We start from the raw sequence: 56,439 nt of genomic DNA, 5'->3' as shown, positions 1-56,439 counted from the left end.
GTGCGCGGCGGGCGACCCCTTCCTGCTGATCGAGCAGCCCGCGCAGCGGGCGCATCGAGATCCGCCGGCTCCAGACGAGCAGCCTGCAGACCACCCCGCTGACGACGCCGGGTCTCGATACTCCCCTGCGGGGCTACTCGACCAGCATGAAACGGCTGCCCGTTCCTGCCGACCGAGTCGCCCGCGCGGAAGGCCGGGCGTCCATGTTGATCGAGTAGCCCGCGCAGCGGGCGTATCGAGATCCACCGTCGGCAGACCTGCGGCCTGCAGACCCACTCTGTGGTGACGGCGGGCGCGCCACGCCCCTGCGGGGCTCCTCGACCGGCTGGGTTGCGCACAACATCAGCTGAGAGCAGGGTCCCTCCCCTGACAGCGGAGGCCTCCCCATCTCAGCTGATGTTCTGCAGCGCCCGAGCGCTCCCCACCGTTCGAGCGCCTCTCTGCTGATCGAGTAGCCCGCGGAGCGGGCGTATCGAGATCCACCGGCGCCGGACGTGGAGCCGTCAGCCGGCCGCGACGCGGCGCAGCGCCGCCAGCACGGTGCGGACCGCGGTGCGGGCCAGCGCGTCCGGGCGGGCGAGGACGTCGACGTGGCGGACGAGGCCGGCGCCCTCGAGCGGGCGGAGGACCATGCCGTCGACGGCGAGCGGAGCCGCGGTGATCCGGGGCAGGATCGCGATCGCGGCGCCGGAGCGGACGACCTGCGCGGCGACGGAGAACTCGTTGATCCGGTGCGCGACCCGCGGGGCGCGGCCGATCAGCGCGCCGAGGTGCTCGAGCACGCCCGTGAGCGGGAAGCCCTCGTGGGTCGAGACCCACTGCTCGTCGGCGAGCTGCTCGGGCCGGATGCTCGACTGCGCGGCGAGCGGATGCGCGGCCGGCAGCGCGATGTCGAGCGGCTCGACGAGGAGCGGGGTGACGACCAGCCGGGCCCGCGACCACTCCGGATCCTGCGGCAGCCGGTGCGCGACGACGAGGTCGTGGTCGGCGGTCAGCCCGGCGAAGCGGCTCTGCGCGACGTCCGCATCGGCGAGCGCCACCCGCGGGCCGTCGGCGAGCTCCGCGAGCAGCGGGCCGAAGAAGGCGAGCCCCGCGCTGTGGAACGCCGACACCCGCACCGCGCGATCGTCGTGCCGGAGGAACGAGCCGATGGTGTCCGCCGCCTCGGCGAGCGCCTCCTCCACCCGCGTCCCCGCGACCGCGAGCGCCTCGCCCGCCTCGGTGAGCACGAGCCGCCGCCCCTCCTTCACCGTGAGCGGCACCGGGACGCCGGCCTGCAGCGCGGCGAGCTGCTGCGAGACCGCGGAGGGGCTCACCCCGAGCGCCGCGGCGACGGCGGCCACGCTCCCGCGGTCGCCGAGCTCGCGGAGCAGTCGGAGGCGGGCGGGATCCATGGGCGCGAGCCTAACCGGGAAGTGCTTGCTTCATCGTCGGTGAAGGAGCAGCCGGTCGCTCTTCCGCTTCCCGCCTGCGACGCTGTCCCCGTGCCCCTCCGCTCCCGCCCCGACCTCGCCGTCGACCTGCTGCTGCTCGCCGTCGCCGCCGTCTGGGGCGCGAGCTTCGTCGCCGCGAAGGACGTCGCCGCCGACATCGGCGTCCCGTCGACCGTCGCGCTGCGCTTCCTCACCGCCGCCGCCGCGCTCGCCCTGCTCTGCCTCGCCCGGCGCGAGCGCCTCCCCCGCGGTCGGGGGCTCGCCGTCGCCGCCCTCCTCGGCGCCTCGCAGGCCGCGATCATCGGACTCGAGACCTGGGGCGTCCACCTCACCTCGGCGACCAACGCGGGTCTGCTGATCAGCCTCACCCTGGTGCTCACCCCCGCACTCGAGGGCCTCGCATCGCGCTCCTGGCTGCCGCGCTCCTTCTTCATCACCGCCGTCGCGGCCGTCGTCGGGGTGGCCCTGCTCGTCTCCGGCGGCGGTCTGCGCACCCCGACCTGGGGCGACGCGCTCGTGCTCGCGGCGGCAGTGGTGCGCGCCGTGCACGTCACGGCCAGCGCGCGGCTCGTCCGCGGGCGCACGGAGGGCTCGCTCGGCGTGGTCCTGGTGCAGCTGGTCGTCTGCGCCGCCGTCTTCTCGCTGCTCGCCGGGCCGGACCTTCCCGCCGCCGCCCGGGCGCTGGACGTCGGCGGCTGGGCCGGCGTCCTCTTCCTCGGGCTGCTCTGCTCCGTCTTCGCCTTCGTGGTCCAGCTCTGGGCGGTCCGGCGCACCTCGGCGGCGCGCGCCAGCATCCTGATGGGCACCGAGCCGGTCTGGGCGCTGCTCGTCGGCGTCGTCGTCGCGGGCGAGGCGATCGGCCCGCTCGGAGCGGTCGGCGCCGCGCTGATCGTCGCCGCGGGCTACGCGGGCCAGGCGATCGAGCGCCGGCACCGGCTCGGCGCGAGCGCGCCCGCCGACCGATCGGCCGACGCGGTCAGTGCGCCACGAGCTCCTGCAGCCCCGTGACCCGGAGCAGGTCGAGCCGTGTCTGATCGGTCGAGCCGGGCGTCGCCGTGTAGATCACGATCCGCAGGTCGCCACCCGGCACCGCGAGCACGTCGCAGTCGATGGTGATCGGCCCGACCGGCGTCGAGGTCACGGTCTTCCGGCTGGAGCGGTGCTCGGCGACCCGGGCCGCGGCCCAGCGCCGCTCGAAGTCCGGCGAGGTCGCGCGCAACCGCGCCACCAGGTGCGCGAGCGCCGCGTCGTCCGGGTAGCGACCCACCGCCGCGCGCAGATCCGCCGCCAGGTCGTTCGCGAAGTCCTCGGCGTGCTGGTCGTCGAACTCGGTGCCCTCGTGCCCCTGCGTGAAGTAGCGCCAGACCAGGTTGCGGTCGAGGCCCGTGTGCCGCGAGGGGTCGCCGTTCAGCGCCGCCCAGAGCGGGTTCCAGAGCAGGATGTCGTGCGCCGCACTGAAGACGGCGAGCGGCACGTCGCCGCAGCGGTCGACGATCCGCTGCACGCCCGGGGTGATGTGCTGCGGCACCTGCGTCGCGGTCGGCGGAGCGACGCCCGCGACCCGGTAGAGGTGGTCGCGCTCCGCCTCCGTCACCCGCAGCGCGCAGGCCAGCGCGCCGAGCAGCTGCGCCGAGGGATGCACGGCCCGGCCCTGCTCGAGCCGCACGATGTAGTCGACGCTCACGCCGGCCAGCGCGGCGAGCTCCTCGCGGCGCAGGCCGGCGGTCCGGCGGCTCGGGCCGGCCGGCAGCCCCACCTCGGCGGGCGTCACGCGCTCGCGCCAGGAGCGGAGGACGTCCGCGAATTCGCTCATGCCCCCATGATCCCCCGCGGGGGCGGAGCGGTCCTGGTACTGCTGGTCCTCCCGTCGACCGGGGCCTGGGCGCCAGGAGTGCCGGGGCGGAGCATGGAGCCATGACAACGACACTGATCACCGGGGCCAACAAGAGCCTCGGCCTCGAGACCGCCCGCCGCCTGCTCGAGGCCGGCCACACCGTCTACGCCGGCATGCGCGACCCCGCCAACGGCGACGCCGCCCGGGCGCTCGGCGCGCAGGTCGTCCAGCTCGACGTGACCGACCAGGCGAGCGTCGACGCCGCCCTCGCCTCGCTCCCCGCCCTCGACGTCCTGGTCAACAACGCCGGGATCCTCGGCACCTCCTTCGGCGTCGACGACCTCTCGGCGGAGGCGATGGCGAGCGTCCTCGAGACGAACGTCGTCGGCGTCGTCCGGGTCACCCAGGCCGCACTGCCGCTGCTGCGCCGCTCGGCCGCGCCCGTCGTCGTCAACGTCTCCTCCGGAGTCGGCTGGCCGCGCGCCCTGGTCACGCCCGGCCGCGACGAGTTCGGCGTGCCCGCGATCCCCTACGCCGCCTCGAAGGCCGCGGTGATCACCCTGACCGTGCAGTACGCGAAGAACCTGCCCGAGTTCCGGATCAACGCGAGCGACCCCGGCTACACCGCGACCGACTTCAACGGCCACGGCGGGCACCAGACCGTCACCGAGGGCACCGACGCGACCGTCGCGCTCGCCCTGCTCGGCCCGGACGGCCCGACCGGCGAGTTCCACGACCGCCACGGACGCATCGAGTACTGAGCGCCGCTGCAGGCTCGCCGCCGAGCGCTCGCCGCCAATTCGTTGGAGACGGCAACAAACCGGCGGCGGGCCCGGCAGAATGGAGCCATGACGCAACGGAGCAACTGGGCGGGCACCTACGAGTACCGCGCCGCCGACATCCTCGAGCCGGAGTCGATCGACGAGGTGCAGAACCTCGTCCGCGGGAACGAGCGGGTCCGCGCGCTCGGCACCCGCCACTCCTTCAACGCCCTCCCCGACACCCCGGGGGCGCTGCTGCACCTCGGCCGCATCGCCCCCGATCCGGTGATCGACGCCGACGCGAGCACCGTCACCGTCGGCGGCGCCACCCGCTACGGCATCGTCGCCTCGCACCTGCACAGCAACGGCTACGCCCTGCACAACATGGGCTCGCTCCCGCACATCTCGGTGGCCGGCGCGATCTCGACCGGCACCCACGGCTCGGGCGACCGCAACGCCAACCTCTCCTCCGCCGTCTCGGCGCTCGAGCTGGTCACGGCCGACGGCTCGCTGCGCACGATCCGCCGCGGCGAGCCCGGCTTCGAGGGCGTCGTCGTCGGCCTCGGCGCCTTCGGCGTCGTCACCCGCGTGACCCTCGACATCCAGCCGACCTTCGACGTCCGCCAGGACGCCTTCGTCGACCTGCCCTGGGACCGCGTGCTCGACGAGTTCGACGCGATCACCTCCTCCGCCTACAGCGTGAGCCTGATGACGCACTGGTCGAGCCCCACCGTGGAGCAGCTCTGGCTGAAGACCAAGGTCGAGCAGGGCTCGGTCGCCGACGTCGACGCGACCCACCTCGGTGCGGTCGCCGCCTCCGCCTCGCTGTTCGCCGTCTCCGAGGGCGTCGACTCGAACCTCAACCCGTTCGGCGGCTCCGTCGGACCCTGGTCGGAGCGCCTGCCGCACTTCCGCCTCGACCGCGAGCCGAGCGCCGGCGACGAGATCCAGAGCGAGTACATGGTGCCGCGCGAGAACATCCGCGAGGCCCTCGTCGCCCTGCGCGCGATCGGCGAGCGGATCGACGAGGTCCTGCTGATCACCGAGCTGCGCACCATGGCCGGCGACGACCAGTGGCTCTCCCCCGCCTCCGGTCGCGACAGCGTCGGCATCCACTTCACCTTCAAGAAGGACCGCGCCGGCGTCGACGCCGTGCTGCCCGCCGTCGAGGGCGCGCTGCTCCCGCTCGGCGCCCGCCCGCACTGGGGCAAGCACTTCCTCGCGACCGCCGCCGACATCGCCCCGCTCTACCCGCACCTCGACGAGTGGCGCACCCTCCGCTCCGCCTGGGACCCCACCGACCGCTTCGCCAGCGCCTTCGTCCAGGACCGCCTCCTCGGCTGACCCCCTTGCTTCCTTCCGCGAGATGCCACTTATGAGCGCGACACGCCGTGAAAGGCGTGCACAAGTGGCATCTCGCGGAGGGGGACGGCGGGGGTAGCGTCGGAGGGACGAGAGGGAGGCAGCATGCCCGCCAAGGAGGAGATCCCGTCGACGATCGAGCGGTCGGACGAGCACGCGCAGAAGCTGTGGTCGGCCGCGCACGACTCGGCCGTCGACAGCTACGGCGAGGGTGAGCGCGCGCACCGCACCGCCTTCGCCGCGCTGAAGCACGAGTACGAGAAGGTCGGCGACCACTGGGAGCGCAAGGCCGAGAGCGGCCCCTCCGACGACCGCGCCGCCCAGCGCGGCCCCGACGGCGGCGGCGACACGGCCGGCGGAGTCGACGCGAACGCCACCAAGGCGCACCTGCTCGACCTCGCGAAGCGCCTCGACGTCTCCGGCCGCTCGCGCATGACGAAAGCCGAGCTCGTCGACGCCCTGCAGCGCGCGAACGCGAAGCAGACCCGCCGCGCACGCGACTGACCCGCGCACCGCACCGGCGACCCTCCGCCACTCTCCAAGAGTTGTCGTACTCGGCGCTCGAGTACGACGACTTCTGAGGAGTCGGAGGAGGTCGTCGTCCTCGGCGCCCGGTGCGACGACGGCCGAGGACCGGCGGGGCGGCCGCTAGGAGATGCCGAGCTCGTGGCTGAGGACGAGCGCGGCGGCGCCCTGCAGGACGAGCTCGCCCGGGTCCGTTCGGGACTCCATCCGCAGCTCGCGGGTGACGGCGGGCAGGGTGCGGCGGGCGATGGTCGCGCGCGCCTCCTCGAGCAGGACCCCCTCGACGAAGCGCTCCGGACCGGCGAGGACGACCGCGTCGATCCCGAGCACGGCGACGATCGGCGCCAGCGCGATCCCGAGCGACCGGCCGGCCCGGCGCAGCAGCCGCTCCTGCTCCGGAGCCGAGGCCGCTGCGAGCCGCGGACCGAGGTGCGCGACGGACACCGCGGACTCGAGGCAGCCCCGCCGCCCGCACGAGCACTGCTCGCCGTCCTCGTCGATGACGACGTGGCCGATCTCGCCGCCGGTGAACTGATCGCCCTCGACGAGGGAACCGCCGATGATCAGTCCGGCCCCGACGCCGTCGCCGAGCAGCACGAGCAGCAGGTTCGCTCCGCCGCCGCGGTGGAAGGTGTGCACGGCCAGGGCGGCGGTGTTGGCGTCGTTCGCGACGTGCACGGGCAGGCCGAACCGCTCGGCGAAGACGCTCCGCAGATCGAGGCCCCGCCAGCCGAGGTTGGGGGCCTCGCGCACGACGCCGCCGTGGTCGACGACCCCCGGTGAGCCGATCCCGATCCCGAGGACCGGCGCCTGGGACGAGGCGATCAGCTCGGCCGCGAGGCCCAGGGCGAGCTCGACCGCGTCCGCCCCGGACGCGCCGTCGCGGGCGAGCCGGCGGTGCTCCCGGATCTCGCCGCGCAGGCTGACCAGGGCTCCGGTGCACTCGGCCTCCGCCGAGAGGTCGAGGCCGACGATGCTCCGCGCCCCGTGGTCGAAGGCGATCACCAGCGCGGGCTTGCCCACCCGGGCGTCGACGCGGGGGCCGAGGTCGAGCAGCAGCCCCTCCGAGTGCAGCTCGCCGACCAGATCGGAGATCGTGACCGCGGTGAGCCCGCTGATCCGGGCGAGATCCGCCCTGCTCATCTCACCGTCGTGGAAGAGGCGCTGGAGGACGAGCGAGCGGTTGTGCCGGCGGTTGTGCGACGGCAGTGCCTTCTCGGTGACGCGCAGCTGGCCCATGGTCCTTCATCTCAGCCCGTGACCGGCTCAGCCCTTGACGGCGCCGGCCGACATCCCGGACACGAGATTACGCTGGATGATCAGGAAGAACACGACCACCGGGAGCGAGAAGAGCACGGCCCCGGCCATCTGCCCGCCGTAGTCCGTCCCCACCTGCCCGCCCGACGCGGTGCTGAAGGACGCGAGCCAGACCGGGAGCGTGTAGCGGGCCTGATCCTTCAGGAACGTGTAGGCGACGATGTAGTCGTTCCAGCCGGCGATGAAGGCGAAGACGCTGCTCGAGACGATCCCGGGCATCACCAGCGGGAAGAGGACGCGGGTGAGCAGCTGCCAGGTCGAGGCGCCGTCCAGGCGCGCCGCCTCGTCGAGCTCGACGGGGAGCGCGAGGAAGAACCCGCGCATCACCCAGATCGAGAACGGCAGCACGCCCGCCACGTAGGCGAGGGCGAGACCCGCGGAGGTCCCGATCAGGTCGACCGCGTTCAGGAGCAGGAACTGCGGCAGGAGCAGCGCCGTCGCCGGGAGCATCTGCACGACGAGGAGCAGGACCAGGATCGCCCGCCGGCCCCGGAAGCGGAACCGCGCCAGCGCCGCCGCCGCGAACAGCCCGAGCACCATCGCGAAGACGACCGCGGCGCCCACCACCACGACCGAGTTCTGCAGGTGGCGCAGGAAGTCGCCCTGGGTGAGCGCCCGGACGAAGTTGTCCAGGGTCGGCGACTCGGGGAGGAAGTGCGGGGTGGAGCTGAGCATCTCGGACTGCGGCTTGAAGGCCGTGTTGACCATCCAGTAGACGGGGAAGAGCCAGAGCAGGCAGAACAGCACCGCGATCGCCGAGCTGATCCACGGGTAGCGCCGCAGCCGGCGCCGGATCGAGGTCGAGGTCGAGGTCGCGGTCACGGTCAGAGCTCCTCTCCTGAGCGGACGAGGGTCCGGATGTAGACCGCGCTCAGGGCGAGCAGGATCAGCGTCGACGCCACGGCGATGGCGGAGCCGGTGCCGATGCGGGCGCCGCCCGAGAACGCCGTCGTGAAGGTGAAGACGCCGAGCGTGGACGTGGCGCCGTCGGGCCCGCCGGCCGAGACGAGCCAGATCTGGTTGAAGACGTTGAAGTCCCAGATCACCGAGAGCATCGTCACGAGCAGCAGGGTCGGCCGGAGTGCGGGGAGCACGACGACCCGGTAGACCGCGAGCTCGGAGGCGCCGTCCAGCCGCGCGGCCTCCTTGCGCTCGATCGGCACCTGCGTCTCGGCGGCGTGCAGGGTGAGGGCGAGGAAGGGCACGGCCTGCCAGACGACGAGGAGCCAGATGCAGACCCAGGCGAGCCGCGGGTCGGCGGCCCAGTTCGTGCTGGTCAGATCGCCGACCAGTCCCGTCCGGGTGAGCAGCCAGTTGACGACGCCGTACTGCGGCTGGAAGAGCCACCGCCAGATCAGCGAGGAGGCGACGTTCGGCATCGCCCAGGCGAGGATCAGCACCACGGTCGTGAGCAGGCGCAGGGCCGCCGGCAGCCGGGTCAGCAGATGCGACATCCCCGCGCCGATCAGCACGCTGCCCGCGACGAGAGCGCTCGTGAAGACGAGGGTGCGCACCAGCGCGAGCCAGAACTCCGGGTCGCCGAGGATGTCGGCGTACTGCGCGAGCCCAACCACGTCGTAGGCACCGGTGAACAGGCTGCGCTGGTCGTAGTCGGTGAAGGAGGTGAGGACGAGGAACACGATCGGGGCGATCGTCACGCCCGCGAGCACCAGCCCGGCCGGGGAGAGCAGCAGCAGCGGGGCGAGCGAGGAGCGGCGCCGGGCGCGGCGGACCGCCGTCGCCGGGTGGGGTGGGGCGGTGGCGGGGGCGGCGGCCGGGGCGGTGGACATCGCGCGATCGCCCGGCCGGCCTAGTGGCCGTTGAGCGTGTCGTCGGCGGCGGCGTCGAACTCCTCCGACGCCTCCTGCACGCTCTTCGCGCCCGAGGCGATCGAGGAGAACAGCGACTCGATCTCCCGGTTGCTCTCGATCGCGGCCCAGTTGGGGTTGGCCGGAACCGACTCCGAGGTCAGCGCGGCGGTGAAGAACGCGCGCTCGATCTCGCTCAGGTCGGACTGCGTCGCCTCGATCCCCTCCCGGCTGTTCGGGATCCAGCCGTCCACGCCGTGGACGAAGTCGCGCTGCACCTCGGGGCTCGTGGCGACGGCGATCCACTGCCGGGCGAGGTCGGCGTTCCGCGACTTGGCGGCGACCGCCCAGTTCGAGCCGCCGAGCACCACCGGCTGCGTGCCGCCGTCGACGCCCGGCATCGGGAAGGTCCCGAGCTCGTCCTCCGACAGCTCCGGGTTCGCCCTCAGGACACCGGCGACGCCGGTGGTCAGGATCGCGGAGGTCTTCCCGTCGGCGAAGATCTGGTTCTGGTCGGGGTCGAGGGTGTTCAGCGTCGCCGACGAGGCGCTGGAGTAGGCGTTCTGGAACTCCTTGAACGCCTCGAGACCGGACCGCGAGGCGCTCGTGCTGAGCGCGGACCACCAGGTGTCGCCGTCCTGCATCGCGATCCGGCCGCCCGCGTCCCAGACGAACTGCAGCCCGGCGTACCAGTACTGCCCCGGGAGGTAGAAGGCCGAGAAGTCGGGGGTGCCGGCGTGCGCCGCCTTCACCTTGTCGAGCGCGGCGGTGAGCTCCTGATAGCTGGTGGGGAGGGTCATCACGCCCGCCTCGGCCCAGAGCTTCTTGCTGTAGACGACGGCCCGCGCGCCCGCGAAGCCCGGGACGGCGAAGAGGTGCCCGTCGAACGTCGCCGGGTCGACGAGGCCGTCGAGCCAGGTCTGCCCCTGCGCGAACTCGTCCCGGTGCTCCGTCAGGTCGAGGAGCCCGCCGTTCGCGGCGTAGCCGGCGACCTGGGTGTTGCCGATGTCGAGGACGTCCGGCGGGGAGTCGGTCGCGAGCGCCGTCGAGACCTTCGTGGCGATGCCCTCCCAGGTCTGCACCTGCACGTCGACCTCCGCCCCGGTGGCCTTCGTGAAGCGCTCGTCGACGGCGGCGAGGGTCTCGGGCGAGTAGTCGCCGTCCATCGTCCAGACGGTGAGCGTCCGGCCCTCCTCGCGCGACCCGTCCGGCCCGCCGTCGCTCGGCGTGCAGGAGGTGAGCAGGAGCACGCCCGCCACCCCGAGGGCACCGAGGGCGACCGCCCGGCGCCGCACCGACGCGCTCTTTCCGACCAGGTTCTTCCAGACCACAGTTCTCTCCTCCGTAGGGGTGCCGCGGCGCGATCCGGGATCCTGCGCCAGTTGCGACGGAGTTAGTAAAGAACCCTTGCGAACCCCTGTCAACGAGGCTTCACTGACAGGCGCGAAGAGTCGCATCCCCCGCGCAGAACGGAGACCGCCGTGCCCCTGCTCCTCCCCCGACCCCGCTCGCTTCGCCCGGAGACCGGCGAATTCGTGCTCTCCGCGAGCACCCGGATCGCCTACCCGGAGGCCCTCGAAGGCGCCGCGCGGCTGCTCCGCACCGCGGTCGGCCGGGCGACCGGATCCGCCCTCGAGCGCGGCGACGAGGCGACGGCCGGCATCCGGCTCGCGCTCGACCCGGCGCTCCCGCCGGAGGGCTACCGCCTCCGCGTCGACGACCGCTCGGTCGTCCTCACCGCGGCGGGCGCGGCGGGCGCGCTGCACGGCGTGCAGACGCTGCTCCAGCTGCTGCCGCCGGCGATCCACCGGTCCGCTCCCCTGCCCGGGATCCGCTGGGCGGTGCCGGCCGTGACGATCGAGGACGAGCCGCGCTTCGCCTGGCGCGGGATGCTGCTCGACGTCGCCCGGCACTTCCTGCCCGTCCGTGAGGTGCTGCGCCTCATCGACCTGCTGGCCCTGCACCGCCTGACCGTGCTGCACCTGCACCTCACCGACGATCAGGGCTGGCGCCTGGAGATCCCGCGCTACCCGCGGCTCACCGAGGCGGGCGCCTGGCGGCGGCGGTCGCAGGTGGGCGCCGGCCCGACCGCGGGGCAGGACGACCGGCCGCACGGCGGGTACTACCGCCGGGACGACATCCGCGAGATCGTCGCCTACGCCGCGGCGCGGGGCGTCACCGTCGTCCCCGAGATCGAGCTGCCCGGCCACGCGCAGGCCGCCCTCGCCGCCTACCCGGAGCTGGGGGTGCGGGGCACGCCGCTCGAGACCTGGACGGAGTGGGGCGTCAGCTCGAACGTCCTCAACGTCGAGGAGAGCACGATCGAGTTCCTCGAGGACGTGCTCGACGAGGTGATCGAGCTGTTCCCCTCCCCGTACGTCCACATCGGCGGCGACGAGTGCCCGAAGGACCAGTGGGCGGCCGACGCCCGCACGCAGGAGCGGATGCGCGAGCTGGGGATCCCGGACGAGAACGCGCTGCAGAGCTGGTTCGTCGGGCGCATCGGCGCCCACCTCGCCCGCCACGGGCGCCGCCTGCTCGGCTGGGACGAGATCCTCGAGGGCGGCCTCGCACCCGGCGCGACGGTGCTGTCCTGGCGGGGACGGGTGGGGGCGGTGGCGGCGGCCCGGGCCGGCCACGACGTGATCGCCTGCCCCGAGGACACCGCCTACCTCGACCACCGGCAGTCCGAGGCGGCGGCGGAGCCGATCCCGGTGTCCACCGTCACGACGGTCGCCGACGTCCTCGCCTTCGACCCGGTCCCGCCCGAGCTGACCCCCGAGCAGGCCCGGCACGTCCTCGGCGGGCAGGGGAACCTCTGGACCGAGCACGCCGACTCCCCGCGCACCCTCGACTACCTCGCCTTCCCGCGGCTCTGCGCGCTGGCGGAGGCGCTCTGGTCGGGCGGGCACCGCGACACGGCGGACTTCGAGGCCCGGCTGGCGCACCACCTGGCCCGGCTCGACGCCCTCGGGGTCGAGTACCGCCGCGCCGACGGTCCGCTGCCGTGGCAGACGCGGCCCGGCGTCCCCGGCCGCCCGATGACGCACGCGGAGGCCGCCGCGCAGGTCGCGCTGCTGACCGCGGACATCGCCGGCGGTGGGGACGGATCCAGTCCCTAGCCCGAGAGGCACAGGGTCATCGAGCAGGAATCCGCTCTCCGTGCGGTCCTCCGCGGCCGGGAAGGCGGGCCTCCGAGATGTGCCACAGCCTGTGGCACCTTCGCCGTGGGCCACGTCCGAGTCCTCATCGACGAGCGTGATGAGCAGGAGGTCGACGGGTCGGACTTCTCCATCGATCTGCTCTTCTTCCACGTCCGTCAGCTCCGATCCGTCGTGATCGAGCTGAAGAAGGGCGCGATGGAGCCGTCCCTCTCTGGGCAGCTCGGGTCTCCCTCGCGCTCGTCGACGACCGGCTCCGCGGCGACGTGCCGCACCGGCGGACGGTGGGATTCTCATCCGCGGTGGCCGTCGCCACCTGCACTCACGAACCCCGGCCGACGGAGGAAGACCGAGCAGTCGACGTCAGAGCCGGCTTCATCGCGGCGAGCCGACCGACTGACACCGCCGCCGCCGGTACGCCTTCCATCAAGTGCCGATATTCGACGTCATGTCAGTTCGTCCCTCGACCTCTGCGTATCCGTCGTTGGTTGCGTCGATCTTCACGGCTATCGGCTGGTCGATGCAATTCGTGCGTTGATCCTCGTCGGCGCCTCTGCTCCACGGCGTTCCGTTCGATACCTTCGATCGCCATTTTGCTTGTCTTTGATCAGCGGCCGACAAGAGGTGAAAACCGAACAGGTGAACCATGTTCGTGGTACTGTCGGCCCGATCGATCCGTGAGGGATCGACAGAGCCGAAAAGGATCAACGATGTTCCCGTGGAAAAGAGCCGCAGTGGCGGCGCTCACAGTCGGCACGCTCGTGGCAGGACTCACCGCGTGCGCGGACGGAGCCGACTCGTCCGCCGGCGGCTCCTCGACGCTGACCCTGGGCCTGCTCGGCCCGGCGACCACCTTCGCGGCGGCGGACGCCTCCTGGGCGAACGAGACGCCGTACCTGCAGGCCGTCTACGACACCGTCCTCCGGGCCGAGCCCGACGGAACGGTCATCCCGGGCCTCGCGACCGCGTGGAGCTACAACGAGGACAACACCACGCTGACGCTCACCCTGCGAGACGACGTCACGTTCACCGACGGCACCGCGATGACCGCCGAGGTCGTCGGGCAGAACCTCCTCCGCTTCCGCGACGGGACCTCCCCGAACAGCTCCCGCCTGAGCTCCGTGCAGGACGTCTCCGCCGTCGACGACACCACCCTCGACGTGACCCTCAGCCAGCCGGATCCCGCACTGCTCGGCTACCTCACCCAGAACGCCGGGCTCGTCGAGAGCCCGTCCGCCTTCGACGCGGCCGATGCGCAGACGAAGCCCGTCGGCTCGGGCCCGTACGTCCTCGACGACGCCGCGACCGTGGTCGGCTCGAGCTACGTGTTCACGAAGAACCCGGACTACTGGGACCCGGAGTCGGTGCACTACGACACCCTGCACTTGAACGTGTACACGGATCCGATCGCCCTGCTGAGCGCGATCAAGGGCGGGCAGGTCAACGCCAGCCAGACCCTCGACGACAAGACGCTCCCCGAGATCGAGGCCGCGGGGTTCACTCTGAACACCCTCGAGCTCGACTGGACCGGTCTCATCCTGTTCGATCGCGCCGGCGCGCAGACGCCCGCACTCGCCGATGTCCGCGTGCGTCAGGCCATCAACTACGCCTTCGACAAGGAGGCGCTGCTGAAGACCGTCGGGCAGGGCCGCGGCACCGTCACGTCGCAGGTCTTCCCCGAGAACTCCGCCGGCTTCGTCCCGGAGCTCGAGGACGCCTACCCCTACGACCCCGCGAAGGCGAAGGAGCTCCTCGCCGAGGCCGGCTACTCGGACGGTCTGACCATCTCGATGCCGTCGACCGCCGCACTCGGAACCTCGCTGTGGACGCTGATCGAGCAGCAGCTGAAGGACGTCGGCATCACCGTGCAGAACACGGACACGGGGAACAACTTCGTCGCCGACCTCCTCGCCGCGAAGTACTCGGCCTCGTGGATGCGCCTCCAGCAGGACCCCGACTGGGCGCTCATCAACTTCCAGCTCGCTCCGGACGCCGCCTGGAACCCGTTCAAGTACGACGACCCCGCCGCCGACGCGCTGATCGAGACGATCCGGACGGCGTCGGGGGACGACTACGACACCGCTCTCCAGGAGCTCAACACGTACGTCGTCAACCAGGCCTGGTTCGCGCCCTGGTACCGGCCGCAGTCGATCTTCGTGACCGACGCCGCCACCACGGTGGAGGTCCAGGCGGGCAACTCCTACCCGTCGCTGTGGAACATCCAGCCGAAGTAGCCCGCAGCGTGCCCACCGGAGAGATCAGGACATCCGCATGACAGACACATCAGCTCACCGCCCGCGGGTGACCGCCACCGGTCTCGAGGTGGAGGGGAAGCCCTTCACTGTCCTCGGCGCCGAGATCCACAACTCGAGCTCGAGCACGTCGGAGGCGATCAGCCGGTCGTTCGCGCGGGTGCGGGAGCTCGGCGCGAACACCGTCCTCGCTCCCGTCGCCTGGGACCTGTTCGAGCCGGAGGAGAACGTCTTCGACACCACGCTCGTGCTCGCCATGCTCGAGGCGGCATCCGCGCACGACCTGCGGCTGATCCCCCTCTGGTTCGGATCCTGGAAGAACGGCCAGTCCAGCTACGTGCCGGCCTGGGTCAAACAGGACGGCGCGCGCTTCACTCGCGCCGAGTCGACGAGAGGCCGCCTCGAGCACCTCTCCCCCTTCTGCCTGCAGTCGAGATCCGCGGACGCCCATGCCTTCGCTCAGCTGATGGCCTGCCTGGCCACGGCGGACACCCGGGGCACGGTCGTCATGGTCCAGGTCGAGAACGAGGTCGGACTACTCGGAGACTCGCGGGATTGCAGCCCGCTCGCCGACGCCGCGTGGGAGTCGGCGGTGCCGGTTTCCGTCGTGGCGGCGATCGCCGATGCCCCCGGAACCCCTGTTCACGCCGACTGGCTGGACCGAGGCTCGCCCTCCCAGGGCTCGTGGGCCGAGCTCTTCGGCGACACCCTGCAGGCCCACGAGGCCTTCATGGCGCACGCCTACGCGGGCTACATCGAGACGGTCGCGGCGGCCGGCCGGCAGGAGCACGACGTCCCGCTCTTCGTCAACGCCTGGCTGGACAACTCCGTCGAGGACTCGCTGACGCCGGTGCCGGCCGAAGGCGCGCCGGTGCCCGACGACTCCGCGGAGGACGACTCGGACGTCGCGTTCGCCGGCGGGGCCGTTCCGGGCTCCTTCCCCAGCGGAGGTCCGCTGCCGCGAGTCGCGTCGATCTGGCGCTCGCTCGCGCCCACCGTCGACATCCTCGCGCCCGACTACTACTTCGGCGACGCGGACGGGATCTTCCGCGCCTTCGCATCGGCGGGCGGTCACCTCCTGATACCGGAGATGCGCAGGTCGGCCCTCGGCGTGGGCCACATGTTCCTCGCGCTCGGCGAGCACGGGGCGATCGGGGTCTCGCCCTTCGGCGTCGACTCGATCGAGCGGGACGGGGCCGACGAGCCGTCCCTCGCCGACGGCTACGCACTCCTCGCGCATGCGGTCTCGCTGCGCGACGAGTCGCCGTCGAACGAGACCTGGGCGTTCCTGCTGACCGAGGAACGGCACGAGGCGTCCTTCACGCTGGGGTCGTACGTGGTGACGGTGACGAGCAAGGACCGGTTCGGTCTCTTCGAACCGGCGTGGCCGGCGTACGGGATGCTGATCCACGAGTCCGACGGACGCCTCATCGCGGTCGGCCGAGGATTCACGCTGTCGTTCTCCGTCGCCGACCGGGACGGCGTCACGGCCGGCATCCTGTCCGCGGACGAACTGCGGCGAGAAGCCTCCGGCGAGACGGTCGTCTCGCGGCGGTGGAACGGCGACGAGACCGCCTCCGGACACGCCGTGCGGCTGCCGCCGCTGACCCCGGCGGCGCCGAAGAGCTTCCCCATCCCCCTGATGTCGACGAGCACCGGGGTAGTGCGGGTGCGGCTGTACACGTACTAGCCGCCGCCTCGTGAGAACTCTCCGCCGCGGTCGGGCCGCCGGCCGCGGCGGTCCTGCCCTCGTCAGCCCTCGGTCGGCGCCTCCGGGAGCAGTCGGGCGAAGAGGTCCCCCATCGCCCCCTCCATGTCGCGCGTCGGATCGATCAGCCACTGCAGCTGCAGTCCGTCCCAGGCCGCGGTCACGATCTCGGCGAGTCGCTCGACGTCGTGCGCGGCGTCGATCCGGCCCCGGTCCTGGTCGATGCGCAGCGCGCGGACGTACGCGTCGATCGTCGTCCGGTACCGGTCGACGAACCACTGGTGCGCCGGGTGGTCCTTCGACGACGCCTCGGCGGCGAGCATCGCGAGGATGCGCAGCAGCTCCGGTCGCTCCAGGTTGAACCGGACGAGGCGCATCGAGGTGATGACGAGACCGCGCTCCCGGCAATCGCTCTCGAACGAGGCGAGCCCTGTCTCGTTCGCCCGCTCCAGCACCGCTTCGAGCAGGAGGTACTTCGATCCGAAGTGGTGCACGATGCTCGTCAGACTGAGGTCGAGCTCCCGCGCGATGTCGCGGAGGGAGCCGCCGTGGTAGCCCCGGGCCGCGAACACGGTGGTCGCGGCGTCGATGATCTCCTGCCGACGCTGAGCGGTCTTCGCGTAGGGGCCCCGCGTGCGGGCGCGCTCGGTCTGCTCCATCCGCCCAACCTAGCCGCCCCGCCCCTCACCACTCCGCACCCTGCACCACTCCTCGAAAGGACCCCATGCAGCACCTCACCGACTCCGTCCTGTTCGGCGCGGCGTACTACCACGAGTACCAGCCCTCCCCGCGGCTCGAGGAGGACATGCGACTCATGCAGGAGGCCGGCTTCACCGTCATCCGGGTGGGCGAGTCCGTCTGGTCGACGTGGGAGCCCGAGAACGGGGTCTTCGACCTCGACTGGCTCCAGCCCGTCCTCGACGCCGCCCACGCCCACGGCATCGGGGTGATCCTCGGCACGCCCACCTACGCGATCCCGATGTGGCTCGCGCGGGAGGCGCCCGAGATCAACATCGAGCTCGAGACCGGCAGGCGGATGGGCTGGGGGATGCGGCAGGAGATCAACCACCTCCACCCCGCCTTCCTCTTCCACGCCGAGCGCCTCATCCGGAGGATCATCGCCCGCTACGTCGATCACCCCGCGGTCATCGGCTACCAGGTCGACAACGAGCCCGGAGCGCACATCATCCTGAACGACCAGGTCTTCCAGCGCTTCGTCGACCATCTGCGGCACACCTACGGCACCGTCGAGAAGCTCAACGAGGAGTGGGGCCTCACCTACTGGTCGCACCTGCTCACCACCTGGGCCGATCTGTGGCGTCCGGACCTGAACCACCAGCCGCAGTACGAGCTCGCCTGGCGCCGCTTCCAGGGACGGATCACCACCGGCTTCCTCTCCTGGCAGGCGGACGTGGTGCGCGAGTACGCGCGGGAGGACCAGTTCGTCACCACCTGCATCTCCTACGACCGCCCGGCCGCCGCCGAGGAGGATCTCGGCGCCGACATGGACGTCACCGCCGGCAACCCCTACTACCGCATGCAGGACGCTCTCGCGCTGCCCGCCCTCGAGCAGCCCGAGCAGTCGTGGATCAGCTCCGGCGCGTGGGCGCTGATGCACTCCGCCGACCGGATGCACGGCACGAAGCAGGCACCGTTCCTCGTCACCGAGACCAACCCGCAGGCGATCGGCCCCTCCTGGGTGAACGAGCCCGCCTTCCGGGGGCAGTACCGTCAGGCGGCCTGGGCGCTGGTCGCGCGCGGCGCAACCATGATCGAGTACTGGCACTGGCACACGCTGCACTGCGGCACCGAGACCTACTGGGGCGGGGTCCTCCCCCACAGCCAGGAGCCCGGCCGCGTCTACCGGGAGCTCGCAGCGCTCGGCGCGGAGTTCAGGACGGCAGGGGACCGCGTCACCGAGCTCACCCCGCACACCGATGTCGAGATCCTCTGGTCGACCGAGAGCAAGTGGGCGCAGAACGGCGAGCCGTCGCTGGGCATCGGGACGACACCGGACCGGCGCTCGTACCACACCGTCGTCGACGCGTTCGCGCGCGGGACCTTCGACGCCGGCCTGCAGAGCGGCATCGTGCACGCCCACCAGCTCGCCGAGACCACCCCGGAAGCGTACGCGGCCGAGCACGCCGTGCTCGTGGCGGCGGCGTTCACGATCGCCGACAACGCTCAGCTGCAGTGGCTGGAGCGGTACGCCGCCGCCGGCGGACACCTCGTCGTCGGCATCCGCACCGGCTACGAGGACCAGGAGCAGCGCGCGCGCCTCGAGCGCAAGCCCGCGCACCTCACCGACGCAGCAGGCGTCTGGTACGACGAGTTCAGCAGTCTGCAGACGCCCCTCCCGCTCGTCCGGGGACCGGGAGCCGCGGAGACCGGCTTCCCCGAACTCCCCGAAGGCGCACGGGCGACACGCTGGGCAGACGGACTCGAGGTCGACGACGCCGAGGTGCTCCTGCGCTACGACCACCCGCACTTCGGCCAGTGGGCGGCGGTCACGACCCGCGCCCACGGCTCCGGCCGCGTGACCTACGTGGGCACCGTGCCCGACCCGGAGCTCGCCGCCGCGCTGATGGACTGGGCCGTCGACGTCGGCGCCGGCACCCCGTCCTGGCGACCGAGCGGACCCACCCAGTCCGTGCACTCCGCGCTCAATCGGCACGGCGAGACCGTCCACGTGATCCACAACTGGGCCTGGGAGCCGAGCACCTTCACCCTCCCCCGCAGCGCCCAGGACATCCTCTCCGGCGAGGACCTCGCCGAAGGTACGACGCTGCGACTGGGGGCGTGGGACGTGCGGGTGGTGGCCATCACCTGATCGCCCGGCGCTGACGGCGGCGGGTCTCGAAACGCCCTTCCGGGGCTGCTCGACCAGCAGGAGGTGGCCGCGGGCGGGCCGCTGTCCCTGCTGATCGAATAGCCCGCGCAGCAGGCGTGTCGTCTCGAGATCGTCGACCGCTCAGAGCATCGCGACGAGCCTGCCGACGACCTCTCCGCGCTCGAGCCGCCCGAGCCCGTCCGCGATCTCGTCGAACGTGACGTGCGTCACGCGGGAGCTGAGCTTGCCTTCGGCGACGAGGTCGAGGACGGCGGCGCAGTCCTCGTTCGTGCCGGCCACGGACCCGAGGAGGTCGACGCCCTTGAGGACCAGCTGCAGGAGAGGGATCGTGCCCTCCGCGACGCCCAGGCCGACCTGGACGACGCGCCCGCCGGGCTTCACCGCGAGGATCGCGCCGGCGGTGGTCGTGCCGAAGCCGGCGTAGTCGATGATCACGTCGAGACCCTGATCGGCGAAGTCGGCGATGTCGGTGGAGACTCCGGCGACGCCGAGGCTGCGGGCGAAGTCGTGAACCGCCTCGTTCTTCTCGGCCACATACACCTCGGCTCCGACGGCCAGGGCGGCCTGCGCGCCGAGCGACCCGAGTCCGCCGAAGCCGATGACGCCGACCTTCGTGCCTGTTGTGACTCCTCCGCGGGTGATCACCGCGTGGTACGAGGTCATGCCCGCGTCGGTGGCGGCCGCGGCCTGATCCCAGTCGACGCCGTCCGGGAGCGCGACGACGAAGGCGGCCGGCGTGGCGACCTTCGCGGCGAACCCGCCGTCGAGGGTGGTGCCTGCTCCCTCGACCTTCGCGGGGACGACGACGCGGTCGCCGACCGCGAACGTGCCGACGTTCTCCCCGACGGCGGAGACGATGCCGGCGATCTCGTGGCCGAGAGTGATCGGACGGAACGCGAGGATCGGGGAGAGCGTGCCGTCGAGGTAGCCGACGTCGCTGTGGCACAGGCCCGCCGCCTTGACGTCGATGACGACGTCGTCGGGTCCGGGCGTGGGCTCCGGGACGTCATTGAGGGTGAGGGGCTTGTCGTTGTCGACGAACTGCCATGCCTTCATGAGGGTGTTCCTTTCGGCGCCGTTGCCGGTCGGACGGCGTGGTCGCGTCGGCCGGTTCCTGGTCGTCATCAGTGGGATCGCGCGGATGCACGACCGGCTCGTCGAGCCGCTTCCACTTTACGGGGCTCGGTGCCGAAAAGGGGCTGAGATGCCACGGACCTCAGTCGACGAGCAGGGACTCCACGGCCTCGCACAGGCGCAGCAGCTCGGCGTCGAGCCGCGCCAGGAGCGCTTCGGGGGCGACGGGATCGCGCACCCCGTCCCGGAGGACGGCCAGCATCGTCGCCTGCATCGCGGAGCCGACCGCCGCCTGCGCGGGCGTCGGGTGCTCGCGACCGGAGGACAGCCGCAGGTGCTCGGTCACGATCTCCGCCCACGCCGACCAGCGGACGGACTCCTCGGAGCGGAGCTCCGGCGAGGTGTCGAGCAGCTCGAAGCGCCGGAGGGACACTCCCCCGGAGTCCAGGTCCGCGCGGAGATTGTCGACGACGGCGAGCCGGACAGTGGTCAGGCCCGCCGAGCCGCCCTCAGCGAGGCGGGCGCGGAGGCGGTCGGTGTGGGCGTCGAAGTCGGTCCAGACGATCTCCGCCTTCGAGGAGAAGTAGCGGAAGAAACTGGTCTTGCTGATCCCCGCACCCTCGGCGATCATCGCGACGGTCGTCCCCGAGTAGCCGTGCTCGAAGAACAGCTCGACGGCGACCTCGGCGACCGCCGACCGCGAGGACGCGGGTGGTCGTCCACGCAACGCGACCTGGGGCATCCCGTCAGCGTAGGCGACCCCGGGGTGCTACTCGGAGGCGCTCGGCGTCATCCGCTCGCGGTTCTCGGTCGCCCACTCCCGCAGCGAGGTGGAGGGGCGTCCGGTGACGAACTGGACGTCGTCGCGGACCGTGCCGATGTAGCCCATCCGTCCGTCGAGGACCTGCCGGTTGAACTCCACGCCGGCCTCCGCGTACCAGGACTCGACGGTCGCGCCGCGGGCGGCGAGCGACGCGAGGAAGTCGTCCGGGCCGCGCAGGTCGCAGCGGATCTCCCGGTCGAGGACCTCGGAGAAGACGGCGGCTACCTCGGGCCCGGAGGCGACCTCGGTGGAGAGCCAGTACTCCTTGCCGCTGTGCCGGGAGGGACCCTGCCGCAGGACCGTCGCGGCGACGGCGGCGATGTCGCGGGCGGCGATCCAGCCGACGCGGCGGTCGCCCCAGAAGACCGAGAGCGTGTCGTCGCCGGCGGTGATCATCGACGCCAGGCCGTCCATGAAGACGTTGGGGTGCAGGTGCGTCCACTGCAGGCCGCTGCCCTCGATGTAGCGCTCGATCATCTGGTGCCAGACGAAGTGCGGATCGGTGACGTCCCAGTTCGCGAACACGCCCTGGTGCACGACGTGGCTCACTCCCGCCTTCACGGCGGCGTCGACGAGCGTCTTGCTCTGGGCGAGCATGGCGACCGTGTAGCCGGTCAGGAGGTAGACGCGGTCCACGCCGTGCAGGGCGTGGGCGAAGGTGCTCGGGTCGTCGAGATCGAGGCGGACCGCGTCCCGTCCGGCGGTGCGCAGCTCCTCCACCTGCTCGGCCCTGCGAGCGGCGTAGCGGACCCGGACGCCTCCGGGCTCGCGATCGAACTCGTCGGCGATGAGGGAGCCGACCAGGCCGGTGGTCCCGAGAACGAGCACCAGGGGGCTCACCGGGTCGGTCTGTGCGGAGGTGTTCATGGTGTCCTTCACTCGGTTCACAGCAGTGTCAAGAGTCGTCGGGTCGGAGTTCAGTTGGCCGAGCGGGCCGGCGTCCGGGTCTCGTCGTACGTCGGGTAGTCGGTGTACCCGACCGATCCCTGGTCGTAGAGCGTCGTGAAGTCGACCACGTTCTCGGCGAGTCCCTCGCTCCAGCGGCGGACGAGATCGGGGTTCGCGATGACGGCCCGGCCGACGACGATCGCGTCCGCCAGATCGTCCGCCATCATGCCGATCGCCTCGTCGCGCGTGGTCGGCTCGGCGAAGCCGGTGTTCACGAGGAACGGCCCGCCGAAGCGGGAACGGAGCCCCTGCACCAGGGCGCCGGCCGGCTCGGGGTGCAGCACGCTGACGAAGGCCAGGCCGAGCGGGGCGAGGGCGTCCATCAGGCCGCCGTAGACGGCCTCGACGTCGGCCGGGTCGTCCTCGATCAGGTCCTGGATGTTCCGCTCGGGCGAGATGCGGATCCCGACACGGCCGGCTCCGATCTGCGCGACGACGGCCCGGGCGACCTCGACGACGAAGCGGATGCGGTTCTCGGGGCTTCCGCCGTAGGCATCGGTGCGGATGTTGGAGGTGGCACCGAGGAACTCGTGCAGCAGGTAGCCGTTGGCGGCGTGCAGCTCCACGCCGTCGAAGCCGGCGTCGATCGCGTTCTGCGAGCCGCGGACGAAGTCCTCGACGACGCCGGGCAGCTCGTCCGCGGTGAGGGCGCGGGGGACCTCGTAGGCGACCTTCGTCCCACCCGCGCGGGTCTCGCCGTCGATCGCGAGCGCGCTCGGCGCCTCCACGGGGAGCCCGGAGACGGCCGAGTGACCGGCGCGCCCGCCGTGCATGACCTGGGCGACGATCAGCCCTCCGCCGGCGTGCACCGCGTCGGTGACGCTGCGCCAGCCGGCGAGCTGCTCGTCGGTGACGAGGCCGGGCTGGCCGTCGAAGGCCTTCCCGGCGAGGCTCGGGAAGGTGCCCTCGCTGATGATGAGGCCGACGCTCGCGCGCTGGGCGTAGTGCTCGACCATGTGCTGGTTCGGGACGCCGTCGGCGGCAGCGCGGCTGCGGGTCAGGGGCGCCATGACGATCCGGTTGGCCAGTGAGAGGTCGCCGGCGGTGAGGGGGGAGAAGAGGGAAGGCACGTGCAGAAGTCCGTTCGTCGGGGGGGGTGGAGGAGAGGCGTAATGGGGGGGGTCTGCGATCAGGAGGAGAGGCGCGGGTCGATCCCGTACTGGGCAGGGACGCCGAGGTTCTCCCGCAGCGTGGCGCCGGGATACTCCGTCGGGTAGAGCCCGCGCTGCTGGAGGAGGGGGACGACCTCGTCGACGAACGCGTCGACGCCGTCCTCGTACACGTCGGGCGAGATCCAGAAGCCGTCGACCGCGCCGGCCTCCAGCCACTCCTGGATGTGGTCGGCGTGCAGGGCGCCGGGACCGACGACGGTCGGGTGGAAGTCGATCACGCCGTGTGCCAGGACGTCGCGCGGGGACCAGCCCTGCCGTGCGACGTCGAGGGCGATGCCGGAGCGCGGATCGGCCGGAGACGGCCGGGCCGCCGCGAGCTCGCGTTCGGACAGCGGCTCGTCGATCTGGTCGGGCGAGAGCGGCACGCCGATCATCGCGCCGAGGTGCGACAGGCGCGCCTCGATCACGTCGCCGGCCAGGGCGATCCGCCGATCGAGCCCCTCGCGTACGGTCGGCGTGACGGTCGTCATCAGTCCCGCGAAGTACTTGACCTCGTCAGGGTCGCGGCCGGCGTCCCGAGCGGCTCGACGCACGATCTCCCGCTGCGCGCGCGCCTCCTCGATGGTCCAGACCTCGGCGATGAAGCCGCTGGCGTAGCGTCCGGCGATCGACAGCAGGTGCGGGCTCGGGCCGCCCGAGGTGAACACCACGGGCTGGCCCTGCTCGGACGGCGGGATCGCGAGCGGCCCGCGGGAGGCGACGTGCTGCCCCTGCAGATTGATCGGCCGCAGCTTGGCCGGGTCGATGAAGCGATTCCCGGGCTGGTCCTTGATCCAGGCGTCCTGCTCCCAGCTCCCCCAGAGAGCCTGGGTGATCTGGATAGCCTCGTGCGCGCGCTCGTACCGCTCGTTGCGCTCCGCGACCGGCCGGCCGTAGTTCGCCGCGACCGCCGGGTCGCTCGTCGTCACGGCGTTCCAGCCGGCCCTGCCGTGGCTGATCACATCGAGCGCCTTGAACTGCCGGGCGAGGTTGAACGGCTCCTGGAACGTGGTCGACCCGGTCGCGACGAAGCCGATCCGCTCGGTCGCGCGCGCGATGGCGGTGAGCGAGACGATCGGATCGAGGACGTTGCTGATCGTCGAGTGCTCGAGGTCCCCGCGCACGGCCGGGAAGTCGGGCGTGAAGAGGAAGGCGAACAGGCCTCGCTCCGCCGCTTGCGCGTACCGGATGCTCACGTCGATGTCGGCGTAGGCACCCGGGTCGGTGCCCGGTGCGCGCCAAGCGCCGTGGAGGTTGCCGTATCCGTCCGTCAGGGTCATCCCGAGGAGGACGTCGCGCCCGGTCATGCGAGCGCTCGCGGCTTGACGAGGACGATGAGGACGCTGCCCACGAGGACGGCGATGCCGCCTGCGATCAGGGCCGTTTGCACTCCGGCGCCGTCGACGAGGACTCCGCCGACAAGGGCGCCGAGAGCCACCGCGAGTTGGAACACGGCGGTCTGCAGGCCGCCCACGCTCTCCAGCCGTTCGGGCTCGGCGCGTGCCAGCCAGGTGGAGACGACGACGGGCAGAGCGCCGAAGCCCGCTCCCCAGAGCACGACGGTCGTGAAGATCCCTGGGGCCCCCGCATCCAGTGCCGCGAACAGGATCATGGCCGCGCCGAGCACGAACGGGATGATGAACACGGCGAGGTGAAGCGACCGGTCGGCCAGCGGGCCCGCGACCAGATTGCCCAGCACGATGCCGATGCCGTAGGCGAGCAGCAGCAGGGCGAGCTGCTCGGGGGTGAGGCCGCCGATCTGCGTCGCTGCGGGTCGGATGTAGGTGAAGCCGGCGAAGTGGCCGGCACCCATGAGGGCTGTGGCCGTCATGCCCAGCACGATGAGGCGGGACCGCAAGGTCTGGAACAGCGGACGGAATCCGGCCGACTGGGCGCTTCGGATCGAGGGAAGGGCGACGAACTGCAGGGCCATGGCGATGATCCCGACGGCGGCTGCGAGGAAGAAAACGGCTCGCCAGCCCCACAGCTCGCCGAGGAAGGTGCCTAACGGGACCGCTGCGACGGTCGCCAGGGAGACCCCGACCTGGACGACGGTCAACCCGAGGCCGAGTTTCGCTGCCGGGACGAGCCGGGAGGTCAAGGAGATGGACAGCGACCAGAAGCCGCCGATGGCGATCCCGAGGAGCACTCGTGCCAGAAGGAGCACGGGGTAGTTCGGAGCGAGGGCGACGAGGATGTTCGAGAGGGCCGCGACGATCGAGAGGGCGATCATCAGGTGTCGTCGATCGACGCGAGAGAACAGGACGGGTACGAGTAGCCCCGCGACCGCGGCGATCACGGCGGTGATGCTGACGGATTGCCCGGCCACTCCTTCCGTGACGCCGAGTTCCCCGGCCATCGGGGACAGCAGGCTCGCGGGCAGGAACTCTGCCATGACGAGGGCGAAGACGCCCACGCTCAGCGAGACGACTCCGATCCACGATGTCGTCTTCGGCGGCTGCACGTCGTCAGCTCGTGGATCACCGGGCGATGAGGTCGTCGCCAAGGGCAGGTTGGGGGTGGTCACGTGTGTTCCGTTCTAGCTTCTCGGGAGTGTTCGGTCGAGGTCGGACGAGGGACGTCAGCTGTAGCAGGCGCGGTTCAGCGCGACGAGGAAGGGGCCGTCGATCCTGGCTCCTGAGCGGGCGTACTGCCCGATGACGTCCATGGCGAGGTCGCGGCGCTGAGGAACGCGCTCCTTCTGGGCGGCGGCCAGCCACTTCGGCATCTCGTCGCGCGTGCGGTCGGTGCAGTAGACGGGTGCGCCGGGCTGTTGGCGCCACGACTCCGCGAGGACACCCGCGTCGACGGCGTCGAAGCCGGTGTCCTCGACGAGCCGCATGGCGACGGCGCGATCCTCGTCGCGGTCGGCCGCCACGGGGACGGCCACGCGAGCAGGATCACCGGGCTCCGTGGCCTTCGCGTCGAAGGACTGCGACGTGATGGCGTTCCACGCCTTCGCGACAGGACGGCCGAACAACCCAGACAGCCACACGCTCTCGGGGACACCGTCTTCGAACTCCCGCACCGAGCCGTCGCGCATCGGGTAGTAGTTGGAGGTGTCGATGACGACCGCTCCTTCCGGCGCCGATCGGACGTACTCGGCGATGTCGGCGTTGCGATTCATCGGCACCGACACGATCAGGACGTCCACGCCCTGAGCGGCGTCGGCGGCCGTCAGGGCCCGAGCTCCCGTGCGCAGGGCTGCGTCATCGATGGTCTCGGGACCGCGCGAGTTCGCGATGAGGACGTCGTGTCCTCGACGGCTGAGGCGACGTGCGATGGTGGAGCCGATGGACCCGGCACCGATGATCCCGATCGTGAGGTGTTCTTCTTCTCGTGCGACAGACATGCCACTAGCATGAACATTGCCATTAGTGTGAAGGTCAAGCCCGAGGAGGACTCTTGCGCATCGGTGAACTGTCCAAGCGGACGGGCGTCGCGCCTCGGATGCTCCGGTACTACGAAGAGCAGAACCTGATCACCCCGAGGAGACTCGACAACGGGTACCGGGAGTACGACGACTACCTCATTGACCGGGTCCGCAAGATCAGGGGCTTGATCGACGCGGGCGTCCCCACCCGGATCGTCACCAACATTCTCCCCTGCCTCGGGCAGCCCCAGACGATCGTTGTTGAGAACGCCGACCCCGCTCTCTACGAACTGCTCGAGACCGAACGCGATCGGATGAACGAGAAGATCGCCTTCCTGACTCAGAACCGGGACGCGCTCAGCAGCTATCTCCAGGCTCTCGAGCTCGCCGGCCTCCAGATCCCGACGAGCAAGGCGAGTTGAACGGGCATTTCTGGTCGAAAGAAGACTTGACCTTCTCACTAGTGAGAATGTTGAGACTGGGTGGCGAGCTCTTCGACGTCGCAGTGCTCTGCTCGGGTGGTGTTCCTAGAACGTCGCCGGGGCTGTTCATTCGCACGAGCCTCGGAGCCAGCAGCTATGACCACTGACGTCCACTTCACCCCCGACACCGACTCCATCAGGGTCGTCCCCGACAAGGTGACCCCGGGAGCAGACAAGCGGCTCTCGCCCGGTGAGGTCCTGACGATCTCGGTCCTGGTGTTCTCGGCGTTCGTGGCGTTCCTGTCCGAGATGGTGATGGGGGTGGCGCTGCCGCAGGTCATGGCCGACCTCGACATCACGGCGACGACCGGGCAGTGGCTCACCACCGGATATGCCCTCACCCTCGCGGTGATCATCCCCACCACCGGGTACGTCATGGCTCGGTTTCAGCTGCGGACGATCTTCATCGCCAGCGTGGGCATGTTCACCCTCGGCACCGCGATCGCCGCGATCGCCCCGGGGTTCGAGCTCCTCCTCACTGGGCGCATCGTCCAGGCCGTGGGCACGGCGGTCCTGGTCCCGCTGTTGATGACGACGTCGATCGGTCTGGTCGCCCCGTCTCGCCGTGGACAGATGATGGCCCTCGTCACCGCGGTGACAGCCGTCGCGCCGGCGGTCGGCCCGGCGTTCTCCGGCCTGGTGATGTCTCAGCTGGGCTGGAGGTGGCTGTTCATCATCATCCTGCCGCTGTCGGTCCTGGGTCTGGTCATCGGAGCGGTCAAGATGCCCAACCTCACCACGCCCCGACGCGTCAGCTTCGACACCCTGTCCCTGGTGCTCTCCGCGATCGGATTCGGCGCCCTGGTCTACGGCCTCGCCAGCGCCGGTGAAGGCGGCGGGCACATCGCCGCAGCGACCTGGATCGCGCTCCCGCTGGGCGTGCTCGGCATCGCAGCCTTCGTCTGGCGCCAGCTCCGCCTGCAGCGCCGCGGCGCCGCCGTCCTCGACATGCGGATCTTTACCCACGCCTCCTTCATCCGGCCCGTCATTGTGTTCGTCTTCCTCGTGATGGGCGCGTTCAGCCTCGTCACCGTCCTCCCCCTCATGCTCCAGCAGTCCCTCGGGCTCGGCTCGCTGGAGACCGGGCTGCTCATGGTTCCCGGCGGCGCGACGATCGGCATCGTGTCGGTCCTGGTTGGCCGGTACTACGACCGCCTCGGCGCCCGAGGCCTCGCGATACCCGGAATCGCTGTCCTCACCGCCGGATGGTGGTTCATGACGACCTTCACCGAAGACACCTCCGTCTGGGTGATCCTTGCCGTCTTCGTCATCATCTCCGCCGGACAGGCGTTCGCCTGGGTCGCCATCTTCACCATGTCGCTCGGCTCGCTTCCCAGCCATCTCACCGGACACGGCAGCGCCGCACTCAACACCATCCAGCAGCTCGGCGGTGCCGCAGGCCTCGCCGCCCTCATCGGAGTCCTCAGCGCGACCGCCGGCGGCACCGACCCCGCAGATATCGCCGCCGGCGCCCGCGCCGCGTTCACGGTCGGCGCCGTCATGGCCGTCATCGCCCTCGTGCTCGCCCTGTTCCTCCCCCGTCACAAAGAAGTCACCGGATGACCACAGGGGCATCACTCCCACCGACAGCGGGGAGAGTTCGAGCCGATGCTCACGAGGATGACGACATCACATCCCACGGGTCTCGATCACTCGAATACACCTCCTTGAGGACGGCCGACGCGCGATCGAACCCTTCGGAGCGGGCAGGCGACAGCGCGCTATCAGCGCTTCGCTGAGTACCGTTCCTCGGTAGCGGGCCTTGTGCCCGTCTCCGGCAGGGTGAAGTACACCGCGAGCGAGATCGCGACGATCACGATCATGTAGACGGCGACGAGCAGAGGCTGGCCGGCTCCGACCAGCGCCGTGGCGATGAGCGGTGCGGTGCCACCGAAGACGGCGATGACGATCTGGTGGGCGAAGCCGATCCCCGAGACGCGGACCGCGGCGGGGAAGAGCTCGGCCTGGATCGTCGGATAGACCGACTGCCAGATGCCGAGCACGACCCAGCCGGAGGCGGCGACGAGGATGTAGACGCCGAAGCCGGGCTGCTCGAGGAGCAGGAGCAGGGGGAAGAACAGGACGATCATGCCGATCGCACCGACGATGGGGAAGATCCGCCGGCGTCCGAGGCGGTCCGAGAGGTAGCCGCAGACGGGGACGATGATCACGAGCAGCACGAGGCCGATGACGCTGCCGGCGAGCGTCTCGGACAGCGCTCGTCCGGTGGTCAGGTTCGCGTAGGTGGGCAGGAAGGTCGCCCACGTGTAATAGGCCACGGCCGGGGCGGAGAGCGCTGCGGTCTGCAGGAGCGGCTTGCGGTGGTTGCGCAGGAGGTCCTTGAGCGCCGCCAGCGCGGACCGCTGGTCGGTCTCGACGGCCTCGAACTCGGGTGACTCGTCCGAGCGGGCGCGCATCACGAGGCCGACGATGCCGAAGAGCCCGCCGATCAGGAACGGGATCCGCCAGCCCCAGGAGGCCAGATCGTCGGGGGCGAAGGCGGAGGTGACGATCGCCGCGGCGCCGGTCGCGCACAGGGTCGCGAGTCCACTGGCCATGTTCGAGAAGGAGCCGAAGAGCCCGCGACGGTTCGCCGGTGCGTGCTCGACCATGAACGCGATGGCGCTCTGCTGCTCGCTGCCGGCCGAGATCCCCTGCATCACGCGGGCGATGACGAACAGGATCGGGGCGAGGTAGCCGACCGTCTCGAACGGCGGGGTGAGGGCGATGATCAGCGCTCCGAGTGCCATGCCCGAGATGGCGAGGGTGAGGATGCGGCGGCGGCCGTACTTGTCGGCGAGCGGCGAGATGATGATGCCGCTCAAGGGGCGCACGACGAAGCCGATCGCGTAGGTCAGGAGCGCGGCGATCAGGGAGGCGAAGGGCGAGTCGCTGGGGAAGATCTGACCGGAGAACACGGCGGCGAGGAGGCCGTAGATGTACCAGTCGTACCACTCGACGAAGTGGCCGACGGTGCCGGCGAGGAGGTTCTTGGAGCGTCGCCGAGAGGCGCGGGCGTCCTCGACGGACGCGGGGGACGTGGTCGAGCGGGGGGTCGTCATCGAACTCCTTCAGGGAGAGTATGCGGTCTGCGGGGGCGCGCGCGGGCGCGACGATCACCGCCGTCGGCGCGGTGCCGACGGCGGTGACCGGAGGCGACGGTCTAGGTGCCCATTCCGAGGTGGGCGCCGCCGGCGACGTCGAGGCTGACGCCGGTGATGTAGCGGTTCGCGGGGTCGGTGAGGAAGAGCGCGGCGTTCGCCACCTCGTCGGGGCGGGCGAAGCGCTGCATCGGCAGCTGCGCGGCGCGGGCGGCGCGCGCCCGCATCGCCGAGTCCTCGGCGTCGCCCGAGGCGTCGGCGAGCTGTGCCCACATGTTCGTCTCGACGGGGCCGGGAGTGATGGCGTTCACCGAGATCCCGGAGGGGCCGAGGATCTGAGCCATCGACCACATGATGTGCAGCACGGCGATCTTGCTGGCGTTGTAGGGGAGGTAGGTGGTGCGGCCCTCTTTCGCGGCGACGGAGGAGAAGAGGAGCATCGTCCCCTTCGTCCCGCTCGCGAGCATCGCGTTCGCGGTCTCGCGGACGATGGTGAAGGTGCCCGTCGCGTTGATGGTCATGATGCGCTCGAACTCGGCGGTGCTGGTACGCAGCGGGTCCGGCGTCTCTCCCAGCACTCCGGCCGCGTGCACGAGCACGTCGATGCGGCCGTAGGTGGCGACGACGTCGCGGACGACCTCGGCCGTCGCCGTCTCGTCGGTGACGTCGAGGCGGTAGTAGCCGGCCGCGTCCGGGGAGCCGCTGTCGCCGCGGTCGGCTCCGATCGCCGTCGCGCCCTGCGCGACGTAGGCGGCCAGCATGGCGGCGCCGATGCCTCCGTTCGCCCCGGTCACGAGGACGACCTGATCGGCGGCGGTCACGGGTCGGGTCTCGTCGTCACTTCTTGGCATGGCTGGACCACTCCCTTCCTTCTTGCTCGTGGGTGGGGAGCCCGGCCGCGGTGAGGATGCGGTCGAGCAGCAGCTGCGTCCTGGCGGCCTCGGCGCCCGAGGTGAGCGGCTCCTGGCGGTCGCGGACGCGGTCCAGGAAGTGGTGCACCGCTCCGGCGAAGCCGAAGGTCTCGGTGGCGGTGGCCCAGCCGAACGCCTCGGGCGACATCTCGCGGACCGTCGTCGTCCCGTCCCTGGTGAGCGAGACGCGGTCGGGAGCGACGATCGCCGCCGTGGTGTCGTCGCCGTAGGCGTCGAGCTTCTCGCTCCAGCCGCCCGCGGTGCGCGCGGCCATCAGGACCCCGGTGTGGCCGTTGTCGAAGCGGACGAGGGCGCTGACGCCGTCCTCCTGCCAGGGGTCGTCGCCGGCGGCGGAGGCCGTCACCTCGACGGGCTCTCCCCCGCAGTACCAGCGCAGCAGGTCGACCATGTGGATCGCGTTCTCGAAGGTCGCGCGGTACTCGGAGCCGGCCCGGTTCTTCTGCGCGACGCAGAACGTCGCGCCGGCCGCCGAGAACGCCTCGCGCCCCGCCGCGTACACGGGGGCGAAGCGGCGGTTGAAGCCGACCATCAGGATCCGAGCCCGGTCCTCGGCGAGGCGGGCGAGCGCCACGGCGTCGTCCGAGCTCGTGGCGAGGGGCTTCTCGCAGAAGACGTCGACGCCGGCCTCGAGTGCGAGCCGCGTCGCGCGGACGTGCTCGGAGCGGGGCGTGAGGATGAACACGGCGTCGAGGTCCTCGGCCTCGAGCATCGCCTCGACGGTGGGGTACGCGGCGCGGAACCCCCAGCGGCGCAGCAGGGCGCTCGGATCCGCCTGCCGCGTGACGAGGGCGCTGAGCTCGACGTCGTCGCGGGCGACGAGGGTCGGGAGCTGGGCGATGCTCGCGATGTTGCCCGCTCCCGCGACGCCAATCCGGAGCACGGCCCCGGTCGCAGGGCCGGTCACGGGGCCACCGCCGAGCCGGCGAGGATCTCGCGGACGGCCCGTGCGCCGTCCGCGAACCCGACGGCGGGTTCGGGGAGGTCCTGCGGGTGCCAGCGGTACTCGTACTCGAGGGTGAGGACGTCGTCGTAGCCGCGCCCGGCGAGCTCGCGCAGGATCTCGCGCCACGGCACCACACCGTCGCCGACGACGCGCGAGCTGACGGCTCGCTCCTCCGCCTTGACGCGGGCGGTGTCGCTGGCGCGGAAGCGGGCGTTCGGGTCCTTGAAGACGAGGTCCTTCACGTGCACGTGGCTGATGAGGTCGCCCTGGACGGCGAACGCCTCCTGCCAGCTCTCGTCGTGCGTGAAGGTCAGGTTCGCCTGGTCGTAGAGCACGCGCACGGCCGGGGATCCGATCTCGCGGACGAGGCGGGCCGTGTCCGCGGCGGTCTGGGTCATGGTGCCGAAGTGGTTCTCGACGGCGAGGACGACGCCCGCGTCGGCGGCGTGGCCGGCGAGGACGCCCAGGGCGGTCCGCAGCCTGCCCCAGTGCTCCGAGTGCTCCGTGTTCCCGGGCTGCCAGGAGCCGGCGTAGACGCGGACGCGGGTCGCCCCGACGGTCTGCGCGGCGTCGATGCAGCTGCGGAACTCGTCGAGGCCCGCGCGCCAGCTCGCGTCGTCGGTGCTGTTGATGGACGTCGTGTACGGGGTGAGGGCGACGATCGGCAGTCCCTCGCCGTCGGCGATCGACGCGGCCTCCTGCGCGGCGCGGGGGTCGGTCGGGTCGATCGCGGCCGAGTAGTCCTTCTGGTAGATGACCTCGGCGGCGTCGAGCCCTGCTGTCTTGAACAGCGCGAGCGCCTCGGGGAGGGTCTGCTCGGGGGTGCCGAGGGTGTGTCCGGCGATGATCATGAGGAGGCGTTCCTTTCTGAGGGGCGGATCCAGTCCGCCGGTCCGACCAGGTCCGGGGCGTCCTTCACCCGGGAGCGGTCGACGAGTTCGAGGTGCAGACCCCAGGGGGTCCGGAAGTAGGTCCAGCGGTTGCCGGCGACGGAGGGGCTGTCGCCGCCGACCTCCTTGCGGCCGCCGAGGATCCGCACTCCGTCGATGCGAGAGAGGTGCTCGACGGCGGCGTCGACGTCGTCGACGACGAGGCAGAGGTGGTGCGCGCCCCGGTCGCTGAGCCGGGGGTGCTCGGCACGCTGGTCGGTCGTCGTCCACTCGAAGAGCTCGATGTTGAGGTTCGGCGGCAGGCGCAGCATCGAGAGCTCGAGTGCGGCGTCCGCGGGGACGTCGAAGTGCAAGGGCATGAACTCGGCGTCCGGACCCCTGCGGGAGCGGTAGAGCTCCTCGGCGCCGAGCACCTCGACGAAGAAGGCGACGGCCTCGTCGAGGTCGGGGACGCCGAAGGCGGCGTGGTCGACGTGCTGGATTCCGGGGAGCAGACGTCCCGTCATCGGACCGCTCCGGTCGAGGCGCGGACGACGAGCTCCGGTTGCAGCACGACGTGGTCGATGTGCCCGTTCTTCGCGGCGCGCTCGGCGAGCGTGATGGCGAGCCGGCCCATCTCGGCGATGGGCTGCTGGACGGAGGTGAGGGGCGGGTTGCTGCGGGCGCCGAGCGGGAGGCCGTCGAAGCCGACCACGGAGACGTCGTGTGGCACGGAGATCCCGCGGCTGCCGAACTCGCTGATCAGACCGAACGCGACCATGTCGTTCGCCGCGATGACCGCCGTCGGTCGCGACGGCATCTCGGCGAGCCGCTGGGCGGCGCGCTGACCGGCCTCGGCGCCGATGCCCTCGTCGAGCTCGATCGCACCCGTCCCGTGCTGGACGGCGAGGGAGTGGTAGGCCCGGCGCCGGTCCTCCGCGGTGTGCGTGCCGACGAGGCCGGACGCGTAGGCGATCGAGGTGTGGCCGAGAGCGACGAGGTGCTCGAACGCGAGCGCGATGCCCTTCGCACTGTCGACCGTGACGGTCGAGATGCGGTGGTCGGTCTCGATCCGGTCGATGACGACGAGGCGGCTGCCGAAGCCGTACGGCTCGAACTCCTCCGGGTCCACGCGGGTGGAGGGGGCGATCACGCCGAACGGCGCGTACATCGACTGCATGGCGTGCAGGTAGCGGCCGGTGGCCGCGGCGTCGTTCTCGGTCACGCAGAGCACCAGCTGGTAGCCGCGCTCGACCGCGGCGGCGGTCATCGTCTTGGCGAGCTCGGCGAAGAACGGGTTGGTGATGTCCGGCACGATCAGCGGCACCAGGGTGCTGGTCTTGGTGCGCAGCGCCTGCGCGAGCGGGCTCATCGTGTAGCCCATCGACTCGGCGATCTGGAGGACGTGCTCGCGCGTCTCGCGCTTGACCGCCTCCGGCCGCGAGAACGCCCGCGAGACCGTCGACTTGTGCACTCCGGCCGCGGCGGCGACCTCCTCGATGCTCGGTGTGGTCATCGTTCTCCCCCTCGTGTCGCGGATGCGTAGGCGTCCCAGACGACCGTCATCGTCGCCTCCAGATCGCGGATGCCCGGCAGGTCCGGCCAGCCGTCCGCGAGTCCGTCCGCGACGGCGTCCACGAACGGCCCGTACAGCGGATCGCTGTCCACGTCGATCCTGCCGCTCTCGGTCGAGCCGTCGGTGGCGGTGAAGGACGCGCTGCCGTCGGACCAGACGGAGGCCGTGCCCTCCTCGCCGATGCGGAGGAAGGCGCAGTGCCGCTTCAGCGGGGAGGCGGGGAAGGCGTAGCCGACCTCGATCGCCGCGACGCGGCCGTCGGTCGTCGTGAGAGTGAGCGCTGCGAAGTCCTCGACGTCGCTGCGGTGCAGAGCGCGCGAGAGGGCCGCGGTGACGGCGACGGAGGACGCGCCGGACGAGCGGAGGAACAGGTCGATGAAGTGCGGGGCGAGGTTCACCAGGCAGCCGCCGCCGGCGCGGGCGGGGTCGACCATCCACGGGCTGCCGTTCACCAGATAGCGCTCCGGCGGGCCGGCGATGAACTGGGCCGTCTCGTAGAGTGCGCTGCCCGCGCGGTCGAGCCAGCGCTCGGTCGGGCCGCCGCGCTGCACCAGCGGGACCGCGATAGGCACGCCGGCCTGCTCGGCCGCCTCGCAGATCTCGGTCAGCTCGGCGATCGAGACTCCCGCCGGCTTCTCGACGACCAGCGGGATCCCCAGCGCGATCAGGGCGAGGCACGCCTCGCGCATCTCGTCGTGCGGCAGGAACACGTAGGCGAGGTCCGCGTCGGGGTGCGCGGAGAGGACGTCCCGCCACGAGGCGGACACCGGCGCCCCCCAGAGCTCGACGAGTCCGTCGACGGCGGCCGGGTCGCTCTCGCTGATCGCGATCACGTCGTGCCGCGCGGCGATGCGGTCCGCGTAGAGCGGCACGTGCCAGTGGGAGGGGGACAGGACGACGGTGCGCGCGCGGGTCATGAGTGCTCGCTTCCTACGGTCAGGAGCCGATCGGCGAGATCGGTTGCACGGAGTGCTTGACGATAACCGACCACCGGGCGGCCTCCCCGGGCGAAGTCGAGCGCCGCCCGCGCCTGGTCGAGGAAGAGGTCGGTCTCGGGAACGTGCCGGATCGACTCCGAGCCACCGCGGTCCCACTCGTGCAGCGCCCAGTTCGACCACAGCCGGCGGCCCTCTCGGGCGACGACGTCGATCTCGAGCGACCAGTCGTTCCGGTTGAGGCCGGAGGTGTGGTTCCACGGGTTCCAGTACGTCTCGAGCCGGAACAGCGGACCGTCGGCGAACGTCATGGTCGCGGCGGCGTAATCGGGGGCGGCGGTGCCGTGCAGCCCGCTGGCGGCGTAGGAGCTCTGGACGGCGACCTCGCCGAGGAAGAGCGAGGACACGTATTCGAGCGCGTGGATCCCGTTGACGACGGCGACCCCGCCCTCCTCCGGCGCGGTGCGCCAGGAGTCGAGGCTGAGCTTGCGCGCTGCGGAGCGCACACTGACGCTCACGACCTCCACCGTCGCCACCCACTCCGCGAGAGCCCGTGCGATCGGGTGGTGGTGCAGCGTGTAGCCGACCATCAGCGCGTCGTCGATGCTCTCGATTTCGCCGAGCACGGCGGCGTTGGCGGCGGAGGAGCCGATCGGCTTCTCCGTCAGCACCCGGAAGCCGCGCTGCAGCAGCGCGGCGACGACCTCGGGCTGCGCGCTCGTCGGCAGGGAGACGACGACCAGGTCGACGTCGTCCACGGCGAGGGAGTCGGCGGAGTCGAGGACCTCGGCGTCGACCTCGCGGGCGAGCTCGAGGGCGAGGGGGCTGGGGTCGATCAGGGCGACCAGATCGGCGCCGAGCTCGTGGAAGGCGTGCACGTGGCGGCTGCCCGCCCAGCCCGCTGCTCCGATCACCGCGACGCGGACCGGGGCGGTCATCCCTTCACCCCGCCGGAGGTGAGGCCGGCGATGAACCAGCGTTGGAAGGCGGCGAAGACGCCCAGGACCGGGAGGAAGGCGACGACGACGAACGCGGAGAACAGACCCCAGAAGTTGCCGAAGCCGGTCGTGACGTAGCGGACGATGCCGTTCTGCACGGTCTTCATGTCCTCCGTGGTGGCCAGGACGGTTCCGACGAGGAAGTCGTTCCAGACGAAGACGAAGATGAAGATCGCGATGGCGGCGATGCCGGGGCGGATCAGCGGCAGGACGATCCGGATCAGGATCTGCAGGCGCGAGCAGCCGTCGATCGCGGCGGCCTCCTCGATCTCGACCGGGATGTTCTCGATGAAGTTGCGGAGGAAGAGGATCGTCTGCCCGCAGATGATCGCCGTGTAGACGACGATCAGCATCGGGTAGGTGTTGATCAGCGAGGTCTGCACGAACATCGAGTAGAGGGCGATGAACACCACGATGGCCGGGACCATCGAGAGCACCAGGATCCCTGTCATCAGGGTCTCCATGCGGCGGCTGCGGAACCGGGTGGCGACGTACGCGGCCGGGATGCAGATGACGAGCGCCAGGACGATCGAGCCGCCGGCGTAGACGAGCGAGTTGATGAAGAAGCGGATGTTCGTCGACGTGAAGAGGCCGGCGTAGCCGCCGAAGGAGATCGGATCGGGGATCCAGGTCGGCGGGAAGACGATCGTGTCGGCCTCGACCTTGAGCGAGGTCGAGAGGATCCAAGCGATCGGGGGCAGGACGATCAGGGCGGTGATCAGGATGTAGATCCACCCGGGGATCGCCTTGAGCGCGTCGCCCTTCTTGCGGCGACGGAGCGTTGCGGTGGTCACAGGCTTTCCTTCCGGCGGAAGCGGATGGCGACGAGGGTGAGCACGACGTTGACGGCGAAGAGGAGGATCGCGGTCGCGGACGCCCCGGAGAGGTCGAACTCGTTGAACGTCTGGTTGTAGACCCGCATCGAGAGGGTCTCGGTCGCTCCGAGGGGGCCGCCGCGGGTGGTGACGAGGATGATCGTGACCATCTGCACGTAGAGCATCAGCAGGACGACGATGACCGAGACGATCGTGTTGCGCAGATACGGGAGCGTGACGTTGACGAACCCCTGCCAGACTCCGCCGCCGTCGACCTTCAGGCTCTCGCGCAGCTCCTCGGGGATCGTCTGCAGGGCTCCGAGAAAGAGGAGCATCGCCTGCGGGTAGGACCACCAGGCGGTGATCAGCGTGACGGCGACGAGCGCGCTCGTCGGCGACGAGAACACGTCGGTCGGCCCCATCCCGAGCGAGGTGGTGATGGCCGAGGCCGGACCGAAGTTGGGGTTGAGGAACCAGAGCCAGATCGTGCCCGCGGTGGCCTGCGACATCAGCCACGGCAGCAGGAACAGGGCCCGGACGGAGCGCTTGAACGTGTGCAGGTTGTTCAGCACGATCGCCGAGAGCAGCCCCGCGGGGAGGGCGATGACCAGCGCTCCGAGCGAGAAGACGAGGGTCGTGCCGATCTGCCCGAGCAGGCTCGGGTCCGAGAAGAGCTTCGTGAAGGAGGAGAACCCGGAGAACTCGCCGATGGCGTAGTAGTTCGTCTCGTGCAGGGCCGTCCACGCCGTGTAGAACAGCGGGCCGACGAAGACGAAGAGGAAGACGGCCGACACCGGGAGGACGTAGAGCCAGACCCGGCGGTCGCGACGCGGACGGTTCGGCGTCGCAGTCGGAGTGGGGGCGGAGGCCTCGGGAGCGAGGACGCGCGCAGCGCTGGTGGTTGACATGGTGATCCGCTTCCCCGGGGAGCCCGCGCGTGCGGGCCCCCCGGAAGGTAGGCCGAGCTACTGGTTGATCGCGTCCTGCGCGGAGGTGAGGAAGTCGCTGCCCGAGGTCTTGTTCAGGTAGAGCTTCTGGCCGGCCTGCGAGAGGCCGGAGGCGACGCCGATCCAGTCGTCGGAGTAGGCGTGCGGCTCGCTGTTGCTCTCGACGTAGTCGGCGACCGCGTTGACCGTCTCCGCCTCCGGGGTGGAGAAGTAGTCGGCGTCGTAGGTGGAGGAGCGGGTGGGCACCTCGCCACCGGTCGCCATCACGGCGCCGGCCTCGGCACCGGTCATGTACTCGATGAACTTCCAGGCGGCGTCGGCGTGGTCGGTACCCTTGCCGATGCCGAGCGTCCAGCCCAATGTGGCTCCGGAGGTGTCGCCGTCGGCGGGCGCGGGGAGGTTCGTCCACGTGATGTCGGGGTTCGCCGCGGTGAGGGTGATGACCCGCTCGCTGCCGAGGACCGCCATGGCGGTGGTGCCGTTGCTCAGGCCGTCGGTGACGGTCGAGTAGCTGTCCGAGACGACACTGCTGCCCAGTCCCCCGGAGTCGCGGAGGTCGGCGAGGAAGTCGCCGAACTCGTCCGCCTTCGTGCCGGCGAAGTCGGCGTCGCCGTCGCTGTTCCAGATGTCCTCACCGACCTGGCTCATGAAGCAGTCGAAGAAGGTGCTGATGATCGCCGAGTTGTCGGTGTCGGAGAATCCGGTGCCGAAGCCGGTGAAGCCGGCGGCCGCCGCCTTGCCCGCCACGTCGACGACCTCGTCGTAGGTCGTGGGGACGCTGGCGCCGATCTGGTCGAGGATCTTCTGGTTGTAGTAGAACGCGCAGGTGCGGTACTCGTAGGGCACGGCCACCTGCTTCCCGTCGGCGCCGGCGAGGTTGTCGACGGGGCGGAGCCAGTCGGTGATCTCGGAGGCGGCCTCGGGCAGCGGCTCGTAGGCGCCGGCGGCGGCCATCTGCGGCACGGTGGGCGTGAACATCTTGAAGACGTCGGGAGCCTGTCCGGCCGCGGCGGCCTGCGGGAGCCGGTTCAGCATGTCTCCGAGCGAGACGACGGACAGATCGACGGTGATGTCGGGGTTCGCGGCCTCGAAGTTCGCGATGTTCTCCTTGAGGGCGTTCGAGCGGGGGTTGTCCTGGCTCGGGTCGAGGAAGTCCCAGTAGGTGAGGGTCACGGGCCCGTCAGCCGCTCCGCTGTCGGGAGAACCGGCGCAGCCGGTGAGGATCAGGCTCACCGCCGCCAGGCCGGTCACGGCAAAGCTCCATCGCTTCTTGGTCATCATCTCTCCAATGAGATCGGTTGCTGAGATCGGTTGCTGCGATCGATTGCAAGTTAGACCACGAGGAGATCGGCTGTCAACGACTCCTCGAGAACCTCCTTCGAGAAGGTCTCCGGATCGTCAGGAGGCGGAGGCGGACTCCGCGAGGACGACCGCGACGCCGGCGGACTCGGCCGCCAGGACGACGTCCGCGGCGAGGTCGTCGTCGGTGATCACCGCGTCGAGGTCCGCGAGCACGGCCACCACGTGCGCCTCGACGGCGCCGAACTTGCTGGCGTCGACCAGGAGATAGCTCCGCTTCGCGCGGGCGAGGACGGACCGCTTCACTGCGGCGTAGCTCAGCGCGCCGGTCGTGGCTCCGGTGCCGAGATCCCAGGCGCTGGCGCTGAGGAACACCGCGTCGAAGACGAAGTTCTGCAGCACGGCGGGCAGCAGCTCGCCGACGGCCGAGAGCGTCGCGCCGTCCACGCGCCCCGCCGCGATGACGACGGACAGCGCGGGGGCGGCCTCGACCAGGGCGATCGCCGTGGCGAGGTCGCTGGTCACCACGGTGACGTCGTCGACCTCGGCGAGCGACGCGACCATCGCGGCGCAGGTCGTGCCGGCGTCGAGGTAGACGACGTCACCGGAGGAGATGAAGGATGCGGCGGCTCGGGCGATCGACCGCTTGGCCTCGGTGCGCACGCCGGTCCGCTCCCGCCGATCACTCGGCGGCACCCGGCCGCTGGTCGCCGTGGCCCCGCCGTGCGCGAGCTGCACCTCGCCGAGATCGCTCAGCTCGACCAGATCCCGACGCACGGTGACGAGGGAGACGCCGAGCTCGGCCGCGAGCTCGATCGAGCGGACCGCGCCGTCCTCGGCGAGCCGGGCCCGGATGAGATCCCGCCGCTGCGGCGCCAGGAGAGGAGCTGACTTTTTCATTCCTGTCGCTTTCTGTCGATCTGTGTCGTAGTTTAGGAGCCATGAGCGGCAAACTGAGAACCCTGAATCACATCATCGACGATGGGACGATCGTCATCGTCCGCCTGGACGACGCCGACGAGGCCTATCGCGCCGCCGCCGCGGCCATCGAGGGCGGCATCCGCGCCATCGAGATCACCCTCTCCACCCCGGGCGCGCTCCGCGTCATCGAGCTGCTCGTCGAGAGCCACGGCTCGCGCGCCTCGATCGGCGCCGGCACCGTGCTCGACGCCCCGAGCGCCTACGCCTCGATCTCGGCCGGCGCATCCTTCCTCGTCAGCCCGCACCTGAGCCGCGAGATGATCCGCACCGCGAACCGGTACCAGGTCCCCACGATCAGCGGCGCGTACTCCCCCACCGAGATCGTCGAGTCGATCGAGGAGGGTGCCGACATCGTGAAGCTCTTCCCCGCCGAGATCGGCCCCGAGTACGCGAAGGCCGTCCTCGCTCCGCTCGCGCACGTGTCGCTCATGCCCGCGGGTGGTGTCAGCGCCGCGAACGTGAAGACCTGGTTCGACGCCGGCGTGTGCGCCGTCGGAGCGGGCAGCGCCATCACGAAGGCCGCCCGCCCGGACGGAGACTACTCCCGGGTCACGACGGCCGCGCGCGATTTCCTCGCCGCCGTCCGCGACGCACGGGCCTGACCCGTGTTCGCGCTCGTCGTCGTCGGCTCCGCCGGATCCGGCAAGTCGACCGTCGCCCGTGAGATCGCCCGGCAGTGCCGAGCGGTCTACCTGGACAAGGACGCCCTCGCGAGCCCGCTCGTCGAGGTCGCCCTCTCGACCGGCGGCCACGGAGCCGACGAGCGCGAGGGCAACAGCTTCTACCGGGACGAGGTGATGCCGGCGGAGTACGCCGGCCTGTTCGCCGTCGCCGCGGACAACCTCCGGCTGGGACTCTCCGTCGTGATCGACGCTCCCTTCGCCGCGTACCTCGGGAGCCCGGACTACCTCGGGCTGCAGACCCGAGCCGCGAGGTGGCCCGAGGTGTCCCCGACGGTCCTGCGGGTCGCCGCCGGCGAGGACGAGACCCGGCGGCGCCTCGAGCGCCGAGGACTCGACCGAGACCTCGCGAAGCTCGCCGACTGGCCCGCCTTCTGGAGTACCTGGGGCCGCTCCCCCGTTCTGTGGACAGGCGTCGAACTGATCGACATCGACAACAGCGGCGAGCCCGACCTCGATGCCGTCCTCGAGCAGCTCGCCTCTAGGGATCGTTAGGCGGAGGGTTTCGTGGCCTCTGAACCACGATTCGCACGCCGGCGTTCCTCAACAGAGCACCACTGCCGGAACGGCTATCCATAAGAAGGTGAGCGATTTCTGCTCGTACGGGGATGACATCCGTTCACGTTTCCGGACCGTCGCGGCTGATCCCGAGCCCTGCGTCGAGCCGTGACGCTTCCCAGCTGCGCCAGAGCGCTTCAATGCGCCGCACGGCTTCATCGATGATCCACCAGTCGGCGCGCCAGCGTCCGGTGCCCTGGCCGTTGGCGGAGACGCGGCGGCGGTAGGCGTAGCGCCAGTACTTCCGCAGCCACTCGTCCGCGGACCCGTAGACGAAGGTCGGGGCGGAGTCCTCTTCGAACGAGCGCTGCACGGCCGCTTCGACGCGGGCCTGCATCAGCTCGACCCGATCGGCCGCGGTGTCGCGGTCCCCTTCGCCGGCGGCCGGGAGACCGGCAGCTTCCTGCACGTCTCCGCCCGCGAGCGGATCGTCGTCAGTCACGCTGTGCCTCCGCACGCTTCGCGTCCTCGTTCTCCATCAGAGTCCGTCGCGCACATCGTCGATGACGGAGGACAGAGGGTTCCACCACCACTTCGCGTCCTCGGGGGCGACGCGCTGCGGGTCGAACACCCGCCCAGGTCCGTCCTCCACGCGGACGTCGCGGGTCGAGCACGACGCACTCGCTCGAGGTCGTGACGACCGCGACCCACCCCCGCACCGCACCGCCACCCGCTCCCTGAGAAATCAACGAGCAGACGCAGATCCATCACGCACCTAGCGTCGAGGGCGACCCTCCCCGACCCGACCCCGGAGCGCCATGACCCCCCTCGCCCCCGCCGCACTCGCCTGCGGCACCGCCCCCGCACCCGCCCGCCCGGAAGCGGAGGCGTCCGCATGAGGGTCACCGACACCAGCGACCTGTGGTGGCGCGCCGCCGTCTACTACAACCTCGACGTGAAGACCTTCATGGACTGGGACGACGACGGCGTCGGCGACCTCGAAGGTCTCGCGCACCGGATCGACTACCTCGCCGAGCTCGGCGTCGGCTGCCTCTGGCTCGCGCCGTTCTACTCCTCGCCCGGCAAGGACAACGGCTACGACATCAGCGACTTCTACGGCGTCGACGAGCGCTACGGCCACCACGGCGACCTCGTCGAGGTGATCCGCACTGCGCACGACCGCGGGATGCGCGTCATCGTCGACCTCGTCGTCAACCACACCAGCGACCAGCACCCGTGGTTCCAGGCGGCGCGCTCCTCCCCCGACAGCCCCTACCGCGACTACTACGTCTGGCGCGACGAGCCGCCGGCCGACCAGCCGGCCAACGTCTTCCCGGACGTCGAGGACGGCGTCTGGTTCCTCGACGAGGAGGCCGGGCAGTACTACCTGCACAACTTCTACCGGCACCAGCCCGACCTCAACACCGACAACCCCGCGGTGCGCGACGAGATCGCGAAGCTCGTCGGCTTCTGGCTGCAGCTCGGGGTCGACGGCTTCCGCGTCGACGCGGTGCCCTACCTGATCGAGCCGGGCGCCCGAGACGAGCACGAGTGGCTGCGCCTGCTGCGCCGCTTCATCAGCCGCCGCTCGGGCGAGGCGATGCTCCTCGGCGAGGTGAACACGACCCGCGACGAGCAGCTCGCCTTCTTCGGCGGCGAGGACGCCGACGAGCTGTCGATGCAGTTCGACTTCATCGGCAATCAGCGCCTCTACCTGGCGCTCGCACGGGAGGACGCGGCGCCGCTCGTCGAGGCGATCGCGAGCCGGCCGCCGATCTCGGTCGGCAGCCAGTGGGCGAACTTCGTCCGCAACCACGACGAGCTGACCCTCTCGCAGCTCACCGACGACGAGCGCGACGAGGTCTTCGCCGCGTTCGCCCCGGAGGAGTCGCAGCGGATCCACGGCCGCGGCATCGTGCGCCGCCTCCCGCCGATGCTCGACGGCGACCCGCGCCGCATCCGGATGGTCTACAGCCTGCTGTTCTCGCTGCCCGGCGCGCCCGTCCTCTACTACGGCGAGGAGATCGGGATGGGCGAGAACGCCGACATCCCCGGCCGCAGCGGCGTGCGCACGCCGATGCAGTGGACCTCCGCGGCGAACGGCGGCTTCTCGCGCGCCGACGCCGACGATCTGATCGCGGCCCCGCCCGTCGGCGGCTTCGGCCCGGAGCACGTCAACGCCGCCGCCCAGCTCCGCGACCCCGGCTCGCTGCTCGCGCACATCAAGGGCCTCGCCTGGCTCTACCGCCGCTCGCCCGAGATCGGCTGGGGCGAGTACACCCACCTCCCGGCCGACCAGTCCTGCGTCTTCGCGCACCGGATGTCCGCGTCGACCGGCACGACCGTCGCCGTGCACAGCTTCGCCTCGAGCCCGCGCACCGTGACGATCACGCTGCCCGACTCGGAGCCGGGCTCGCGCCTGGTCGACTCCCTCGGCGGCGAGTCGCAGCCGATCCGCAACGACGGCACGGTCACGGTCGGCGTCGACGGCTACGGCGCCCGCTGGTTCCGCGTGGTGACGGCGGAGTCGCGCCGCCTGGTCTGATCCGGGAGCGCGACTGGTCCGATCCGGGAGCGCCGACAGGTCCGATCCGGGAGCAGCGGCAGGAGAGGTCAAGCCCCTTCTGAGCGCCGAAGTGCCCTGCCTACCGTCGAAGGGCGGGCGACGAGGTCCGCACCGACTGCTCCCGGAAAGGTACGACCGCATGTTCTTCCACCGTCAAGAGCTCCAGTTCACGTCCTCCCCCTCCAAGCCCGACGCCGTCTTCGCCCGCCGGTTCCAGGAGGTGCTCGGCGGCCAGTACGGCGAGATCACCGTCGCCATGCAGTACGGCTTCCAGGCCTGGAACGCCCACGAGCCCGGCAAGTACCGCGACCTGCTCTTCGGCATCGGCGCCGAGGAGTTCGGCCACGTCGAGATGATCGCGATCATGATCGCCCAGCTGCTCGAGAAGGCTCCCGTCGAGCAGTCCGAGGACGCCATCAAGAAGGACCCGGTTCTCGGCGCGGTCATCGGCGGCACCGACGTCCAGGCCGCGATCGTCGCCGGCGCGGGCGTCCGCCCCGTCGACAGCAACGGCAACCCCTGGCAGGGCTCGTACATCACGGCGAGCGGCAACCTGCTGGCCGACTTCACCGCCAACGCGAACGCCGAGATGCAGGGCCGCCTGCAGGTCGCGCGGCTGTACCACATGACCGACGACCACGGCGTGCGGGACCTGCTCTCGTTCCTCCTGGCCCGCGACACGATGCACCAGAACCAGTGGATCGCCGCCGCCGCCGAGCTGCGCGCGGAGGGCGCGGAGGACCTGCCGGTGCCCTCGAACTTCCCGCTCTCGAAGGAGGAGCGCTCGGTGTCGTACGAGTACATCAACTTCTCGGACGGCGCCGCGGCCGCCGAGGGCAGCTGGGCGTCCGGACCCACCCCCGACGGCAAGGGCGAGTTCAGCTACCGCACGGCGAGCCCGAACGACGGCGTGCCGATGCCGCCGCCCACCCAGCCGGACGAGCGCTTCTACGGCACCACGCCGAAGCCGAACATCGTCGAGAAGGCCGTCGGCGCGGTCAAGGACGCGGTGACGGGCAAGTAGTGGTCGAGGCCGTGGACGCCGGGGGGCGAAACGATTCGCGTCGTTTCGCCTCCCGGCCCTGGTCCGACGAGTGGGGATGCACCTAGGCTGACTGCGAATCGTTTCGCCTCACGACCCCGAGGAGTGGCATGGACGCCGCCGTCACCGCCGCCGACCCCCGCACCGCCGCCCCGCCGGCGCACCGCACCCTCGCGAGCGGTCGCCGCATCCCCTCGATCGGCGCCGGCACCTTCGGCTCCGACCGCTACGACGCCGAGACGGTCGGCCTCGCCGTCGAGCACTCGCTCCGGGCAGGCTTCCGCCTGCTCGACTGCGCCACCGTGTACGGCAACGAGCCGCGCGTCGGCCGCGCGATCGCCGACTCCGGCGTGCCGCGCGAGGAGCTCTTCGTGATGTCGAAGATCTGGAACGACGCGCACGAGCCCGACGCCGCGGTCGCCTCGGTCGAGCGCTCGCTCGCCGACCTCGGCCTCGACGTGCTCGACGCCGTCTTCGTGCACTGGCCCTTCCCCAACCACCACCCGCCGCACGCCGAGACCGACGCCCGCGACCCGGAGGCGCGCCCCTACGAGCACGCCGCGTTCCTGCGCACCTGGGCGGCGCTCGAGTCGCTCGTCGACCGCGGTCTGGTCCGGCACCTCGGCACCTCGAACGTCACGATCGCGAAGCTCGAGCGGATCCTCGCCGACGTGCGCATCGCCCCGGCGCTCAACGAGATGGAGCTGCACCCCTGCTTCCAGCAGCCGGAGCTGTTCCGCTACTGCCTCGACCACGGCGTCCAGCCGATCGGCTACTCACCGCTCGGCTCGCCGTCCCGCCCCGAGCGCGACCGCGTCGACGGCGACCTCGTCGACATCGAGCACCCCGCCGTGCAGGCCATCGCCCGCGAGCGCGGCGTGCACCCGGTCGTCGTCTGCCTCGCCTGGGCCGTCAACCGCGGGCAGATCCCGATCCCGTTCGCGGTGAAGCCCGAGCAGATCGAGGCCAACCTCGCCGCCGCCTCCCTCGCCCTCACCGCCGCCGAGCAGGAGTCGCTGCGCGGCGCCGAGCGCAACAACCGGCTGATCAAGGGCCAGGTCTTCCTCTGGCCGGGCAGCACCGACTGGCTCGACCTCTGGGACGCCGACGGCACGATCCCGGGCTGGGACGGCTACGGCTCGCCCGCGCTCTGACGTGTCGACGTACAAGGACCTGCAGCGGCTGACCGGGCTGTCGCTCTCGACGATCTCGAAGCACTACAACGGCCTGCCGGTGCGCCCCGAGAACGCCGTCGCGATCGAGGCCGCGGCCGAGCGGCTCGGCTTCCGCGTCAACGGCTTCGCGCGCGGGCTGCGCTCGCGGCGCTCCCGCACGGTGGGCGTGCTGCTGCCTGCGCTCGACAACGAGTTCCACCTGTCGATCATCGCCGGGCTCGAGCGGGCCCTGCGCGGCGACGGCATCGGCGTGCTGATCGGCGTCAGCCTGCCCGAGCCGGGCGCCGCCGTCGGGCTGCTGCTCGAGAAGATGGTCGACGGGATCGTCGCCGTCCCGACCCGGGGCGACGTCGACGCGCTCCGCAGCGCCTCCGAGCAGGGCACTCCTGTCGTGACGGTGGACTGGGTCGACGACGAGCTCGAGACCGATCGCGTGGTGCTCGACAACCGCGCGGCCGGCGCCTCCGCCGCCCGGCACCTCGCCGATCACGGCCACCGCGCGATCGCGGTGCTCGGCGGCGATCCGGACGTCTCGACCACCCGGGAGCGCACCGCGGGCGTCCTCGACGAGCTCGCCTCCCGCGGCCTCGGGCCGGCCGAGGTCGAGCTCGGCCCGCTGAGCGTCGAGAGCGGCATCGCCTCGATGGAGCGGATCCTCGCCCGCCGCGACCGGCCGACCGCCGTCTTCGCGAGCAACCGCGAGCTGACCGTCGGCGCGCTGACCGCGCTCGGCGACTCCGGCCTGCGCCTGCCCGCCGACCTCTCGATCGTCGGCTTCGACACCGTCGAGCTCGCGCGGGTCGTGCGACCGCGGCTGACCATCGTCGAGCAGCCGACCGACGCCATCGCCGCCGAGGCCGCCGCGCTGATCGAGCGCCGGCTCGACGGCAGCCTTGAGCCGTTCGAGACGCGCACCCTTCCCGGCCGGCTGATCGCCGGCGCCTCCGTCGCCCACGTCCACCACTGACATCCACCCCCCTCACCGAGGAGCACCATGCTGACCACGACCCTCCTGCACCCCGAGATCCTGCACGCGCTCGCCCGCGCCGGCCACGGCTCCCGCATCCTGATCGCCGACGGCAACTACCCGGTCGGCACCACGCTCGGGAGGAACTCCGCGCTCGTGCACCTCAATCTGCGCCCGGACATGCTCACCGTCGACGAGATCCTCGAGGCGCTGCTGACCGCGATCGTCGTCGAGGAGGCGACCGTGATGACGCCCGCGCCCGGCCTCGACGTGCCCGCGCAGGACGCCTTCCGCGCCACCCTCGACGGCGTCCCCTTCACCTCCGTCGAGCGCCACGCCTTCTACGCCGAGGCCCGCACCGACGACGTCGCCCTCACCATCGCCAGCGGCGACCGCCGCATCTACGCGAACCTCATCCTGACGATCGGCGTCCGCCCGGCCGGCGCCTGACCGCCCGGCCGCCCGCCCGCCTTCCCCGCCCACCCTCCAGAAGTTGCGGTACTCGCCGCCGACTACCGCAACTTCCGAGGAGTGGATCCGTCCCGCCCGCGAGCGCCCCTCCCCACCCTCCAGAAGTTGCGGTAGTCGAGCGCGACTACCGCAACTTTTGCGGGGTCGAGCGGGCCGGAGGACGGACAGTCGCCCGGCCTCCAAAAGTTGTCGTAGTCGGCCTACGCATACGACAACTTCTGGACAGCGGACGCACCCTGCCCGACGCGCGCCCGCCCACCCTCCAGAAGTTGCGGTCGTCAGACGCGACTACCGCAACTTTTGAGGAGTGAAGGTGGGTGCGGACGCGGCCGCCAGCCTGAGAGGGCGCGAGGCGTTCTCCGAGCGGACGTCCGTACTCTGAGCACCGTGGATCTGGACACCCTCCTCAACATCGGCCTCGTCGTGCTGTTCGTGCTCATCGGAGGGGTGTTCGCGGGCACCGAGATGGCGATCGTCAGCCTCCGCGAGAGCCAGGTGCGCGCGATCGAGGCGGGCAGCGAGCGCGGCCGGCGCATCGCCGAGCTGGTGCGGAACCCGAACACCTTCCTCTCGGCGGTGCAGATCGGCGTGACGCTCGCCGGCTTCTTCTCCTCGGCGTACGGCGCCTCGACGATCGCGCCGGACCTCGTGCCGCCGCTCGAGTCGCTCGGTCTCTCGAACGGCGCGGCCTCGACGGTCGCGCTGATCCTGATGACCCTCGTCATCGCCTATCTCTCGCTCGTGCTCGGCGAGCTGGTGCCCAAGCGCCTCGCCATGCAGAAGTCGGTCGCCTTCACCAAGGTGCTCGCCCCGCCGCTCAACACTCTCGCCCGCCTGATGCGCCCGATCATCTGGCTGCTGTCGGTCTCCACCGACGCGGTGGTCCGCCTGCTGGGCGCCGACCCGCGCGAGAAGGGCGAGAGCGTCTCGGCGGACGAGGTGCGCGACATGATCTCGAGCAACACCGAGATCGCCGAGGACAGCCGGCAGCTGCTCGCCGACGTCTTCCGCGCCGACGACCGGCGGGTCGCCGAGGTGATGCGCCCGCGGCCGGACGTCGACTTCCTCCGCGGCGACCTGCCCGTCGCCGAGGGCTACGCGGAGGTGCTCGGCCGGCCGCACTCGCGCTACCCGGTCGTCGGCGAGAACCGCGACGACGTCCTGGGCTTCGTGCACGTGCGCGACCTGATGGCCGCGTTCCCGGAGGCGGGCCGCGACGGCACCGCGAGCAGCGTCGCCGACATCACCCGCCCGATCCTGGCGGTCCCCGGCACGACGAAGGTGCTCGCGGCCCTGCGCACCATGCGGCAGGACGGCCACCAGATCGCGGTCGTCACCGACGAGTACGGCGGAACCGACGGCATCATCACCCTCGAGGACCTGCTCGAGGAGCTCGTCGGCGAGATCTACGACGAGTACGACGGCGCGCGCCAGGACGTCGATGCGAAGGCGGCCGAGCAGCTGCAGGACCTCGACGGCGGCATGATCCTCGAGGACCTGGAGGAGCTGCTCGGCATCGAGCTGCCCGAGGGGCCCTACGAGACGGTCGGCGGCTACGTGCTCGACCGCATCGGCCGGGTCGCCGTCGTGGGCGACACTCTCGTCGTCGGCGACCACGTGCTCCGGGTCGCCGAGACCGACCGCTACCGGATCTCGCGGGTCACCCTGACGCCGCAGCCCGCGTCGGAGCCGGCCGCGCCGGTCGACGGCGACTGACCGCGGGTCCGAGAGTCCGGCCCCGATCCGTCGCCGCCCCGCCCCGAAGCGACCCCGGGCCTCGTCAGGGCAGCGGCGCCTCGACCCAGCGCGGCGCCGGCAGCCCGGTCGCGCCCGGCCGCGCGAGCCACAGCCCGCCCGCGAGCGGGTACCGCGCCCGCTCCTCCGCCGACAGGTCGCGCGAGGCCGACGACACGACGGCGACGTCGAGCGCCTCCCCCGCGAAGGCGATGCTGGAGGAGTGCGGCGCGTCGATCGCGATGCCCTCGCCCTCGAGTCGGCGACCGTCGGAGTCGTAGACGCGCACGCCGCTCCCGCCCCAGACCGAGCACCACAGCCGGCCCTCGGAGTCGACGGTCATGCCGTCGAGGATGACGCCCTCCTCCGGCTCGAGGAAGGTCTCGCGCGGGCCGTTCACCCCGTCGAGGTACGGGCGCCGGTAGACGACGCCGGACTCGGTGTCGACCGAGTACATCACCGCGCCGTCGGGCGACCAGCCGAGGCCGTTCGAGAGCCGCAGGTCGTGGTCGAGGACGGTGACCGCTCCGTCGTGCTCGAGGCGCAGCAGCACGTCGTCGCCGACGGACTCGCCCAGCGTCAGCGAGCCGACGACGAGCCGGCCCTGCGGGTCGATGGAGCCGTCGTTGAAGCGGTGCCCCTCGGGCAGCAGCTCGGAGCCGCGGGTCAGCGAGCCGTCGACCTCCAGGATCGCGAGGCGGCGGGTGAGCGCGACGAGCACGCGCCCGTCGCCGAGCGGCAGCGCGCAGCCGACCTGCTCGCCGACGTCCGTGCGGCTGATCGCCCCGAGCCCGTCCGCGGTGAGCGGCGCCGACAGCACCGCGCCCGCCTCGATGTCCACCCAGGTGAGCCGGCCGGTCTCCCCGTCCCAGACAGGCCCCTCGCTCAGGACGTAGGCGGGTGTTCCGGCGGGTGTCGCATCGATCATCCCCCCACGCTACCCACCCCCTCGGCGCCCCGCCCGTCCCCCTCCGCGAGATGCCACTTGTGCACGCGACACGCCGCGGAAGGCGTGCACAAGTGGCATCTCGCGGAGGGGAGCAGACGCGCACGTCGTCGGATACACCCGGCAGGCGCGCCATGGCAAGGGGTGCATAGCCCGGCGATGCTCGGGTCTATCGTCGTCTCGCCGCGTCCGGGACCGCGCGCATCAGCAGCGCAGCCGGGGCGACAGGAAGGCGCGAGCCATGTCCACCGACACCGAAGAGCGCGGCCCCGTCCGGAGCCTCGTCCCCGCCCGCATCGACCGGCTGCCGTGGACGCGGTTCCACTGGTCGATCGTCGTCGGCCTCGGCTTCTCCTGGGTGCTGGACGGCCTCGAGATCCAGATCGTCGCGAGTGCCGGCTTCGCGAAGGAGTTCGACCTCTCGGCCGCGCAGGTCGGCGTGCTCGGCACGGTCTACCTGGTCGGCCAGATCGTCGGCGCCCTGATCTTCGGGCGGCTGAGCGACCGGCTCGGCCGGCGGAAGCTCTTCATCCTGACGCTGGTGATCTACCTGGTCGCGAGCGGCCTGGCCGGCCTCGCGCCGAACTACCTCTTCCTCGCCGTCTTCCGCTTCTTCGCGGGGATGGGCATCGGCGGCGAGTACGCGGCGATCAACTCCGCCATCGACGAGCTGATCCCCTCGAAGTACCGCGGCCGCGTCGACATCGCGATCAACGGCACGTACTGGGGCGGAGCGGCGCTCGGCTCCGCGGCGAACCTCTTCTTCCTCAACGACCAGCTCTTCGCCGAGAACGTCGGCTGGCGCCTCGGCTTCTTCCTCGGGCCGATCCTCGGACTCGCGATCATCTACCTCCGCCGGCACATCCCCGAGAGCCCGCGCTGGCTGATGACCCACGGCCGCGAGGAGGAGGCGGAGCGCACCGTCCACGAGATCGAGCGGCGCGTCGAGTCGGAGGGCGGGACGCTCGAGCCGGTCGACGACTCGCAGGCGATCACGGTGAAGGCGACCGAGAGCATCCCGTTCCGCACCATCGCGCGGGTGCTGATCAGGCAGTACCCGAAGCGGACCCTGGTCGGCGCGACCATGATGATCACCCAGTCGTTCCTCTACAACGCGATCTTCTTCACCTACGCGCTGGTGCTGGAGAACTTCTACGGCGTGGAGCAGAACGCCGTCTCGTACTTCTTCTTCCCGTTCGCGATCGGCAACCTCGTCGGGCCACTGGTGCTCGGCCATCTGTTCGACGTCTGGGGCCGGCGGAAGATGATCTTCCTCACCTACGGCGTCTCCGGGGCGGTGCTCGCGCTCTCGGCGCTGCTGTTCAGCATGGACGTGCTGACCGCGACGACCCAGACGATCCTCTGGTGCGTCTCGTTCTTCTTCGCCTCCGCCGGCGCCTCGAGCGCCTACCTCACGGTCAGCGAGATCTTCCCGCTGGAGCTGCGCAGCCAGGCGATCTCGTACTTCTTCACCCTCGGCCAGATCGCCGGCGCCGTCGCGCCCACCCTCTACGGCGTGCTGATCGGCGACGGCAGCGACCGCGGCCCGCTCACCGTCGGCTACTTCGTCGGCGCGGCGGTGATGATCGTCGGCGGCGTCGTCGCCCTGATCTTCGGCGTCGACGCCGAGCGCCGCAGCCTCGAGAGCATCACCGAGCCCCTCTCCACGGTCCGCGACTGACCCGCCCCTCCCTCCCCCCTCCCCTCCCTCCCCTCCCGCGAGATGCCACTTGTGCACGCGACACGCCGTGGAAGGCGTGCACAAGTGGCATCTCGCGGCGGGGAGCGGGGGAGGCGCGTACGCTGAGGGGACACGCCCGGACGCTTCGGCTACCGGGCGCGAGGCCCCTTCTCCGGAAGGGGCCTCAGCTCTTTCCGCCCCACGCAGCGGGGCGACGGAGGACGCCGCGGTCGTCGTGGAGCACATCCGGAAACCGGCTCCGCTCGAGCACACCGCGGCGGATCTTGCGGATGTGCGCAGGCGCCACCGCGAGCAGCGAGGCCGAGGGTCTGTCCGTGGGCGAGATCAGGCCGATCTCCTTGCCCGCCTCGTCGCGCACCACCACGCTCCCCGTCGACTCCCAGTCGCCGAACGTCGGGTGTGCTCAAGCCCCGTCCCCTCCCGCGAGATGCCACTTGTGCACGCGACACGCCGTGGAAAGCGTGCACAAGTGGCATCTCGCGGCGGGGAGGGACGGGCGCGCGGTCAGCCGACGTGGACGCCCGGGCGGCGCTCGCGGCGGGGCTCGGCGCGGCGCAGGACCTCGCGGGTCACGGGGGCGACCTCGCCGGTGCCGGTGATCAGGAAGCGGAACATGTTGGAGAGCGGGCCGCCCTCGGTCCACTCGAAGTAGACGTCCGGGACGACGCCGGTCAGGGCGCGGATCTCGAGCAGCACCGTGGCGATCGTGTTCGGGATGTTGCCGCTGGTCACCGTGAGCACGCGGAAGCCGTGGCAGACGCGCCCCTGCACCACGAGGTCCTCCTCGAAGTCGGACGAGTCGGTGGTGTGCACCTCGAGGAAGAGGACCGGGCCGCGCATCGGCAGGTTGCTGTCGCGCTGCTCCTCGGCCAGCTTGTCGCGGTACTCGCGCTCGGAGCCGTCGTCGGGCTCGTTCGCGAGGACGCGGATCACGCCGTAGTCGTCGGCGTCGGTGCTGAGGAAGTCGAGCGCCTGCGCGTCGAAGGTCACCGAGGTCGCCCGCAGCTGGAACGAGCGCTGCACCCGCGAGATCAGCGACACCACGAGGATCCCGAGGATGAACAGGCTCGCGATCCGGACGCCGTCCGGCCGCTCGACCACGTTCACGACCGTCGTGTAGACGAAGACGAGCGCGATCACCGCGAAGCCGACAGCCCGCTTGCGCTGCTTCTTGCGCTTGGCCGAGAGGAACACGGCGACGGAGGCGGAGGTGATCAGCACCAGCACCCCGGTCGCGTAGGCGCCGCCCTGGGCGTCGACGTCGGCCTGGAAGAGGATCGTGATCAGGAACGCGACGGCCGTGAAGACCAGCACCAGCGGGCGCACCGCCGCGGCCCACTGCGGCGCCATCCCGTAGCGCGGCAGGTAGCGCGGCACGATGTTGAGCAGCCCGGCCATCGCCGAGGCGCCGGCGAACCAGAGGATGCAGATCGTGCTGACGTCGTACGCGGTGCCGAAGGCGTCGCCGAGGTACTCGTGCGCGAGGTAGGCGAGGGCGCGGCCGTTGGCCTGCCCGCCCGGCTGGAACTCGGCCTGCGGGATCAGCAGCGTCGTCACGAAGCTCGAGGTGATCAGGAACGCCGACATCGTCACGGCGGCCGTGATCAGCAGCCGCTTCGCCCCGCGGATCCGCCCGAGCGGGGCCGCGTCGGTGTCGCTCGCGTCGCCGCGGATCTGCGGCATCACCGCCACGCCGGTCTCGAAGCCGGAGAGCCCGAGCGCCAGCTTCGGGAACACGATCAGCGCGATGCCGACCATGATCAGCGGATTGCCGTGCTGCGTCGTCAGGGCCGACCACCAGTTCCCGATCACGACCGGGTTCTCGGCGACGTGCGCGATCGCGACGACGATGACGACCGCGTTGAGCGCGAGGAACACCGCGACCAGCACGAGCGCGATCGAGATCGCCTCCTTGAAGCCGCGGAGGAAGACGATCCCGAGCAGCGCGACCAGCCCCAGCGTCAGCGGCACCTCCGCGCCGTGGAACCAGGCCGGCGCGAACGGGTTCTCGACCGCGTGCGCGGTGGCGTCGGCCGCCGACAGGGTGATGGTGATCATGAAGTCCGTCGCCGCGAAGCCGAGCAGCACCAGCACGAAGAGCTTGCCGCCCCACCAGGGCAGCAGCCGCTCCAGCATCGCGATCGAGCCCTCACCGCGGAAGCTCTCGCGCGCGACGCGGCGGTAGACCGGCAGCGCGCCGAACAGGGTCAGCAGCACCAGGACGATGGTCGCCAGCGGCGAGACCAGGCCGGCCGCGAGCGCCGCGATCGCGGGCTGGTAGCCGAGCGTGGAGAAGTAGTCGACGCCGGTCAGGCACATCACGCGCCACCAGGAGTGCGTCTTCTCGGTGGTGGAGTGGGGCCCGGGGTGCGCGCCGGAGTCGCTCCGCAGCCCCTCGAGCAGCCACGCCTTCACTCCGCCGCGGCGCCCGGAGGAGGGCGCAGAGGAGAGGGGCGAGGGTTCGAGGGCGTCGGCGTCGCCGCGGACGAGAGAGGAGGTCACTGGACGTGTCTACTCGGCGGAGGCGGCTCCGGAGCCGAGAACGCCCGGATCCATACGGTTCCCTAACGGGCAGTTCGCGGGCGGGCGGCCCGACGGAAGCGGGTCACCGCCGCGACGCGTGCACAAATAAGGCTGGAGGCCCGGATCGGCCCGAGAAACGAGCGATCGAGGCCATCCAGCCTTAGTTGTGCACGGGGTGGGAGGACTACTCCTCGACGACGATCGTCGTGATGACCGGGTTGCGGCGGTGACGGCGGGTCAGCCAGCGGCCGAGGGTGCGCGTGATCAGCTTCTCGATCGCGTCGCGGTCGGTGGGCTGGCCGGCGGCCTGCAGCACCGCGTCGTCGATCGCCTTGCTGGCGTTCTCCTTCCAGCTCGGCTCCTCGACGAAGCCGCGGGTGAAGAACTCGACCGGCTCGCCGAGCGTGCCGCGGTCCAGGTCGACGATGGCGAGCACCGTGATGGTGCCCTCCTCGGCGAGGACGCGGCGGTCGATCATCGCGTCCTCGGTCGCGACGCCGATCGTGGTGCCGTCGACGAAGACGAGGTCGGCCGGGATGCGGCCGCTCATCCGCGAGCGCCCCTTGACGAGGTCGATCGAGACGCCGTCCTCGACGACGAACACGTTCTTCTCGTCGATGCCGGTGCGCGTCGCGATCGCGGCGTTCGCCGTGAGGTGGCGCCACTCGCCGTGCACGGGCAGGACCGCGGTCGGGCGGAGGATGTTGTAGCAGTAGGCGAGCTCGCCCGCGCTGGCGTGGCCCGAGACGTGCACCTTGGCGTTGCCCTTGTGCACGACGGTCGCGCCCCAGCGGGTGAAGGCGTTGATGATCCGGTAGATGGCGTTCTCGTTGCCGGGGATCAGCGAGCTGGCGAGCAGCACGGTGTCGCCGGGGCCGATGTCGATGATGTGGTCCTTGTTGGCCATCCGCGAGAGCGCCGCCATCGGCTCGCCCTGCGAACCGGTGCAGATCATCACGATCTGGGTCGCGGGCAGCTTCTCGAGCACCTTCATGTCGACGACGAGGCCGGCCGGGATCTTGAGGTAGCCGAGCTCGGCGGCGATGCCCATGTTGCGGACCATCGAGCGGCCGACGAAGGCGACCTTGCGGCCGTGCTTCTGCGCGGCGTCGAGCACCTGCTGGATGCGGTGCACGTGGCTGGCGAAGCTCGAGACGACGATGCGGCGCGGGGCGGTGCGGAAGACCTGGTCGATTGCGGGGGCGAGGTCGCCCTCGGAGATCGCGAAGCCGGGGACGTCGGCGTTGGTGGAGTCGACCAGGAAGAGGTCGACGCCCTCGTCGCCGAGGCGCGCGAAGCCGGGGAGGTCGGTGGTGCGGCCGTCGAGCGGGAACTGGTCCATCTTGAAGTCGCCCGTGTGCAGCACGAGGCCGGCCTCGGTGCGGATGGCGACCGCGAGGCCGTCGGGGATGGAGTGGTTGACCGCGAGGAACTCGAGGTCGAAGACGCCGGCGTCGATCCGGTCGCCTTCCTTCACCGGGCGGGTGCGCGGGGTGATGCGGTGCTCGGTGAGCTTCGCGGTGATCAGCGCGAGGGTGAAGGTCGACGCGATGATCGGGATGTCGCCGCGCTCCTTGAGGAGGTACGGCACGCCGCCGATGTGATCCTCGTGGCCGTGGGTAAGCACGATCGCCTCGATGTCCTTCAGGCGCGAGCGGATCGCCGCGAAGTCGGGCAGGATCACGTCGATGCCGGGCTGGTTCTCCTCGGGGAAGAGCACGCCGCAGTCGACGATGAGCAGCTTGCCCTTGTGCTCGAAGACGGTCATGTTGCGACCGATCTCGCCCAGGCCGCCGAGCGGGGTGATGCGCATGCCGCCCTTCTCCAGCGGCTTGGGGGCGGGGAGCTCGAGGTGGTGGCGCGCGGGCTTGGCGGT

50 protein-coding genes and 1 pseudogene are annotated in these 56,439 nt (G+C 71.1%); 19 read left to right on the top strand and 32 right to left on the bottom strand.

Translation table 11 applies throughout. From position 1 onward, the window contains the following. Window positions 1-503: 503 nt before the first annotated feature. Entirely contained in the window at window positions 504-1,394 is an 891-nt protein-coding gene (locus EDF36_RS07730; RefSeq protein WP_123732564.1) for a LysR family transcriptional regulator, read from the bottom strand. Between the two features lie 90 nt (window positions 1,395-1,484). On the opposite strand from EDF36_RS07730, the gene EDF36_RS07725 reads away from it, so the two are divergent. After that, window positions 1,485-2,441, top strand: a complete 957-nt coding sequence (locus EDF36_RS07725; protein WP_123732861.1) for a DMT family transporter — start codon at window positions 1,485-1,487, stop codon at window positions 2,439-2,441. Here EDF36_RS07725 and EDF36_RS07720 read toward each other — a convergent pair. Then, entirely contained in the window at window positions 2,410-3,246 is an 837-nt protein-coding gene (locus tag EDF36_RS07720) for a helix-turn-helix transcriptional regulator (protein WP_123732563.1), read from the bottom strand. The genes EDF36_RS07725 and EDF36_RS07720 overlap by 32 nt on opposite strands. Before the next feature lie 101 nt (window positions 3,247-3,347). Here EDF36_RS07720 and EDF36_RS07715 point away from each other — a divergent pair, with 101 nt between their 5' ends. The 3 genes from EDF36_RS07715 to EDF36_RS07705 all read left to right on the top strand — a co-directional run bounded on the left by EDF36_RS07715 (window position 3,348) and on the right by EDF36_RS07705 (window position 5,894). Continuing rightward, complete coding sequence (locus tag EDF36_RS07715) at window positions 3,348-4,028, top strand: SDR family NAD(P)-dependent oxidoreductase (protein WP_123732562.1); 681 nt, start codon at window positions 3,348-3,350, stop codon at window positions 4,026-4,028. Between the two features lie 87 nt (window positions 4,029-4,115). Beyond that, a complete protein-coding gene (locus EDF36_RS07710; protein ID WP_123732561.1) occupies window positions 4,116-5,372 on the top strand; it encodes a D-arabinono-1,4-lactone oxidase in 1,257 nt (418 codons plus the stop codon). A gap of 123 nt (window positions 5,373-5,495) precedes the next feature. Next, window positions 5,496-5,894: a ChaB family protein gene (locus EDF36_RS07705; RefSeq protein WP_123732560.1), complete on the top strand. Its 399-nt coding sequence runs from the start codon at window positions 5,496-5,498 to the stop codon at window positions 5,892-5,894. Window positions 5,895-6,038: 144 nt separating this feature from the next. Here EDF36_RS07705 and EDF36_RS07700 read toward each other — a convergent pair whose 3' ends face one another. Genes EDF36_RS07700 through EDF36_RS07685 form a run of 4 tightly spaced genes read right to left on the bottom strand, consistent with a single transcriptional unit; the run spans window position 6,039 to window position 10,371 of the window. Next, window positions 6,039-7,154: an ROK family transcriptional regulator gene (locus EDF36_RS07700; protein ID WP_123732559.1), complete on the bottom strand. Its 1,116-nt coding sequence runs from the start codon at window positions 7,152-7,154 to the stop codon at window positions 6,039-6,041. 27 nt (window positions 7,155-7,181) lie between these two features. Next, entirely contained in the window at window positions 7,182-8,054 is an 873-nt protein-coding gene (locus tag EDF36_RS07695) for a carbohydrate ABC transporter permease (RefSeq protein ID WP_221181623.1), read from the bottom strand. A 2-nt stretch (window positions 8,055-8,056) separates the two neighbouring features. Continuing rightward, window positions 8,057-9,022, bottom strand: coding sequence for a carbohydrate ABC transporter permease (locus tag EDF36_RS07690; protein ID WP_123732558.1), 966 nt, complete (start codon window positions 9,020-9,022; stop codon window positions 8,057-8,059). Window positions 9,023-9,042: 20 nt separating this feature from the next. Beyond that, complete coding sequence (locus tag EDF36_RS07685; protein ID WP_221181622.1) at window positions 9,043-10,371, bottom strand: extracellular solute-binding protein; 1,329 nt, start codon at window positions 10,369-10,371, stop codon at window positions 9,043-9,045. A 150-nt stretch (window positions 10,372-10,521) separates the two neighbouring features. On the opposite strand from EDF36_RS07685, the gene EDF36_RS07680 reads away from it, so the two are divergent. Continuing rightward, the gene (locus EDF36_RS07680) at window positions 10,522-12,162 is read left to right on the top strand and encodes a beta-N-acetylhexosaminidase (RefSeq protein ID WP_123732556.1); all 1,641 of its coding nucleotides are present in this window, start codon (window positions 10,522-10,524) and stop codon (window positions 12,160-12,162) included. Window positions 12,163-12,627: 465 nt separating this feature from the next. On the opposite strand, the gene EDF36_RS21580 is transcribed toward EDF36_RS07680, so the two are convergent. After that, the gene (locus EDF36_RS21580; RefSeq protein ID WP_221181621.1) at window positions 12,628-12,849 is read right to left on the bottom strand and encodes a hypothetical protein; all 222 of its coding nucleotides are present in this window, start codon (window positions 12,847-12,849) and stop codon (window positions 12,628-12,630) included. 86 nt (window positions 12,850-12,935) lie between these two features. On the opposite strand from EDF36_RS21580, the gene EDF36_RS07670 reads away from it, so the two are divergent. Together EDF36_RS07670 and EDF36_RS07665 are read left to right on the top strand one after the other, a co-directional pair. Next, on the top strand, window positions 12,936-14,435 hold the full coding sequence (locus EDF36_RS07670) for an ABC transporter substrate-binding protein (protein ID WP_260300658.1): 1,500 nt from the start codon (window positions 12,936-12,938) through the stop codon (window positions 14,433-14,435). Between the two features lie 37 nt (window positions 14,436-14,472). Further along, entirely contained in the window at window positions 14,473-16,143 is a 1,671-nt protein-coding gene (locus EDF36_RS07665) for a DUF5597 domain-containing protein (RefSeq protein ID WP_123732555.1), read from the top strand. Window positions 16,144-16,205: 62 nt separating this feature from the next. Here the strand turns inward: EDF36_RS07665 and EDF36_RS07660 are convergent, their stop codons facing one another. After that, window positions 16,206-16,820: a TetR/AcrR family transcriptional regulator gene (locus EDF36_RS07660; RefSeq protein WP_123732554.1), complete on the bottom strand. Its 615-nt coding sequence runs from the start codon at window positions 16,818-16,820 to the stop codon at window positions 16,206-16,208. A 65-nt stretch (window positions 16,821-16,885) separates the two neighbouring features. Here EDF36_RS07660 and EDF36_RS07655 point away from each other — a divergent pair, with 65 nt between their 5' ends. Next, the gene (locus EDF36_RS07655; protein ID WP_123732553.1) at window positions 16,886-18,991 is read left to right on the top strand and encodes a beta-galactosidase; all 2,106 of its coding nucleotides are present in this window, start codon (window positions 16,886-16,888) and stop codon (window positions 18,989-18,991) included. Window positions 18,992-19,132: 141 nt separating this feature from the next. On the opposite strand, the gene EDF36_RS07650 is transcribed toward EDF36_RS07655, so the two are convergent. The 7 genes and pseudogenes from EDF36_RS07650 to EDF36_RS07620 all read right to left on the bottom strand — a co-directional run. After that, entirely contained in the window at window positions 19,133-20,068 is a 936-nt protein-coding gene (locus EDF36_RS07650) for a zinc-binding dehydrogenase (RefSeq protein WP_123732552.1), read from the bottom strand. Window positions 20,069-20,228: 160 nt separating this feature from the next. After that, a complete protein-coding gene (locus EDF36_RS07645; RefSeq protein WP_123732551.1) occupies window positions 20,229-20,828 on the bottom strand; it encodes a TetR family transcriptional regulator in 600 nt (199 codons plus the stop codon). A gap of 27 nt (window positions 20,829-20,855) precedes the next feature. Continuing rightward, window positions 20,856-21,776 (bottom strand): NmrA family NAD(P)-binding protein, encoded by a 921-nt coding sequence (locus EDF36_RS07640; protein ID WP_123732550.1) that lies wholly within the window; start codon window positions 21,774-21,776, stop codon window positions 20,856-20,858. A 50-nt stretch (window positions 21,777-21,826) separates the two neighbouring features. After that, window positions 21,827-22,867 carry an alkene reductase gene (locus EDF36_RS07635; RefSeq protein WP_397459895.1) on the bottom strand — a complete coding sequence of 347 codons (1,041 nt, stop codon included), beginning with the start codon at window positions 22,865-22,867 and terminating at the stop codon, window positions 21,827-21,829. Window positions 22,868-22,986: 119 nt separating this feature from the next. After that, window positions 22,987-24,315, bottom strand: coding sequence for an NtaA/DmoA family FMN-dependent monooxygenase (locus EDF36_RS07630; protein ID WP_123732548.1), 1,329 nt, complete (start codon window positions 24,313-24,315; stop codon window positions 22,987-22,989). Beyond that, window positions 24,312-25,472 (bottom strand): MFS transporter, encoded by a 1,161-nt coding sequence (locus tag EDF36_RS07625; protein ID WP_123732547.1) that lies wholly within the window; start codon window positions 25,470-25,472, stop codon window positions 24,312-24,314. Before EDF36_RS07625 ends, EDF36_RS07630 begins: the two co-directional genes overlap by 4 nt. 117 nt (window positions 25,473-25,589) lie before the next feature. Next, window positions 25,590-26,366 (bottom strand): annotated as a pseudogene (locus tag EDF36_RS07620) (NADPH-dependent F420 reductase); the annotation flags it as partial. Between the two features lie 47 nt (window positions 26,367-26,413). Here EDF36_RS07620 and EDF36_RS07615 point away from each other — a divergent pair. Next, window positions 26,414-26,803 carry a MerR family transcriptional regulator gene (locus tag EDF36_RS07615; RefSeq protein WP_123732545.1) on the top strand — a complete coding sequence of 130 codons (390 nt, stop codon included), beginning with the start codon at window positions 26,414-26,416 and terminating at the stop codon, window positions 26,801-26,803. Between the two features lie 156 nt (window positions 26,804-26,959). Further along, the gene (locus tag EDF36_RS07610; protein ID WP_123732544.1) at window positions 26,960-28,426 is read left to right on the top strand and encodes a DHA2 family efflux MFS transporter permease subunit; all 1,467 of its coding nucleotides are present in this window, start codon (window positions 26,960-26,962) and stop codon (window positions 28,424-28,426) included. 161 nt (window positions 28,427-28,587) lie between these two features. Here the strand turns inward: EDF36_RS07610 and EDF36_RS07605 are convergent, their stop codons facing one another. The 12 genes from EDF36_RS07605 to EDF36_RS07550 form a co-directional block, all read right to left on the bottom strand. Next, a complete protein-coding gene (locus EDF36_RS07605) occupies window positions 28,588-29,925 on the bottom strand; it encodes an MFS transporter (RefSeq protein WP_123732543.1) in 1,338 nt (445 codons plus the stop codon). A 101-nt stretch (window positions 29,926-30,026) separates the two neighbouring features. After that, window positions 30,027-30,785, bottom strand: a complete 759-nt coding sequence (locus tag EDF36_RS07600) for an SDR family NAD(P)-dependent oxidoreductase (RefSeq protein WP_123732542.1) — start codon at window positions 30,783-30,785, stop codon at window positions 30,027-30,029. A 16-nt stretch (window positions 30,786-30,801) separates the two neighbouring features. Continuing rightward, on the bottom strand, window positions 30,802-31,800 hold the full coding sequence (locus tag EDF36_RS07595; protein ID WP_221181620.1) for a Gfo/Idh/MocA family protein: 999 nt from the start codon (window positions 31,798-31,800) through the stop codon (window positions 30,802-30,804). Beyond that, window positions 31,797-32,690, bottom strand: a complete 894-nt coding sequence (locus tag EDF36_RS07590; protein WP_123732541.1) for a sugar phosphate isomerase/epimerase — start codon at window positions 32,688-32,690, stop codon at window positions 31,797-31,799. Before EDF36_RS07590 ends, EDF36_RS07595 begins: the two co-directional genes overlap by 4 nt. Beyond that, window positions 32,687-33,235 carry a VOC family protein gene (locus tag EDF36_RS07585; RefSeq protein ID WP_123732540.1) on the bottom strand — a complete coding sequence of 183 codons (549 nt, stop codon included), beginning with the start codon at window positions 33,233-33,235 and terminating at the stop codon, window positions 32,687-32,689. Before EDF36_RS07585 ends, EDF36_RS07590 begins: the two co-directional genes overlap by 4 nt. Further along, window positions 33,232-34,224 carry a LacI family DNA-binding transcriptional regulator gene (locus EDF36_RS07580; protein ID WP_123732539.1) on the bottom strand — a complete coding sequence of 331 codons (993 nt, stop codon included), beginning with the start codon at window positions 34,222-34,224 and terminating at the stop codon, window positions 33,232-33,234. Before EDF36_RS07580 ends, EDF36_RS07585 begins: the two co-directional genes overlap by 4 nt. Then, window positions 34,221-35,201 carry a Gfo/Idh/MocA family protein gene (locus EDF36_RS07575; protein WP_123732538.1) on the bottom strand — a complete coding sequence of 327 codons (981 nt, stop codon included), beginning with the start codon at window positions 35,199-35,201 and terminating at the stop codon, window positions 34,221-34,223. The genes EDF36_RS07580 and EDF36_RS07575 overlap by 4 nt, the downstream gene beginning before the upstream one ends. Then, window positions 35,198-36,157 (bottom strand): Gfo/Idh/MocA family protein, encoded by a 960-nt coding sequence (locus tag EDF36_RS07570; protein WP_123732537.1) that lies wholly within the window; start codon window positions 36,155-36,157, stop codon window positions 35,198-35,200. The genes EDF36_RS07575 and EDF36_RS07570 overlap by 4 nt, the downstream gene beginning before the upstream one ends. Beyond that, the gene (locus tag EDF36_RS07565; protein WP_123732536.1) at window positions 36,154-37,011 is read right to left on the bottom strand and encodes a carbohydrate ABC transporter permease; all 858 of its coding nucleotides are present in this window, start codon (window positions 37,009-37,011) and stop codon (window positions 36,154-36,156) included. Before EDF36_RS07565 ends, EDF36_RS07570 begins: the two co-directional genes overlap by 4 nt. Next, window positions 37,008-37,940 carry a carbohydrate ABC transporter permease gene (locus EDF36_RS07560; protein WP_123732535.1) on the bottom strand — a complete coding sequence of 311 codons (933 nt, stop codon included), beginning with the start codon at window positions 37,938-37,940 and terminating at the stop codon, window positions 37,008-37,010. Before EDF36_RS07560 ends, EDF36_RS07565 begins: the two co-directional genes overlap by 4 nt. Before the next feature lie 57 nt (window positions 37,941-37,997). Continuing rightward, on the bottom strand, window positions 37,998-39,257 hold the full coding sequence (locus EDF36_RS07555; RefSeq protein WP_123732858.1) for an ABC transporter substrate-binding protein: 1,260 nt from the start codon (window positions 39,255-39,257) through the stop codon (window positions 37,998-38,000). Between the two features lie 120 nt (window positions 39,258-39,377). Beyond that, window positions 39,378-40,178: a DeoR/GlpR family DNA-binding transcription regulator gene (locus EDF36_RS07550; protein ID WP_123732534.1), complete on the bottom strand. Its 801-nt coding sequence runs from the start codon at window positions 40,176-40,178 to the stop codon at window positions 39,378-39,380. A 41-nt stretch (window positions 40,179-40,219) separates the two neighbouring features. Here EDF36_RS07550 and EDF36_RS07545 point away from each other — a divergent pair, with 41 nt between their 5' ends. Both EDF36_RS07545 and EDF36_RS07540 read left to right on the top strand, forming a co-directional pair. Then, entirely contained in the window at window positions 40,220-40,861 is a 642-nt protein-coding gene (locus EDF36_RS07545; protein WP_123732533.1) for a bifunctional 4-hydroxy-2-oxoglutarate aldolase/2-dehydro-3-deoxy-phosphogluconate aldolase, read from the top strand. 3 nt (window positions 40,862-40,864) lie between these two features. Further along, window positions 40,865-41,434, top strand: a complete 570-nt coding sequence (locus tag EDF36_RS07540) for an AAA family ATPase (protein WP_123732532.1) — start codon at window positions 40,865-40,867, stop codon at window positions 41,432-41,434. Window positions 41,435-41,558: 124 nt separating this feature from the next. Here EDF36_RS07540 and EDF36_RS07535 read toward each other — a convergent pair whose 3' ends face one another. Further along, the gene (locus tag EDF36_RS07535) at window positions 41,559-41,939 is read right to left on the bottom strand and encodes a DUF4913 domain-containing protein (protein ID WP_123732531.1); all 381 of its coding nucleotides are present in this window, start codon (window positions 41,937-41,939) and stop codon (window positions 41,559-41,561) included. A 393-nt stretch (window positions 41,940-42,332) separates the two neighbouring features. On the opposite strand from EDF36_RS07535, the gene EDF36_RS07530 reads away from it, so the two are divergent. From EDF36_RS07530 to EDF36_RS07505, 6 genes are all read left to right on the top strand, one after another. Beyond that, window positions 42,333-43,982: an alpha-amylase family protein gene (locus tag EDF36_RS07530; RefSeq protein WP_123732530.1), complete on the top strand. Its 1,650-nt coding sequence runs from the start codon at window positions 42,333-42,335 to the stop codon at window positions 43,980-43,982. Window positions 43,983-44,142: 160 nt separating this feature from the next. After that, the gene (locus EDF36_RS07525; RefSeq protein ID WP_123732529.1) at window positions 44,143-45,027 is read left to right on the top strand and encodes a manganese catalase family protein; all 885 of its coding nucleotides are present in this window, start codon (window positions 44,143-44,145) and stop codon (window positions 45,025-45,027) included. A gap of 128 nt (window positions 45,028-45,155) precedes the next feature. Next, on the top strand, window positions 45,156-46,199 hold the full coding sequence (locus EDF36_RS07520; protein ID WP_123732528.1) for an aldo/keto reductase: 1,044 nt from the start codon (window positions 45,156-45,158) through the stop codon (window positions 46,197-46,199). A 1-nt stretch (window position 46,200) separates the two neighbouring features. After that, window positions 46,201-47,187 carry a LacI family DNA-binding transcriptional regulator gene (locus EDF36_RS07515; protein ID WP_123732527.1) on the top strand — a complete coding sequence of 329 codons (987 nt, stop codon included), beginning with the start codon at window positions 46,201-46,203 and terminating at the stop codon, window positions 47,185-47,187. A gap of 27 nt (window positions 47,188-47,214) precedes the next feature. After that, window positions 47,215-47,637 carry an RbsD/FucU family protein gene (locus EDF36_RS07510; RefSeq protein WP_123732526.1) on the top strand — a complete coding sequence of 141 codons (423 nt, stop codon included), beginning with the start codon at window positions 47,215-47,217 and terminating at the stop codon, window positions 47,635-47,637. 408 nt (window positions 47,638-48,045) lie between these two features. Then, window positions 48,046-49,374, top strand: a complete 1,329-nt coding sequence (locus tag EDF36_RS07505; RefSeq protein ID WP_123732525.1) for a hemolysin family protein — start codon at window positions 48,046-48,048, stop codon at window positions 49,372-49,374. A 64-nt stretch (window positions 49,375-49,438) separates the two neighbouring features. Here the strand turns inward: EDF36_RS07505 and EDF36_RS07500 are convergent, their stop codons facing one another. Further along, window positions 49,439-50,320, bottom strand: coding sequence for an SMP-30/gluconolactonase/LRE family protein (locus tag EDF36_RS07500; RefSeq protein ID WP_123732524.1), 882 nt, complete (start codon window positions 50,318-50,320; stop codon window positions 49,439-49,441). A gap of 259 nt (window positions 50,321-50,579) precedes the next feature. Between EDF36_RS07500 and EDF36_RS07495 the strand changes: the two genes are divergently transcribed. After that, complete coding sequence (locus EDF36_RS07495; protein WP_123732523.1) at window positions 50,580-52,019, top strand: MFS transporter; 1,440 nt, start codon at window positions 50,580-50,582, stop codon at window positions 52,017-52,019. Window positions 52,020-52,203: 184 nt separating this feature from the next. Here the strand turns inward: EDF36_RS07495 and EDF36_RS07490 are convergent, their stop codons facing one another. The 3 genes from EDF36_RS07490 to EDF36_RS07480 all read right to left on the bottom strand — a co-directional run bounded on the left by EDF36_RS07490 (window position 52,204) and on the right by EDF36_RS07480 (window position 56,376). Next, on the bottom strand, window positions 52,204-52,401 hold the full coding sequence (locus EDF36_RS07490) for a hypothetical protein (protein WP_123732522.1): 198 nt from the start codon (window positions 52,399-52,401) through the stop codon (window positions 52,204-52,206). A 143-nt stretch (window positions 52,402-52,544) separates the two neighbouring features. Continuing rightward, window positions 52,545-54,359, bottom strand: coding sequence for an amino acid transporter (locus EDF36_RS07485; RefSeq protein ID WP_260300656.1), 1,815 nt, complete (start codon window positions 54,357-54,359; stop codon window positions 52,545-52,547). 388 nt (window positions 54,360-54,747) lie between these two features. Continuing rightward, the gene (locus EDF36_RS07480; RefSeq protein ID WP_207901707.1) at window positions 54,748-56,376 is read right to left on the bottom strand and encodes a ribonuclease J; all 1,629 of its coding nucleotides are present in this window, start codon (window positions 56,374-56,376) and stop codon (window positions 54,748-54,750) included. Between the last annotated feature and the right edge of the window lie 63 nt (window positions 56,377-56,439).

It is taken from the genome of Rathayibacter sp. PhB152, from assembly GCF_003751395.1.
Taxonomy (GTDB): domain Bacteria; phylum Actinomycetota; class Actinomycetes; order Actinomycetales; family Microbacteriaceae; genus Rathayibacter; species Rathayibacter festucae.
This window is presented reverse-complemented; position numbering and strand designations above follow the sequence as displayed.

Excerpts from the sequence above, each read along its gene's own strand:
- EDF36_RS07730 (WP_123732564.1), bottom strand. The coding sequence starts at position 1,394 with ATGGATCCCGCCCGCCTCCGACTGCTCCGCGAGCTCGGCGACCGCGGG.
- EDF36_RS07720 (WP_123732563.1), bottom strand. The coding sequence starts at position 3,246 with ATGAGCGAATTCGCGGACGTCCTCCGCTCCTGGCGCGAGCGCGTGACG.
- EDF36_RS07715 (WP_123732562.1), top strand. The coding sequence starts at position 3,348 with ATGACAACGACACTGATCACCGGGGCCAACAAGAGCCTCGGCCTCGAG.
- EDF36_RS07710 (WP_123732561.1), top strand. The coding sequence starts at position 4,116 with ATGACGCAACGGAGCAACTGGGCGGGCACCTACGAGTACCGCGCCGCC.
- EDF36_RS07705 (WP_123732560.1), top strand. The coding sequence starts at position 5,496 with ATGCCCGCCAAGGAGGAGATCCCGTCGACGATCGAGCGGTCGGACGAG.
- EDF36_RS07700 (WP_123732559.1), bottom strand. The coding sequence starts at position 7,154 with ATGGGCCAGCTGCGCGTCACCGAGAAGGCACTGCCGTCGCACAACCGC.
- EDF36_RS07690 (WP_123732558.1), bottom strand. The coding sequence starts at position 9,022 with ATGTCCACCGCCCCGGCCGCCGCCCCCGCCACCGCCCCACCCCACCCG.
- EDF36_RS21580 (WP_221181621.1), bottom strand. The coding sequence starts at position 12,849 with ATGGTTCACCTGTTCGGTTTTCACCTCTTGTCGGCCGCTGATCAAAGA.
- EDF36_RS07665 (WP_123732555.1), top strand. The coding sequence starts at position 14,473 with ATGACAGACACATCAGCTCACCGCCCGCGGGTGACCGCCACCGGTCTC.
- EDF36_RS07660 (WP_123732554.1), bottom strand. The coding sequence starts at position 16,820 with ATGGAGCAGACCGAGCGCGCCCGCACGCGGGGCCCCTACGCGAAGACC.
- EDF36_RS07655 (WP_123732553.1), top strand. The coding sequence starts at position 16,886 with ATGCAGCACCTCACCGACTCCGTCCTGTTCGGCGCGGCGTACTACCAC.
- EDF36_RS07650 (WP_123732552.1), bottom strand. The coding sequence starts at position 20,068 with ATGAAGGCATGGCAGTTCGTCGACAACGACAAGCCCCTCACCCTCAAT.
- EDF36_RS07645 (WP_123732551.1), bottom strand. The coding sequence starts at position 20,828 with ATGCCCCAGGTCGCGTTGCGTGGACGACCACCCGCGTCCTCGCGGTCG.
- EDF36_RS07640 (WP_123732550.1), bottom strand. The coding sequence starts at position 21,776 with ATGAACACCTCCGCACAGACCGACCCGGTGAGCCCCCTGGTGCTCGTT.
- EDF36_RS07635 (WP_397459895.1), bottom strand. The coding sequence starts at position 22,867 with ATGGCGCCCCTGACCCGCAGCCGCGCTGCCGCCGACGGCGTCCCGAAC.
- EDF36_RS07630 (WP_123732548.1), bottom strand. The coding sequence starts at position 24,315 with ATGACCGGGCGCGACGTCCTCCTCGGGATGACCCTGACGGACGGATAC.
- EDF36_RS07610 (WP_123732544.1), top strand. The coding sequence starts at position 26,960 with ATGACCACTGACGTCCACTTCACCCCCGACACCGACTCCATCAGGGTC.
- EDF36_RS07605 (WP_123732543.1), bottom strand. The coding sequence starts at position 29,925 with ATGACGACCCCCCGCTCGACCACGTCCCCCGCGTCCGTCGAGGACGCC.
- EDF36_RS07590 (WP_123732541.1), bottom strand. The coding sequence starts at position 32,690 with ATGATCATCGCCGGACACACCCTCGGCACCCCCGAGCAGACCCTCCCC.
- EDF36_RS07585 (WP_123732540.1), bottom strand. The coding sequence starts at position 33,235 with ATGACGGGACGTCTGCTCCCCGGAATCCAGCACGTCGACCACGCCGCC.
- EDF36_RS07580 (WP_123732539.1), bottom strand. The coding sequence starts at position 34,224 with ATGACCACACCGAGCATCGAGGAGGTCGCCGCCGCGGCCGGAGTGCAC.
- EDF36_RS07575 (WP_123732538.1), bottom strand. The coding sequence starts at position 35,201 with ATGACCCGCGCGCGCACCGTCGTCCTGTCCCCCTCCCACTGGCACGTG.
- EDF36_RS07570 (WP_123732537.1), bottom strand. The coding sequence starts at position 36,157 with ATGACCGCCCCGGTCCGCGTCGCGGTGATCGGAGCAGCGGGCTGGGCG.
- EDF36_RS07560 (WP_123732535.1), bottom strand. The coding sequence starts at position 37,940 with ATGTCAACCACCAGCGCTGCGCGCGTCCTCGCTCCCGAGGCCTCCGCC.
- EDF36_RS07555 (WP_123732858.1), bottom strand. The coding sequence starts at position 39,257 with ATGACCAAGAAGCGATGGAGCTTTGCCGTGACCGGCCTGGCGGCGGTG.
- EDF36_RS07550 (WP_123732534.1), bottom strand. The coding sequence starts at position 40,178 with ATGAAAAAGTCAGCTCCTCTCCTGGCGCCGCAGCGGCGGGATCTCATC.
- EDF36_RS07545 (WP_123732533.1), top strand. The coding sequence starts at position 40,220 with ATGAGCGGCAAACTGAGAACCCTGAATCACATCATCGACGATGGGACG.
- EDF36_RS07530 (WP_123732530.1), top strand. The coding sequence starts at position 42,333 with ATGAGGGTCACCGACACCAGCGACCTGTGGTGGCGCGCCGCCGTCTAC.
- EDF36_RS07525 (WP_123732529.1), top strand. The coding sequence starts at position 44,143 with ATGTTCTTCCACCGTCAAGAGCTCCAGTTCACGTCCTCCCCCTCCAAG.
- EDF36_RS07520 (WP_123732528.1), top strand. The coding sequence starts at position 45,156 with ATGGACGCCGCCGTCACCGCCGCCGACCCCCGCACCGCCGCCCCGCCG.
- EDF36_RS07510 (WP_123732526.1), top strand. The coding sequence starts at position 47,215 with ATGCTGACCACGACCCTCCTGCACCCCGAGATCCTGCACGCGCTCGCC.
- EDF36_RS07500 (WP_123732524.1), bottom strand. The coding sequence starts at position 50,320 with ATGATCGATGCGACACCCGCCGGAACACCCGCCTACGTCCTGAGCGAG.
- EDF36_RS07495 (WP_123732523.1), top strand. The coding sequence starts at position 50,580 with ATGTCCACCGACACCGAAGAGCGCGGCCCCGTCCGGAGCCTCGTCCCC.
- EDF36_RS07485 (WP_260300656.1), bottom strand. The coding sequence starts at position 54,359 with ATGTGCCTGACCGGCGTCGACTACTTCTCCACGCTCGGCTACCAGCCC.
- EDF36_RS07480 (WP_207901707.1), bottom strand. The coding sequence starts at position 56,376 with ATGCGCATCACCCCGCTCGGCGGCCTGGGCGAGATCGGTCGCAACATG.